The organism is Paenibacillus sp. MER TA 81-3, assembly GCF_023713585.1.
GTDB classification, from domain to species: Bacteria; Bacillota; Bacilli; order Paenibacillales; family Paenibacillaceae; genus Paenibacillus_B; species Paenibacillus_B profundus.
This window is the reverse complement of the sequence record NZ_JAMAWB010000006.1, coordinates 114,677-172,347: the sequence shown is the minus strand read 5'-3', so window position 1 is coordinate 172,347 and position 57,671 is coordinate 114,677. Positions and strand designations below refer to the sequence as shown.

Here is a 57,671-nt window from a genome sequence, read left to right as displayed (position 1 = left end):
CACCCATCTGCTCTACATGCGTTGTCGCAAGCACGACAAGCTTCACACAGAGCGTCTGAACATGCTGATACGATACGCCTTCCTCCGCACAATGGCGAAACCATTTGTCCAGCCGTTCCTGAATGCCTGCGAAGTCCATCGTCGCAAGTCGTTGCAAGAGCTCGAGTTCTTCTTCCGTAGGGATAAGCATCGGCGATTTCATTTGGGCATGCTCTTTCGCATCAAAGACGATGATTTGCCCTTTGCCACGGTACACCTTGCTTCGAATCGCAGACATCGCCTCCTCCATGCTCGCTGGTACGTTAGCGAGTGAAGAAATGATGCTGCCGATGCCGAGCGTTACCGATAGCTTGACATAACGGCGCACACATTGCTGCATTTCCTCACAGCATGCCGTAATAAGATGCTTATTGCTCATGTTCACACTTAAGAGCACTGCCAGCGTATCTTCCTCTGTGCGGCAGACCGCGGTCGTAAACTTCTCTCCGAACAGCTCTTCTGCAATATTTTGAATAGCGAATTGTATGAGTTCCTTCTCCCGATCCGTCGATTGCTCCATAATGAGACGATAATCGTCAATATCGATAACGACTACGGCATATTCGGGTCCATCCAGCGGAATGTGCAGCTGCCTCGCCCGATCGCGAATCGTCACTTCGTCTTGGTGCTCGCCCTTTAAAAGTCGGTTCAGCCACTTTGCCTGAATGTAAGGCATACTTTCCCGCAGAAGCATGCCATTATGCGATTCCTCATTGTGACGTTCCCGTTCCGCGCGGATTTGATCCCTTAGCTTTGACATCAGCTTTGTCATTTCCTCAGCTCCAACCGGCTTGGTCAAATACTCGCTGACACCGATTTTGAGTGCTTGCCTCGCATAATCGAAATCGTCATAGCCGGACACGATCACGATCTTAATGTGCGGCTTCTGCTCCTTCAGCTTGGCAGCCAGCGCCAGCCCGTCCATCAGCGGCATGCGGATGTCAGTCATTACGATATCAGGCTGCAGCGATTCCGCCAGCTCCAACGCTTCTTGCCCGTTCCTCGCCTCACCGATAATCTCGATGCCAAGCGGCTCCCAATCGATAGAGGTGCGAATACCTTTTCGAATGATGACTTCATCATCTACAATCAATACTTTAATCGCACTCATGTCATATCCTCTCCCGTCTTCCAAGGCTGTATGATTTCTACGATCGTTCCGCCAGCCTCGTTATTTTTGAAGGTCACTCCGTAGTCATCGCCGAAGTAAAGCTGAATCCGGTCATTTACATTTTTAATCGCAAAGCCGCGGTTATTAGCCCCGCTTTCGTGCATGAGCCGCTCCATCTCCGCCACATCGACCCCGGTTCCTGTATCCGAGATGCGATAGATAAGTTTGTCCTCTTGCCGGAATACGTCCACTCGAATGCAACCCGGCTCGCCCAGCTTCTCGATGCCGTGAACAATCGCATTTTCCACGAAGGGCTGCAAGATGAGCTTCACAGTTCGCCCATTAAGTGTATCTTCATTATCGGTTTCCAAATGAAAATCTATCATATCCTCGTACCGCTTTTGTTGAATAATCATGTAATTTTTCAAGTGATTGACCTCGTCGCGAACCGTTGTCAACTCTTGGCCGCTATTCAGGCTGAGACGGAACAGCTTGGATAGCGCCTCGACCAATTGAGCCGTTTCGTATGCCTTCTCCATCCGGCTCATCCAATAAATCGTATCGAGCGTATTATATAAGAAATGCGGATTGATCTGCGCTTGAAACGCTTTAAGCTCCGCTTCCTTCTTCCTCAGCTCCGCTTCATATACCTGATTGACCAGCTCATGAAGCCGCTCGTTCATCCGGTTGAAGCTGCGACCGAGCTGGGCGATTTCATCGTTACTCTGAACTTGCACGCGTCCTTGGAACTGCCCCCGTTCCATCCGCAGCATCAAGCTGCGCAAATGCTGAATCGGGCGGATAATCCGCTTCGAGAACAGGATGGCGGTAACGACACACACGACGAGTGACGCAATCATAGCGATGAGCATTATTTTCGTAATAACGGCGTTCTCTTCCAGCATCTCCTTGAGCGGAACGGCATGCGCGATCCGCCAACCGGTCTTGGCAATGCCCGCATACGTAATCAAATACCGTTCCTTATCCATAGCAACCGTATAGTAGCCGTGATCCCCCTGGGCCTGATCTGGAAACTCGAAGTTATCCGGAAGCTTGGAATAGACGTTGTCATCCACCGTCGACGTTAACACAAACCCCTCTTCATTCAGCAAATAGAAGCTGTCGCGGGTGCCGATGCGCTGCTGGTTCAGCAGTTGGCGCACATAATTCAGATCGATATTAACTTGAACCATGCCAAGCCGGCGTCCGACATTGTTCACATCCCGAATTTCGCGGATAAAAGACAGTGTCTCATAGTTGTTGTGCTTCTGTATGAACCACAACGGCTTGCCGCGCAGCCGTTTCACCTCTTCCAGCATCATGCCATTCATGCTGACAGCCTCCGGGTGTGTGCTGAACGTTACCCCGTTCTCGCCCTGCAAATAGATGGAGTGAATGAATTCCTTCATATTGGTGAGATGAAGGAAGAACCGTTCCATTGATGAGATTTCTCGCTCGAGGCTTTCATTGGATGCAGGATTGCTAAGCAGGAACCGCCTGACCTCGTCCGATTGGATGAGGAACAATGACGTATCGTGCACATAGTCTGTCATGAACTGCACATTCAGGCCGACCTGCGCGACAGTGTTAAGATCAGACACCGACACTTTCTGCTGCAAAATATCTGCCGACCACCAATAAGAAATGGAGCCAATGAGCAATATCGGAATGCACACGAGCAGAACGGTGAATTTGAAAATTTTGTGTTGCAAGCTGACAAATGTGCGCGCGCGTATCATAGAGTCGTCTCCTTCGCTGTAGTTATCGTCTGTCAAACATGCTGCTCCGTACCATTTCGTTCAACGTTTCTCATTATACAAAAAGGTTGACAACTTTGCCTACAACACGTCATCTTGATTATAGTGGGAATTTACCGACAACGAATAGAATCCGTTAACGAAAGGGAGGGCCAACATGCCCAACATATGGACGCATTTGCTGTTCGGCCAAGAAGCGCTTGCTCAGGCTGGGCTCGCCGAATGGATTAAGGATGAGAACCGGAAACGGTTGTTCAATATGGGCTGTCAGGGGCCGGACTTCCTGTTCTATCATCAGTTTTTCCCTTGGCAGCGCATTACCGTTATGAACGAAATCGGTTCAGCGATGCATAACGAGTATTGCGGGCCATTTATTCTTGATCTGCTCTCTTCCGTCTCGCCCCAACAGCCGGAGAACCGCGTATATGCCTTGGGATTTCTGCTCCATCATATCCTTGATCGCCATATGCATCCGTATGTATTCGTTCGATCGGGATTCAAGAAATGGGACCATCAACGGTTCGAGGTGCTAATGGACACGCATGTGGTGCGGAAGAAGATGAGTATGGAGACATGGAAGACGCCGGTATGGAAGGAAATCGATACAGGCGGACAATTTCCACAGGATATCGTGCGCTTGTTCGAGGAGCTGTCTAACAAATATTATCCGGAACTCGCCCGTCAGGCCAAGCGTGAATATTGGAACGGCGCGAACCGCGATATGGTGCGTGCGCAACGCCTGTTCCATGATCCATATGGCGTAAAGACGGTATTAACCTTCAAGCAAATCGAGCCGTTTGTCTATAAGCGAAATATTCCGCCCTACGATGTATTGAACGAAGCCCGTACAGCGTGGCCCGACCCGACGGGAACGAACGAAACGTACACGACAAGCATATGGGATATGTGGGACACGGCGCGGGAAGACGCGGCACGCGTACTGACGGCGACGCTCGCTTATTGGAAGGCTCGGGACAACGCCGCGGAAGCGAACGGACCAGATGCAGGACAGGACATCGCAGGTGCCTATAATACGCTGCAAGTAGCAATCGGCAATCGCTCGTATGAGACAGGGCTGGAGATGGAACATAACCGTCCTATTACGGTCGAAGATCCGATATGGCGCATAGGGTGAACAAAACGGACCCTCTTCGCACATTATTTTAATGTGCGAGAGAGGGTCCGTTCTTCCGTTTTAGAGGAGAACACATCATATGTTGCAAAATCAAGCATTCAGCGTGCGGCTATTTCAAGCACCAACGCCTCGAACGGACGCAGCGATGCATTCACGAACATATCGAACGGCACGTCATCGTAATTGCCAATGATGCGTGTAAAGGTGCACCCCTTCCATTCTGGAGGACAGTGGAACGCAGCGTCATGACCCGCGAAATTCAACAGTACGACCCACTCCTTGCCTTCCCAGGAACGTGTATAAGCATAGATGAATTCGTCCTCTTCCAGCCAGAGACGGTAATCGCCGTACACCATAATCGGATTCTGCTTCCGCAACCGGATGAGCGCTTGATAGTAGTAGAAGATGGAGTCCGGATCCGAGAGCGCCTGTTCCGCATTGATATCCGTGTAATTCGGATTGGATTCCAGCCAAGGCGTTCCCGACGTGAAGCCGCCATGCAGAGATGCATTCCACTGCATCGGCGTGCGCGCATTGTCGCGGCCTTTGGCATAAATCGATTTCATCACGTCAGCCGGATCCTTGCCGTATTGCTCCGTATGCTCGCGATACATATTAAGGGTTTCAATATCTTTGTATTGATCGATGCGATCGAAACGGACGTTCGTCATTCCGAGCTCTTCCCCTTGGTAAATATACGGTGTTCCTTGCAACGTATGCAGCAGCGTCGCCAGCATCTTGGCGGATTGCACCCGATACGCGCTGTCGTCGCCGAAGCGAGACACCATGCGCGGCTGGTCGTGGTTATTCAAGTAAAGGCTGTTCCAGCCGCTGTCTGCAAGACCGGTCTGCCATTTGTGCAAAATGGAGCGCAAATCATGCAGCTTCCATGGCGTCACATCCCACTTGCCTCCGGCGCCTGAATCGACCTCCATATGCTCGAATTGGAACACCATGTTGAGAGAACCGTGATTCTCACCCGTAATTTCACGCGCCTGTTCCACCGTAACGCCCGGCATTTCACCGACCGTCATCACCTCATAACGGTCAAGCACCTCCCGCTTCATTTCTTGCAAATGCTCCGTCAGATGCGGTCCGTTCATGAAATGCTCTCCACCCCACGCATACCGTTCCTCGCCGACACTCGGCAGTCCCGGTGTTTTCGAAATAAAGTTGATGACGTCCATGCGGAAGCCGTCAACGCCTTTATCAAGCCACCAGCGCATCATGTCATAGATTTCATCGCGCACGCTCGGATTTTCCCAATTCAGATCAGGCTGCTTCTTGGAGAAGAGATGCAAATAATATTCATCCGTGCACTCATCATGCTGCCATGCAGAGCCGCTGAAGACCGATGTCCAATTGTTCGGTTCATGGTCACCGCGGCCCGGACGCCAATAATAATAATCACGGTACGGACTGTTCACCGATTCGCGCGATGCGGCGAACCAGGCATGTTCATCAGATGTATGATTAACGACCAAATCCATGATGAGCTTCATCCCGCGCGCATGCATCCCGTCTATTAACACTTCCCAATCGGCAAGCGTGCCGAACTCTTCATGTATCGCCCGATAGTCGCTAATGTCATAGCCGTTGTCATCGTTAGGCGATTCGTATACCGGCGACAGCCAAATGACATCGATGCCTAATGTTTTCAAATAATCCAGCTTGGATATGATCCCCTGTAAATCGCCAATTCCATCTCCGTTGCTGTCATGAAAGCTGCGCGGATAAATTTGGTAGACGACAGCTTCCTTCCAAAATGTCCGCTTCGCCCCATTTGTCTCATTCACTTCACTCGTTGGAAACACTTGATCATTCTCGTTCATATGAATGCCTCTCCTTTAATCTAGTTGATCTTGCCTTGGCCTGCTGCCCTTTCGTCGAAGATGCGCACCATAGCGGCGTCAAATTCTTTTGAAGATCCAGGCCGCTTCCTTCTGCTTCGTGCCGCGCACCATGACGAGGTTCTCGCCGCCCAAGCTCCAGAACTTGGGCAGCATGCCCCATCCGTGAATACCGGACAAAAATTCCGTGTGTTCTCCTTTCATGATCGAAGTACTTCCATTATGATGTAGGACCTTCAACTAAGTAACCGCTTATTATGATGAAAAAGGTGTCTATTATTAGCCTGTTGGATGAAGAGGATGCAGTCAATTCTGCAACATGGTGTCTTAAGTGTCTTATGTTTTGATTTCGTTCCTCTCCATTTCTTAGCAAAATACACGATTCAAAATCGATTCGCAGCGTTAATATAAGGGTAAGTGCTTAAAAAATTTTTCAGCACCTAAATATACAAATTATCGCAAGAAAACTACTTCGGAAGCATAAGCTCTTCAAGTAAATACATAACTTTTCGCTCAAACCATCACACTAGATTGGATAGGAGATGACTTTTATGGAGAAGAGCGATACAAAGAAACCTGTCGAGCCGCTGCACACCTTAACGGCCGAACAGGTCATTTCACATTTGCAGACGAGCAAAGACGGCTTGTCGGCAGCAGAAGCGGAAGATCGGCTGCGGCGTTACGGCAAGAACGCACTGCAGGAGGCGGCTGGGAAATCTATCTTCGCGAAGCTGCTGGAACAATTCAAAGATGTGATGATTATTATCCTGCTTATTGCGGCGCTTATTTCCGGCTTATTGGGCGAGTGGACAGATTCACTCATCATTTTGGTTGTCGTCATATTGAATGCGGTGCTGGGGGTTATTCAAGAGAATAAAGCCGAGCAAGCGCTGACGGCACTGAAGCAAATGTCGTCTCCGTATGCCCAGGTCGTACGCGACGGCAAAGCGATGAACATTAAAGCCGAAGACCTCGTACCGGGCGATATTGTCGTGCTGGAAGCTGGCAATGTCGTGCCGGCGGATCTGCGGATTATCGAATCCGCCTCGCTTAAGATTGAAGAAGCGGCTTTAACCGGTGAATCCGTTCCAGTTGAAAAAGGTGTCGAAGCATTAGACAAGGCCGATCTCGTCATCGGGGATCGCAAGAACATGGCCTATATGAGCAGCAATGTGTCCTACGGGCGAGGTATCGGCGTCGTCACGGCGACCGGAGCCGAGACCGAGGTCGGCAAAATCGCCGGCTACATCTCGCAAGAGGAAGATGAGGTTACCCCGCTCCAGACTAAGCTGAACGAGCTGGGGAAATATTTCACATTCATTATTATCGGTGTTGCCATTGTCATCTTCGTCGTCGGATTGATCGAGGGACGGGAAATTTTCGAGATGCTCCTCACTTCTATTTCGTTGGCGGTAGCTGCCATACCGGAAGGCTTGCCTGCGATCGTTACGATCATCCTGGCACTGGGCGTTCAGAAGATGGCGAAGCGCAAGGCAATTATCCGCAAGCTCCCGGCAGTGGAAACGCTCGGCAGCACAGAAATTATATGCTCGGACAAGACAGGTACGTTAACGCAGAACAAAATGACCGTCAAGCATGTCTATCTGGACGGTGCCTTGCACCCGGCGGAAGAACCATTGCAGCAAGTCGAGGGTTCTGAGTCGTTCCTGCAAGTGATGACGCTCTGCAACGATTCGAAAATTACAGAAGGAGCAAGTGATGCGGCCGGGACGCAGAACAACGTATCTTTCATCGGAGATCCGACAGAAACGGCACTGGTCGATTTCGCGCTGGCAAAGGGATTGGATAAGCGCGATGGCGAACGGCACTATCCGCGCACAGCCGAAATTCCATTCGACTCCGAGCGCAAATTGATGACGACGATTCATGACATGTCGTCGCATCGAAATGTTGAAGCGGCAAGCCCATACCGAATCATGACGAAGGGCGCGCCTGATGTTCTGCTTGAACGCTGCAGCCATATTTTCATTCATGGCACTGTTGTGCCTATGACGAGCGAACACCGCCATGACATCGCCGCAGCGAATAAAGAAATGGCCAGCAAGGCGTTGCGAGTATTGGCACTTGCCTATCAGGATGCAGAGCGGCTGCCGGAAGAGTTGACCACCGAAGCGGTGGAGCAAGGGCTTGTCTTCAGCGGTCTTGTCGGCATGATCGATCCGCCGCGGGAAGAAGTGAAGGAAGCGGTGCGCATTTGCAAGATGGCGGGTATTCGTCCCGTTATGATTACGGGTGACCACCGGGATACAGCCGCCGCCATTGCCAAGGAACTAGACATTATCCAAGACGAAAGCGGCGTACTGACCGGTACCGAGCTGAATCAGATTAGCGACAAGGATTTCGCAGACAAAGTGACAGAGTATTCCGTCTATGCGCGGGTATCGCCTGAACATAAGGTTCGCATCGTTCAAGCTTGGAGGAAGAAGGGCAAGATTGTCGCTATGACCGGTGACGGTGTGAACGACGCGCCTGCGTTGAAGACATCAGACATCGGGGTTGGAATGGGGATTACCGGTACGGACGTGTCAAAAGGAGTGTCTGATATGGTGCTGGCCGACGACAACTTCTCGACCATTGTCGTCGCCGTGGAAGAGGGCCGGAAAGTGTACAGCAATATCCGCAAGACGATACAATATTTGCTGTCGGCCAACTTGGGTGAGGTCGTAACGCTCTTCATTGCAACGCTGTTGAATTGGAAAATACTGTTCCCGATTCATATTTTGTGGATTAACTTAGTAACCGATACACTGCCTGCACTTGCACTCGGCTTTGAGCAAGCGGAATCCGACATGATGAAGCGGCCGCCGCGCAAAGCCTCGACAAGCATTTTTGCGGATGGGGTTGGCAGCAGCATCGTATACCAAGGGTTGCTGGAAGCAGCGCTTACGCTATTTGCGTATTACTGGGGACATACGCATTATTCTGAGAACGTCGCGATCACGATGGCGTTCGCCACGTTGGGCTTAATCCAGCTTACCCATGCGTTCAATGTGCGCTCCAATAAACATTCGTTGTTCAAGATCGGATTTTTCTCGAACAAATATATGAACTATGCGGCCCTCATTTCCGCGCTGCTCGTCATCGTGGTCGTCGTAATCCCGGGCTTGAACGATTTATTCAATGTCGTCATGTTGAATACAGAGCAATGGATCGTCGTCATTGCGGCGTCGCTCTCGATTGTTCCAATTGTGGAGATCGTGAAGCTAGTGACCCGCTCGCTGAACAAGCAAGCTTAACCCTGCTTCCTGCGCTATTGAAAAGCCCCTTGCATCACCCCTTATTGTTGTTGATAACAATAAGGGGTGATGTTTCTATTTCCCGCTCTATTTCAAAGGCATGCTGGACGATGCCGACGACGTTGTCCACATCTCCTCTTCCCGGTCCGCCTCCATGCGACCCTTCTCGATGTTGACGAAAATAAGCAGCATGATACCGACAATAAAGAAAAGCAATATGGATAGAATGGCAAGCCGCGTCGAGCCGGTCAACAACCCGACGGCTCCGAACACGGCCGGGCCAATTGAGGCCGAGACTTTGCTCGATAAGCTTAAGAAACCGAAAAATTCGGTCGCTCGGCTGCGCGGCACCATTTGACTGTAAACAGAACGGGACACGGCTTGGCTTCCTCCCTGAACCATCCCGACCATGAACGCCAAAATGTAGAAGTGAAGCGCAGTTGTCATGAAATATCCGAGAAACACGATGACGATATAGGTGCTGAGTGAAATATAGAGCGAACGCTTCGAACCAAGCCGGTTAGCGAACTTGGCGAACAGGAACGTAAACGGAATGCCGACGAACTGTGTAATGAGCAACGCAATAATGAGATGACTCGTCTGAATTCCAATTTCAGCTCCATAAATAGCTGACATGCCAATGATGGTAGATATGCCGTCATTAAAAAACCAGAAGGCAAAAATGTATTTAATCAGTTCTGGATAATGCTTAATTCTCTTTACGGTCTGAAAAATACGTCCAAAGCCGCGCTTCGCATAATACGCAACTGGCCAACGTTCAGTTCGAACCGGATCACGCAAATTTTTGAACAGCGGCATGGAGAAGAAAAACCACCAAATACCGACGGTCAAAAACACGGCCTGCGTCGCGGCCACTTTGCTTGAAAACCCGAGCGGTTCCCACATTTCCAGCATGACGATGTTGATGGCTAGCAGTACGCCCCCGCCAATATATCCGTACATGTAACCTTTGGCGGATACCTCATCCCGCTCATGCGGCGCAGCAATGTCAGGCAGCAGTGAATCATAGAACGTGTTGCCTCCCGAGAAGCCCAACGTAGCAATGATGAATAAAGCCGATACGTATATCCAATCGCCCTCGCCAGCGAATACCATCAGCGTGCACGCCAGTGCGCCCGCCCATGCAAATACGCGCAAAAAGGCCATTTTGCGCTGAGATAAATCGGCCATTGCGCCGAGAATCGGCGACAGCAACGCTACGAGGATCATGCCGATCGTCTGCGTAAACGCCCAGTAACTCGTTGCTTGATGAGCCGGCAAATTCGATGCGGCCACGGTCTGATAGAAGATGGGCAGAACCGCCGCCAACATTGTTGTGGCGAACGCGGAGTTGGCCCAGTCGTACATCATCCAACTGCGAACTTCCTTCGTGCGCATCGCACTCCCCCTACCTACGATATAAATATTCTCATGAGAACGTCTTCACTCATTGTGCGTGATCGCGAGGCAGCGGGTCAACTGTTTCAAATATTAAGTTTTGTGAACTCAACTTTGCTGCCTGCTCCTTATAATCAAACATTACGCTCTCATCCATTGCAGCCTTCAGTGCACAACGTATCAATGTAGGCTGCATTGGGAAGAATCTCATTGATTCCGTCCACGCTGAACGCCAGAAGCAGCACCATCATAATGAGGCCCATCCACCAAAACTGTACCGGATAGAGTGGTTGCGATAGGCGGCAATCAATCCAGCATCTCCTTGTATATAACATAGATAAATTGGCAATCATTTGCTCAGACAGTCCGCTTCCTCTATAATCAGAAGTATATTGAGAAAACAATTTTATTACTACGATAAAAATGATAAATTCTTTTAAGGCATCGTAAACGCAACAAAAATCATTGCATGGGATAGGAGGAGCCCTCATGAATTTAAGCCAATTGGAAACGCTCACCACCATCTCCAAAACAATGAGCTTCCGCAAGGCGGGGGAATTGCTTAATTTGACGCAGCCCGCCGTGTCCGCGCAGATCAAGAGCTTGGAGGATGAGTTCAAGACGGTGCTCATCGACCGCAACCAACCGGTCACCTTAACGGATAGCGGTCAAGTATTTCTTGAACATGCAGCGCGTATTTTAAATATTGTCGATGACTTGAAGCAGAAGCTCGCCGATTTGAATCAAATTCCTCAAGGCCATATTGTGTTAGGTACGACGACATCGATTGCGATTCAGATTCTTCCGCGGGTGCTTTCCTATTTTCAGGACCAATTTCCGTTAATTAAGACAAAGATTCTGTCGATGTCCTCCTCGCATGTCATGGCCCATATCGAGAACGGAACGGTCGATATCGGCATCGGCTATTTAAATGAAAAGAACCCGAATTTAGTCTCTTCCGTGCTCTACTACGATACGTTCGAGCTAGTAGTAAGCCCGGACCATCCCCTTGCTCAACATAGGCACGGCACGGTGGAAATGCTGCGGGAAATTCCTCTGATTGTGCTGTCACCCGACACGTTGGGACGCAAATTTGCAGACGAGCTCTTCCGCAAATACAACATTCAGCCACACATCGTCATGGAACTGTCCAGCAGCGAAGAAGTAAAGCGGATGGTGGAGCTCAACCTGGGCGCAGCTATCATCTCGAAGCTGTCGGTCAGCACTGAGTTGCGTCGCGGATCGCTGCAAATCGTACATATTAATGAGTTGGAAACGGCCCATCCCGTTGGGGTCATGTATCGTACAGGCCGATATTTAAACTCGGCGATGCAGCAATTTTTAAGTGACTTGAAGGGCATGCCGGAAACTCAATTCATCGGTTCAGAATAGGAGGTTATTTATGAAATTTGATTTGCATACGCATCATTTTCGCTGCGGCCATGCTGATGGCAACATTCGCGATTATATCGAAGCAGGTATCAAGCATAGGCTGCACGTTATCGGCATTTCGGACCATACACCTTATTTCGGCAGCGATGAAGAGCAGCCGTTCCCCAATATTGCTATGGCAAAGGGCGAGCTCAGCAACTATGTGGACGAAGTTCTGCAATTGAAGCAGGAATATGCGGGACGTATCGATGTGCTGCTAGGCATCGAATCCGACTTCTTTCCGGAGTATGCGGAGCTGTATCGCGAAGTGCTGTCCCGTTACCCGTTCGACTACATCATCGGCTCGGTGCACAATACGAGCGGCGTCAGCATATTCAATAAAAATCGGTGGAAGAACTTGTCCACGGAGCGGAAAGTTGCCGAGAAGCGCGTCTATTACGAGCTCATCCAGGATTCCGCGCGATCCGGCATGTTCCACATTCTCGGCCACATCGATGCGATGAAGGGCAATTATCCGGCGTTCTCCGAGATCGAGGCATGGGACGTCATTGACGACACGCTCAAGGTCATCTCGGAATGCAAGGTCGCCATTGAGATTAACACGTCCGGCAAGACGAAGCTGAGCGGCGGTTGGTATCCGTCAGATGAAATATTGGAGCGTGCGCTCCATTTCGGAGTTGATGTGACCTTCGGCTCCGATGCGCATATCCCTTCCCGCGTCGGCGACGAATGGGAGGAAGTCCGTACGCGCTTGAAGGACATCGGGTTCACGCGCTGGGTATATTACAAAGAGAAGCAGAAGCATGAGGTGCCGCTCGATTAGAGCGGCTTTTTGTATGGTGTGAACGATAAAAAAAAGAGGACCTGAAGCGTTCAGGTCCGACTCAAGGGATATATATATTCATCAAAAGGGGGTCTTGTTACCAATATACCCTCTCAACATTAACCGACGTTAACAGGAATATTACCGTTGTGTAACAAATCGTTAAATTGATGTTAACAAGCTTTGTCGGCTTGGTGAATCGTTACCTCACGTTGCTTCGCAACCGCCGATCGGTTGACGACGAGAATTCCCGCCACCACAAGTCCAAGTGCTGCGAGTGTCCACTCATTCCACGCTTCGCCAAGCAGCCACGCGGACAGCAAGACGCCAAATACCGGAATAAGGAATAAGAACATCGATACTTTGCCCACACTGTTATATTTCATGACCATGTTCCATAGACTAAATCCCGCCGCCGAGAGGAAGGCCAAGTATAACAGCAGCATAACCGAAGCGGTATCCCAATGGAAAGGCGCCCAGCCAGCGCGCCACGCTCCGATGACGATCAGTCCGAAGCCGCCGAGCGCCATTTGTCGTCCGGTAAGCCATAATACGGGAAAATCTCTAGCTTCATGGCGGGCCAGCACGTTGCCCCATCCGCCAAACAATGCGGACAGAATCAGACATACGTCCCCGATACCAAGCGACATTGCCATTCCGCCCTGATTCAACGTGACGATGATGACGCCAGCGAATCCAAGGCACAAGCCTAACGTCTTGCCTGGCGTGAAGCTCTCGTTGCCATCCATGAGACGAGCTACAACCATTTGAAAGAAGCAGGTTGCTCCCGTAATGATAGCTCCCTTCATGCCCGTACTTAAACTTAAGCCGATATAAAAACATAAATACTGCAAAAAAGTCTGAATGACGGCGAGGCGTGCCACACGCCATCCTGTACGCCGCGGCTTGGGTCGTATCGTCGGATTCCCCAGACGAGCGGCACGGTTGACACATGCCGCGAACAACATGAGCATGAATCCAGCCAAAAGGAAGCGGTACCCCGCGAACACCCATTGTTCATGCGTCGCCTGCGAAGCAATGCCAAGCTCTTCGTACCCAATCTTGATGGCAGGCATGGCGCTTCCCCACAATAATGTGGCCAGTACGGCGCTGACCGTCATGCCGACAGGATGAGTGAACCACTGCTGCGCTTTCACTTGATGTCTCCACCTTTCCGTTCGCTTATTGCATAATGAAGTCGCTCCGTAATGAAAGCAACGGATACTATCGTATCACCATGATAAGCGCTTGGGAAGAGCAAAGTAACTTTCGTTGCGTATTCAAAAGGGTCGCTATTAGAGCAACCTCTTTCAAGCTACTCCTCGGCCTTCTGCAAGCCTCGGTATACGCCGGTGCGCAGCTCGCGCACATATGGCTTAAGACCAGGCATGCCAGCCTCTTCCGCCGCACGTACGGCGTGTTCGATATCATATGGAACACGGTGAAAATGAATGGAGAATTCACTCGCATGCACTTGCCCGCAATAGCCCTGCAGCATAATATATGACGCTTGCGTCATATCCAGCGGATTGCCTACGCTGCCGCAATTGACTAGCGTCCGGCCCTGCAGGTGCTGCAAGTAAGCGTTATGGATGTCTCCGTATACAACGACATCCGGCGGTTGGCAAGGATGCAGCGGCTCGCTTAAAGAAGATGTAAATTCGAACATGCCGAGACGCTTCTCCAGATCATCCCATGGCTGAACGCGATGATAGACGCTTTGCGGCGAAGCGTGAACGAGCCGAATATGGCGGCCACTCATAATGAAATCATGCGAGAACGGCAGCTTGCTAAGCATCTCCATTCGTTTGCTTCCGAGCTGCTCCGCATGCCAGCGGAATTGATCATCGTCTTCGATTTGCAGGACGAGATCGTCCCAATTCCCCCGCACGATCACGTCGCAATGTTCGAACAGGAGGTCGACCGCTTCTGCTGGATTCGGTCCTTTGCCGACCAGGTCTCCTAGGCAATATATCCGATCAGCGCCTTGACGCTTAATATCGGTGACCACTGCTTCCAGCGCCTGTATGTTTCCATGTATATCTGAAATGATGGCAATGGACTGCATTTCGCATCGTCTCCTCTCTAGGTAGCAATTATTATTATTCAGACCGTTTCTGCAATGTAATTGGTTGACACACGTCCTAACGTGTTGCTGGCTATCGATCCATATTTTCTTTGCTATGCTTCATTGGCAAGGTTTATGCCGATACTAGCTCTTTGATAACGTAATTATCGTCCACTCCGGCGGACAGGAAAAGCGAATGGGAAGCACGGTCGTCCCTATCCCGCGGCTCGTATAAATAAATAGGGATCGCGTTTCTCCCCCTGTCCGTTCCAACTCATATAGGCCGTCAGGATAGCGTGTTCCAAGTCTAGGCAGCAGCAGCGGCCCAAAGAAAGGAAGCCGAACCTGTCCGCCATGGCTATGTCCTGATAACTGAAGATCGATCGGGTAATTAAGCGATTCCTTGCCCCAATCCGGCTCGTGAGCAAGCAGAATGCTGCACGTATCGGCAGCTATGCCGCGCAGAGCTGCGTTCATATCAGGTATGCCCTTGAGGGCATCATCGATCCCTGCAACGGCTACTACAGCCCCGTGACGTTCAATCAGGTGACTCTCATTCTTCAGCACCTGAAAGCCAGAAGCCTCGAAGGCTTCGCTTGCCAAGTCCATGCCGCGCTCATAATCATGATTGCCGAGCACCGCGAATTTGCCAAGTGGCGCCGTCAATTGCCGCAGCACCGGGATCGCTTGCGCGACCGATACTTCACGGTCCTCTACTAAATCTCCCGTCAGGCATATGAGGTCCGGTTCGGCCGCCTGAATGTCGTCGACAACTTGCTGCAGCCGCTCGGCGCTCATATGGTGGCCAAAATGAATATCTGTAAGATGTGCAACCGTAAGACCGTTGAAAGCTTGCGGCAGCCGCGGCAAAGAAAGGTGCAACGTTCGTTGCCGCAGCATGAGCGGCTCAATGAATCGGGCATAACCCGCCGCAGCGGCGGGAACACCGATCATGACGCCAAGCAGCCTGCGCAGAAAGCGGCGCCGCCCCGGGCTCCGTTCCGGACGCTGATTTGCGTTTCTTCTCGACAGAGAGTCCACCATCATTCCCCGCTTTATCACTCATTGCTTTTATTATGAATCAGTGGGGAAAGCAATGCAAATGCCCGAATAATATGGTTTAATGATCTCATAATGCGTGTTTAAAAAGTAACTTTTCAGCACCGGAAAGTAATAGTTTTCACTGGAATACACAACTTTATTGAAAGGAGGCTTCCGTTCATGTCTATACCGGTGGATATACTATCTTCTCAGCGCTCGTACTTCCACGAAGGCAATACGCGCGGCATTGCCATGCGCAGGCGTGCACTGACAGCGCTGCACAGTGCTGTCTCCCACATGGAGGGCGACATCGTCCGTGCGCTGCACATGGACTTGGGCAAGAGCGAGGCCGAAGCTTATATGACCGAAATCGGCATCGTCCTGGAGGAAGCACGGCTCGCGGCGAAGCGGGTTGGGCGCTGGGCGAAGCCGCGCAAGGTCAAAGCGGCGCTGACGCATATAGGAAGCCGCGGCAAGATCGTGCCGGAGCCGTACGGCTGCACGCTAATTATCGCGCCATGGAACTATCCGTTCCAATTGGCGATAGCACCGCTTATCGGTGCGCTTGCAGCCGGCAATACAGCGGTGGTGAAGCCATCCGAGCTGACGCCGCACACGAGCGCTTGCCTCGCGCGATTGATTAAGGAAACGTTCGATCCGCGTCATGTGACTGTGCTGGAAGGCGGGGTAGAGACGAGCACGCAGCTGCTCGACCTGCCGTTTGATTTTATTTTCTTCACCGGCAGCGTCCATGTCGGCAAGATCGTCATGAATGCGGCGGCGAAGCGGCTTATCCCGGTGACGCTAGAGCTCGGCGGCAAGAGTCCGTGCATTGTCCATGAAGATGCCGATATCGCGCTTGCAGCAAGACGCATCGCCTTCGGCAAGTGGACCAACGCCGGCCAGACGTGCGTCGCGCCGGATTATGTGTATGTCCACCACTCACGGCGCGACCAGTTCGTTCACGAATTGAATCAGGCTGTGCGGCGATTTTACGGGAATGATCCGCTCCAGAGCCTAGAGTATGCTTCCATCGTGAGCGAGCGGCATATAGAACGGCTTCAGCCCTTCTTACAGGATGGCCGGATTGCCTTTGGCGGTGAGATCAGCAAGGAGCAGCGCCGCATGGCGCCTACCGTTCTGACTGAAGTGACGTGGGAGATGCCTGTGATGCAGGAGGAGATCTTCGGCCCGATTCTGCCTGTCCTGAGCTACGATTCGTATGATGAGGCAGAGCTGGCCATTCTGGCACGCCCGAAGCCGCTCGCGCTCTATCTCTTCACGAAGGACCGCAGGCTGGAGGAACGGGTGGTGGAGCGCATTTCCTTCGGAGGCGGATGCATCAATGATACGCTCATGCATATTGCGACGCCTTACCTCCCGTTCGGTGGCGTCGGCGAGAGCGGCATCGGCAGTTATCATGGGAAATACAGCTTTGATGCGTTCAGCCACAAGAAGAGCGTACTGTATCAGCCTACCTGGTTCGACATTTCCTTCCGCTACCCCGGTGCCAAAAACCGCAAAGACATCATGAAGCGGTTAATGCGCTAGTGCGCCGAAGAGAGATTGACATACTGCAAGATTATCAATCCAAGCGGGCTCTATTTCTCTGAGCCCGCTTGGCTATAATTTAGTTCATTTATATAAGTTGAACTTATAATCTTTCGAGATTTGATTGTATTCGACTCTATTTATCCGCCTATTTCCTCTTCGAAGAGATAAAGCAAGGCTAGGGGCTTGATCGTATCCCCCTTGTCTCATCCTGCATTGGATTTTGTGCAATGAAAATGCAGTGTATCTCTCTTTATCGCAGATTCCATTGGAATTCATACAGTGCTTTGACACTCTTTAGCAGTAATCGCTGAATAGCAGCCAGATCCACTGGACAAATACAGTCCACATGCCGTTTAGCCGCCCAATCCGTACATTCTACTGTATATTTTCCAATAGGGCTTGCTTCGACCGTGGAAAATCATTTATTTTCCACTTATATAGGTCATGAATTGTTCTTCACTCGCTCTTACATGATTGCAACAAAATGAGCTGGCTCATACCCTTATTCAAGAGTAGAACCAGCTCAATGATAAGCGCTTTAACCATTCCATTGATACTCATTGATTCTCAGCCAACATCTCCCGCTCCCATTCTAAGCGCTTACAAAACGAAGCGGTTCCTTCCCGCCATAACTGCAATCGCTCTGGCCCCATTATGCTCGGCCCAATTCCGAAATGCTCTTCCATGCACTGTTCCAATCGCTCCGCCATTTCCGGCATGTCTAACTGCCTTTCATACAGTTCGACAATATGTACGGTCAAGCAGTCGTATTCATCGTTCGGCGCGCCTAGCGCCAATAAACCTAATGGGTCCCAATCATCTACAATCGCCTTCAGCCGTCTAAAAAGACCGCTCTGCTTCCATCTGTGTTTGTCTTTCTCAGACAAATGGATAATTATGAATAACACCCCCTGTTTTTGGGCTTTCATCGCAGTTGCTGTAATGCGATTCGATTCAAGGATGCGGGAGACATTGACTGAAATATATTTACTTTTTACTATAAAACATATTGAAGCTTTCGAACACTAAAAATTCACTAAATATTCATAATTTATTTTTCGCCTTAGCCATCTGTCGAAGATTGCTCGATTAATACATACTTGTCTCTGTAATGGGACGGTGACATGCCGATGCTTCGCTTAAAGGCCCTCGCAAACGAATAAATGTCTCCATCGCCGAACGACAGCGCAATATCTGCAACTGACAGATTCCCTTGCTTTAACAGGCGTTCCGCCTCCTGAAGTCGAAGCGCACGGATATAACGGCTGGGGGATGTTCCGATCTGCTTCGAGAACATTGTAGCCTCTACCTTAATTAAGATTTCTTCCAACTCTGCAGCAAATCTTATTAATAGATCGAGAAATTAAGTGGTATATTGGCGTCTTCCCGGAGGACAAAACATATATCCTTTGTCTTTTTTACCCCCTTTGGTACTGAAGTTTTTTTATCGCTAGGTATTATTGTAACAATATTAAATAAAAATCCTGTTAAAAAATTCAACAGGATCACATTAATTACTGTACATGCCAATAATCGATACAAGAATTTGTAAATTCAAAAAAGCTGTTAGGATCCCTAAGCAGCTCGAAGCTGCGTTTTGATCTGAGCGAGGGTTACTCCGCGTTGGGCTTGTTTATAGATGTACTCAATCCAGTGTTGTTTCTTCTGTCGACGATATTGATGTAATCCATCCAAAAGACTGCCTTGTCCACTGTATATGCAGCATATCGAAGTAAACGAGGGCAGTGCCCAGTAACGATCAATGGATTTCGTAGATCGAACTTGATATCGATCCATGCCAAAATGCACTTTTGCAGCTCGAAAGTAGGTTTCAATCGACCACCGCTTGCTGTAGTAATTCAAAATTTGCCCGTTGGTCAGGGAAACATCGGTACTTAGAAAAGCTTTCATTCGCTTAGGATCGAGGTCTTCTCCTTCTTTCCAACAGAAAAGAACGACTCCATTTTCAAGCAGGTTGAGCTTTCCTTCGTAGCGATAAACTCGATAACGCTCTGTCCCGATGGTCACGAGATCGGTATCAGCTTTCGAGATGTACGAAGCGAACTCTTTCATGGGTTGTCGTATCCCTTGCGGATAAATAATACGATTGGTCTTCAGGCCACTGATGACATGAAAACCTTGCTTTGCACTTGTTTGAAGAACAGAGGCTGAAGGATACCAGGAGTCCATTAATACATACGTTTTTTGATTAGATACGGGCACTTGCTTAATCATGTCGCAGGCCAGATCGATTTTGCTTTTACCGTAGGACTCGTAACGTTCCGTTGCAAATGGATACACAACATCACCAGCGCGAAGCATCGTTTCCACAACAGAATGGCCGTAGACCTGCTTGCCCTTTAGATGAGAATGATGATAAGTCGATCCCTGGATCGAAAAGAGAGCCTGTGACGAAGGCTTTGTTTTCTCACATACGGTATCATCTACAATGACAAAGATAGGACTGTTATTCTGTTTTGCGCTCCATTTTACTTGCTTATAAGCGATATTACGTATGATTTGCTTTAGGAACTTTTCACTCCACTTCCCATGAGCCAGAAAGTGGCTGAGGCTTCTACGATCCCGATTATGCAGGCTCTCGCGGTGGATATTTGTTAATGTACCTGTAAATCCTTCAGACAGCATTCCGTCCACAAAGTGAGAGATGTGATTCAATACAGATTTGGAAAAATACAACGGAAGTTTCCATTCTCGAAAGATATTGTACCAATTCAGATGTTGTGCTAACGTATGCGTATGAGACATTGCTTGTTCTCCTCTGCGTAGAGTGGTTGGTGGTACTTCTATTTTACACAGAGGGTCAAGAATGTCTCTTTTTTGCATTTAATTACAGTGAACTTTGGCATGCACAGTTAATTAGCTAGTATTTGATTAGATGGATACTCATCATCTAAGAGTCTTCCATTTCTAAATTTTTGAACACCTCCCCACTGTAAAAAAGAATGCCACCTTTGGTCATAGCCCTATCTATATAAGTTGAATTATTGAATCACTTAGAATCTTACACAAAGACGATCGATGATGGACAAGGGATATTTCATGATCTCGTCCATAAACTGCTGAACATTTTTGCGGATTTCGGCGACTGTGTGATAGAAAACATTGTTAATGACCTCGGACTTGAGCCACTTCCATAACCCTTCAACAACGTTGAGATGCGGGCTGTATGGGGGCAGAAACACAAGTTCAAGACGCCCTTTCATTTTATCCAAAAATGGCTGCAGCAGCTTGGCATGATGAATGCGTGCATTATCTAACACGATTGCGATTTGGCCTGCAGGGTATTGAGTAACAATCTTTTCAAGAAAGCTCAAAAAGGTCTCGGCTGTGTACTGCTCATCCTCCTGCCAAACGATTTGACCGGTGGCATAATCCACCGTGGCTAGCAGCTTAACTCCGCGATGTTTGCCGGTGATTTGGATGATACGCTGCTTGCCCCGAAGAAACCATGTCTTTTGAATGGCTTGGTAGTCCCGGATCATGGACTCGTCTTCGAACAGCAGATGGTCGATTTCATCATTTAGAAGTCTTTTTTTAACTCGGGAAATGTGGTTTCTGAGAACTGCCGTTGTTTCTCTTCGTCTGCCGCAGCTAAGGTATACGTCGGTTTGGTGTAGCTCAGTCCTTGGCGATGCATCATTTTCGAGACGCCGCGAAGCGAATAGCTTTGCCCAAATTCACGTTCAATAAAGGCAGCGATCAGTTCCAACGTCCAGTTGTGACGAGCGGTAAAGCCTACTTCATGAGGAACGCAATAGGCAATGGTCTCTTTCAGTTGTTCCTGCTGTTCATCGCTCAAACGAACAGGTGCGCCTGGTGAATGGTTCATTTGCAGTCCGGGAAGTCCGCATTGATCGTAAGCCTTGATATAGGTGGTGACCGTTTGAGTGCTTCGGTTCAATGTATGGGCAATTTCTTTTACCGAATGCCCTTGTAAATGCAAACTTATTGCCAAGCAACGCTCGTACATTCGGCGATCCCTTGCTTTTCTCATGGCTTGCTTTACTTCTTCAAGCTTCGTTGCGTTTTCCATGTTCTTTTCCTGCCTATCTTCTTCTATTTCCTTCTTTATTCGACATGCAGGGTTGAAATTCCTTACCATAATCCTCTAATTCTTTTGTTCAACTTATATAGCTCCCTTTTAATAACTATTAGTCACAAAATTCTAGTGGATCACAGTAAACAATATCCCCATCTTTGTCTAGGATTACCGTAACATTCTCTTGTTGATTTTTGTCGTAAAAAGTCAGTCTAAGTGCAGAACTCGGGCTGTTTTTAATAACTAAATCAACCTCCTTTTGTTGAATTTTATCGCTAGTTTTCTTTCTTAAAAGAATTACAGTCCTGGTATACTCATTTTTTGTTTTTTTTTCACTTTCTTTCGAATCTAATGTATAAGGTAAATCATTTTCTTGTATAATTTTTTGAATTTCTTTTTGTAAAGACATCTGTGTTTTATAAGAGGGTGGGGATCTAAAAAAACGACTAATATCTGCTGAGTAAACACTAATTACTGGAGTTACAATAATAGAAAGAATAAAAGTTAAGAGCGCAATCATTGCTAGCTCTGAGTTCTTCTTGTTCCGGTATAAAAGAAACAACAAAATACTATATCCAATGATAATCATCGATAGTAAAAAAATTTGTATCCCTCTGGGGCCTGGATTATAGTATTTGGGTCCCCCGAAACTTATCAAAATATTTAAGCCTAGTGCACAGCTAATCACTCCAAGACCAATACTAACTAGCACCAACAATATCTTTAGAGCAATCCTCAATTTTTATCACCTCCATATATAACATTAATTCGGATAAAATAATAGAAAAGTGAATAGATAATAGTTTCAAAATATTCAATGTAAGATCAGAATCTATATAAGTCGAAGTAAAGACTATTTTCTTTTTTGAAAGGATTTCTCTTTCGCACACGTCGAATAGGTAAAGATTTATGGGCGTAGGATATAAATGGAAGTAAATAAGGATTTAAAGGAAGGTGAAAAACGGCTGAGACAAGTAAAGAATCACCGATGTTCGAACGATACCAAACTATTCGTTTGTATTTACTCAAGCATGACAAGAATCAAAGTTGCTACCATCATTGGAAAATCGGAACGTACAGTAAAAACGTACTGCAAGCTCTATCGGGAATCCAGTTTGGATGGACTGTCAAAAAATTCTCCGGGTCGCAACGTGCAACTTACGAAGGAGCAGCAAGATGCACATAAACAGACGATCATATTTATTCTGGCTAGAAAGCTTGACTAGTGCGCTCTATGTATGTTTTTCTTCATATATATTCCTTGATATAAGAAATAAAACACTATATTTTAGCACTTGAAGAAAACGTATTATGACAATTCCATTCACGGCTATCACTCGCATGTTATCCGTGACGAACAGCTATGTGTTGAAACGCCGGTCATTGTTATAGCTGAGCGCCGCCTTGTCAGGAACTGCTGACAGGGCGGCGCTTCACCAAATGCAAGAGAGTCAGTTGCTCGTGAATATCCGCTCCTTCTCCGTTGCGTATCCGAACTTGTAATAAAGATGAAAATTATTGGCGCTCGCATGTCCAGTATACAGCTTGAAGATCGTGGCCCGATCGCTTAATGATTGATGTCGTCTGTGTCGTGCTGCTGAATAGTCTCTTCTGCCATTGATATCGCCTCCATTAGATATTTCATAGAGGTTGTCTAAAAAGAAAGAGCGCCCCGCAATCGAGGCGCAAATATTTAATACTAATGTTCATTTCCTATCCATACTATATGGTTCGTCACAAGCGAAGAACTACATCTTAAACCAACGCTTGAACATGAGCTTCGTCGTATCTTTGTTCATTTCTGCAATGGATGTCGTCAACGGAATCTCTTTCGGACAGGAGCGAACACAGTTCTGCGAGTTCCCGCAGCCTTCGATACCGCCGTCGTCAAGCAGTGCCTCCAAGCGCTCATCCTGATTCATCTCCCCCGTCGGATGCGCATTGAACAGCCGCACCTGGGAAATGGGAGCAGGTCCGATGAAGCTCGTCTTGTCGTTAACGTTCGGACAAGCCTCTAGACAGACACCGCACGTCATGCACTTGGACAGTTCATACGCCCACTGGCGCTTCGTCTCCGCCATGCGCGGTCCGGGACCGAGATCATACGTGCCGTCAATCGGAATCCAAGCCTTAACCCGTTTCAGAGCATCGAACATGCGCTCACGGTTAATAACGAGGTCGCGCACGATTGGGAACGTCTTCATCGGTGCCAGAGAAATCGGCTGCTCCAGCTTATCGACGAGCGCGGTGCAAGCTTGTCTCGGCTTTCCATTAATGACCATGGAGCATGCGCCGCACACTTCCTCCAAGCAGTTCGACTCCCAGCACACTGGAGATGTATCCTTGCCGCCTGAATTGATCGGATTGCGTTGAATTTCCATAAGCGCGCTAATGACGTTCATGTTCGGACGATACGGAATTTCGAACTCCTCGGTATACGGCTGCGCGTCCGGAGCGTCCTGACGCGTGACAATGAACTTGATCTTTTTAGATTGAGCCACAGCTTCCGCCATCGTTATTCTCCTTTCTTCTTATCTTTCTGCTTATCCGTCGTGTAGTCGCGCTTGCGCGGCTCGATCAACGATACGTCTATATCTTCATAGCTGATTTGCGGGCCATCCGGCGTCCATGTCGCAATCGTCGACTTCATGAACTGCTCGTCGTTACGCTCAAGGAAATCCGGCTTGTAGTGCGCGCCGCGGCTTTCGTCGCGAAGCAGAGCGCCCAGCGTCATAGCTTCCGCTAATTCGATCATGTTCCACAGCTGGCGCGTGAAGGTTACGCCTTGGTTGCTCCAACGGGCGGTATCCGTCATGTTGATGTTATTGTAGCGCTGCTTCAGCTCTTTAATCTTATGAATCGTCTCTTCCAGCTTGTGATTATAACGGACAACAGTCATGTTGTTCGTCATCCATTCACCAAGCTCTTTATGGAGCACGTACGCATTCTCTGTACCGTTCATGCTTAACAGGCTTTCATATTTATTCGTTCTCAGCTTCGCCTCGCGTTCAAATACACTAGAAGCGACATCTTCGGCTGACTTATCGAGACCACGAATATATTCCACCGCTTTCGGGCCGGCAACCATGCCGCCAAAGATGGCCGACAGCAAGGAGTTAGCACCAAGACGGTTCGCACCGTGATATTGATATTCGCATTCTCCTGCGGCGAACAACCCTTTAATGTTTGTCATTTGGTTATAATCGACCCACATGCCGCCCATCGAATAGTGAACGGCCGGGAATATTTTCATCGGAATTTTGCGTGGGTCGTCGCCCATAAATTTCTCATAGATTTCAATAATGCCGCCTAGCTTCACATCCAGCTCTTTCGGATCTTTATGGGACAGATCTAGGTACACCATGTTCTCCCCGTTAATGCCCAGCTTCAAATCTACGCAGACGTGGAAGATTTCACGGGTTGCGATATCACGCGGCACCAAGTTCCCGTAAGCCGGGTACTTCTCTTCGAGGAAATACCATGGCTTGCCGTCTTTATAAGTCCAGATGCGTCCGCCTTCTCCACGCGCCGACTCTGACATCAAGCGCAGCTTGTCATCGCCCGGAATCGCCGTCGGGTGAATCTGAATGAATTCTCCATTCGCATAACGCACCCCTTGTTGATATACCGCACTCGCCGCTGTTCCTGTATTAATGACAGAGTTCGTTGTTTTCCCGAAAATAATGCCAGGGCCGCCAGTCGCCAGAATGACCGCATCCGCCACGAATGACTTAATATCCATCGAGCGCAGATCCTGAGCGGTAATGCCTCGGCAAATCTCTTCATCATCAATGATAGCGGACAGGAACTCCCAGTGCTCATACTTCGTCACGAGTCCTGCCGCTTCCCAACGCCGCACCTGCTCGTCAAGCGCATACAACAGCTGTTGGCCTGTCGTCGCGCCCGCAAACGCTGTCCGGTGGTATTGCGTGCCCCCGAAACGGCGGAAGTCAAGCAAGCCTTCGGAGGTCCGGCTGAACATAACCCCCATGCGATCCATCAAGTGGATAATGCCCGGCGCCGCTTCGCACATTGCCTTGACCGGGGGCTGGTTCGCCAAGAAGTCACCGCCGTACACGGTATCGTCAAAATGCTCCCAAGGCGAGTCTCCTTCCCCCTTCGTGTTCACCGCACCGTTAATGCCGCCCTGTGCGCAGACAGAGTGAGAACGTTTCACTGGAACTAAAGAAAAAAGGTCGACGTGAACGCCTGCTTCCGCTGCTTTAACTGCTGCCATCAGCCCAGCCAGGCCCCCGCCGACGACGATAATGTTCTGTTTAGCCACTTTGCGCCACTCTCCCTTAACCGATGATGGTAACTAACGAATGTATCGCTGCTGCAGATGCTTCGAACTCTTTCCCCCGGAAGGCGAATAGCGCAAGCACGAACAGCGTGGACATGAGCACGAACAGGCCCATGCAAATTTTAGCAGAAATGGCTTGTGAGCGCGGTCCGACCGTGATACCCCAACTGACCAGGAACGCCCACATGCCGTTCGCAAAGTGATACGATGCCGCAACGACTCCAATCAGATAGATGATGAACATCATTGGCTGCGTAACGATGCTGTTCATATGAGAGCCGAGCTCTTCATGGGTAATGTTGCCTAGAGCCACCTGCACCCTCGTCTCGTAAACGTGCCATGTCACGAAGATAAACGTGATCACACCGGTAATGCGCTGCATCAGAAAAGCGACATTACGTCCATAATTGTAATTCCCCACATTGTTGCGGGCCGTGTATGCGATATACAGGCCGTACACGCCGTGATACAGAAGCGGAAGCCAAATGAAGAACATTTCCATGAAAAACACCAGCGGCAAACCGTTGATTAATGCGACTTTGTCTTGGAACGATTCCCTTCCGCCCTCGTATGCGGAGTAGTTGGATATCATGTGAGTAATAAGAAAGAACCCAAGCGGGATAACCCCTAGAAGCGAGTGCAACTTCCGCGAGTAAAAATAACCTCGTTTCATAAGCGTGCCGTTTCCCCTTTCCATTTTGCATCCATGTAGATTTTGGTAATGAAACATCCTCATTTTACCTGTGCCTGTCGAAAGCGTCAACATTTTGTCACTTTTTTATCAGGGCTGCAAAACCCTGCTGTTGCTTCCTTCGACAACGCTCATGCGTAGCCCTTGTAACCGCTTCCTCGTAATGTGAACAACTTGTGACACTTCCATGTTACTCCTTTTTTGCTTATAATGGAATTGCAATATTATTATAATTTTTATAACTAAATCGCATAAGTGTGAGATCATTGACAATTTGCATTTTCATATTATTTATGAAATGGGAGGTCTCAGAATATGTTGGATCTGTTAGAGTCCTTTGCATCGGTCGTCGAGTTGACCAGTCTAAATCAAGCATCCAAACGGCTAAACATATCTCAGCCTGCTCTGTCCCGCCAGATTGCGAAGCTCGAAGCGGAGCTCGGTGTCGATTTGTTTATTCGGAACGGCAAACGGCTCGAACTGACGCGCGTCGGCCAGGTTACTTATGAATTCGCGCTTGACATCCGCAACCGCCAGCTTGATTTCTTGAAGTCTATCGCCGATTACAAGGCGGAAGGACATGCTACCGTCACGATAGGCGCCAGCTTAACGACACTGCAGACGACGCTGCCGCTGTTTGTTTCCTTATTTGTGAAAAAGCATCCGGAAGCTAACGTAAAAGCCGTAACAGGCAAGACCCACGAAATTGTCTCTCAGGTACGCGAGCAATCTGTTGATCTAGGGCTCGTAGCTGATGCCATACGTGAACCAGGCCTCATATGCATCCCGCTGTTTGCAGACCATTTGCAGCTGGTGCTGCCGCAAGATCATGACTTGGCAGACTGCCGCGACTGGTCGATGGCCCGCTTGAACGGCTTGCCTATGCTGCTGTTCTCCAAAGGCTCCTGGTACCGCAAGCTCATCGACGATCTGTTCCGCCGCTATCGCATCATGCCGGATATCCGGATGGAGATCGATTCATTCGAGGCGATCGTGCGGCTGCTATCGACGAGCCATGCCGCTGCACTGCTGCCGAAGTCGTATCTGCGCTCAGAATGGCTGCAGGACAATAAATTGGTCGCCATTCATTTAAAAGAGCTGAAGCAAACCGAACGCATCACTTCTATTGTATACGCCGAGCAAGCCGCCTTAAGCCATGCGGCCAAACGGTTCATTGAAGAAACGACGCAGGCGGCGACGACATGGAATCACATTTTCAAGAAGGAATAATGTCATTTGCTGTCGAAATTGAAATAGAAAAAGAAAAAAGTAAACTTTTCTAATCTAGGGGTTTTCAGGAGGATGATGTTAGATGGATGTATGCAACCGTTGTGGGGAGAAGTTGGATGAGCATGAGCCCCACACCTGCTCCAAGGAGGCAGCCTTAAGCGGCACTTCCGATCAGAAGGAATCGGCAGTCCGCCAAGATATCGCCAGTCACCGGGAGACAGCCGCCGCTGCTGGAGCGATGGACGCTTCGGCACCTTATGCGGCTCCGGGCCAAGTGCCTAACCAACCATTGAACGCGAATGGTTCCAATTCGTACGGTGGAGCTTCATTCGGGGTCAAGCGGGAATCAGCTTTTGATATGAAGCGCGCCGTTCAATTGATGAAGCATCCGACGGAAGCCTCTGCTCTTCAGCCAGCCTCCGACTGGCTGTACGGCGTCATTGCAGTGGCGGCTTCGGCAATTGGCTTTGCCTTGTTCGCTTTTAGCATATTTAGCGGTCTCATGTCCATGCTTAATCCTTTCGGCGCTTATCTAAACGCAGGTGAGTCTATCGGTTTATTTATCAAGCTCGTCTTGCTTTACATTATTACGCTCGCCGCCTTGTTCGGCGCGCTCTGGCTCGTGAGCCGCTGGAAGGGCGTGCAGCGTTCGGACGTGAAGACGTTCCTCGTCCGTTTGGCTGCGATGCAAATGCCCTACGGTCCGGCCTACTTGGTCGCCTTCCTCATGATGCTCATCAGCTTCACTTCCCTGTCGCTCGCGATCGCGGGCATCGTCTGGTTCACCTCCGTCATCATGACGGTATCCGAGACGATGGAGCAGGCGGAAGTGACGCGCGACAACCGGTTTTTGTGCGTCGCAAGCAGCATCGCCCTTTACTTCGTGCTGCTGCTCATTTTAACGAAGATTTTTCTGTAACAGCTGCCTCGTCGGCAGACGGTTGCAATGGCAGGCTGCAGGCAAGAGGCGTTATCGCGCCTCTTGCTTTTTTTATTTTCAGAAACTATAGTTAGTTACATAAGTAATGAACCAATGCGGTCATGAAATAATGCTTGCCCGCGCATGCGGCGTGGAGTAAGTACGATAACCGGACGAAACGAGGTGAATCCATTGCTGTTGGATGAGTCCAAATCGATCTATTTGCAAATCGCCGACATGATTGCAAATGACATTTTGAGCGGTGCCGTAGAGGAAGAAGGCCAAGTGCCTTCCACCAATCAATTCGCCAAAGTGCTGCAAATCAATCCAGCCACGGCTGCCAAAGGCATTAATTTGCTTGTAGACGAAGGCATATTGTACAAGAAAAGAGGTGTGGGAATGTTCGTGCGCCAAGGAGCGAAGCGGCTCGTGCGCGAGAAACGCCGCGCCCAGTTCGCAGAGGTTGAGCTGCCGCGCATTCTTCAGGAAGCGAGAGCATTGGAAATTGACAAGCAACAGCTTGCCAACATGATTTTGAACATACAGGAGTGACAGTTTGTGTATCCCATAGACAAATAAAACGCCGCCCGCTTAACTCCGTCAATGGACGGGCAAACAGGCGGCGTGTTCTTTATTTTTTCAACATAATCGATTCTTCGAAATCCTCAATTTGATTGTTGGTTCCGATCATGACCATAATGTCCCGCTCATCTAGGACAGCCTCGGCCGACGGGGCGATAATGATGCCTTCCGGCTTGTTGAGCGCGACGATGCTGCAGCCGAATCTGGCCCGCGGGTTCAACTCCTTCAGCGACATCCCCTGCATGCAGCCGGGCACACTGAGCTCAGCAATCGTGTACTCCTTCGACAGCTCGATATAATCGAGCAAATTCGGAGACACAAGCTGATGGGCAACGCGGATTCCCATGTCTCGTTCGGGATAAATAACCCGATCTACGTCAAGCCGCTCAAGCACGCGGCCATGCAGGTCAGACAGCGCCTTGGCGACTACCTTCTTGACGCCAAGCTCCTTCATCTGAATACTGACCAGGATGCTCGTCTGGATGTCATCGCCAATCGCAACAATGGCGCAATCAAAGTTGCGAATGCCGAGCGAGCGGAGCACATCTTCATCCGTCGCATCCGCCACGACGGCATGGGTCACCATGCCCGTCATGTCCGCAACTACCTCTTCATCTTTATCGATGCCCAGCACTTGATGTCCTAGTCTGACTAGTTCCTTGGCGAGGCTCGATCCAAATCGTCCCATCCCGACTACTGCAAACTGCTGCAACTCCATAATAGCTATTAACTCCTTCATCCATTACTATTCTCTATTTACCCTATCGTAATCTTGCCTTCCGGATGGCGGTACAGTTCCCGCTCGCTCTTCGGTCCGAGCGCATAGGCCAGCGTTATCGGCCCCAATCGCCCGGCAAACATCGTCAAACATAGAAGCACCTTGCCGAAATCGGTCAAATCCGTCGTTAAGCCCATTGTCAAGCCGACCGTGCCGAAGGCAGACGTCGTCTCGAACAAAATCATAAGGAACGGATGGTCCTCTGTCGTCGATAATATCATCGAGACCATAATGACCAGGAACAACGCCAACAAGGTCAATGTAACGGCTTTGAATATTCTGTCCTTCGCCAAGCGATAGCGATAGATGACGATATCCTCTTTTCCCCGAATCATCGTAATGACCGCACCGACAAGAATGGCGAACGTCGTTGTCTTGATCCCTCCCCCGGTTGAACCGGGCGAAGCCCCAATAAACATCAGTATGATCATAAAAAACTGGGAAGCTTGGCGCATGGCGCCGATATCGATGGTATTCGCGCCGGCCGTACGCGGGCTGACAGACTGGAACAAAGAAGCCCAGAACTGCTCCCACCCGCTTAAACCGGCGAGCGTGCGTGTATTGGTAAATTCAAATATGAATATAACGACTGTGCCGATAACAATAAGAAGTCCGGTCATTGTCAAAACAATCTTCGTATGCAGCGACAATTTGCGGGTACGGCGATAATCCACTACATCGGACAATACGATAAAGCCAATCCCGCCCAGTACGATGAGCAACATAGCCACTGTATTAATGACCGGATCTCCCACATAGCTCGTTAAGCTGGAGAACGGTCCGTACACCGAACCGAACAGGTCGAATCCAGCATTGTTGAACAATGACACCGCATGGAATATCCCGAAATAAATGGCTTGTCCGAGTGGCAGGTCGAACGCCCAACGCGTCGCAAACAGAATGGCGGCGGTTCCTTCGATACAGAAGGCAAACAGCAGCACCTTGCGGATAAGGCGGACAATTCCCTCCATGCTGCCTTGATTAAGCGCTTCTTGTAAAATAAGACGTTCCTTTAACGAAATTCTTTTTTTAAAAGCAAGCGCGAACAACGTCGCCATCGTCATGAAGCCAAGCCCGCCGACTTGAATGAGCAGCATAATGACCACTTGCCCGAACACCGTAAAGTTGGTGCCTGTATCGACCACAACTAGCCCGGTCACGCAGGTTGCTGATGTTGCTGTGAAAAACGCATCAACAAAAGAAAGCGGCTGTCCGTTGGAATTTGATATCGGCAGCATAAGCAGAAATGCGCCTAATAAAATAATTAATGCAAATCCAACGACAAGTATGCGTGACGGCGTTAAATGTAAAATCCTATTTTTCCTTGAAAGCTTCAAGGGGTGTCACCTCTTTTTGTCCACGAAAAAAAGCACTGGAAATCCAATGCTATCGCTGGTATCCTGACGCACTTGCCTACGAGGTTAGCTGACGGATTCGGGCACGTTCAGGCTGCCCTATTCGCAGACGGTTCTTATGACCCGTCATACGCGAAATTCACCCCATTAATCGGTTCCCCCGCTTTCGTACATTGACGAAACTCGGCATGTATGCAATTCATAACGAGATTATATACGTTTCCCTACTCGCGCACAAAGTCAGAGATCGAACAAATTCAGTTGAATAGGCTGAAAAATAACGTTAAATAGCGCTTACAAAACCCCATTTTCTTGAAATGTATCGAGAACTCTTTCATTATCAAGGCGTAGCTTCATTCCTCTGCTGGACTTTACACAAATGAAGTGGATACAATAATAAAAGAGAACTGCGTATATACGACTAAATGGAGGAAAAAAGATGTCTTTTACCCATCAAGCACACCATGATGCTCATAATCAGGCTGCACCTTCTTATTACATAACCAAGCCTTTACTTATTGCTTCCATCGTTGGGTTCATAGTGTTTCTCACCGTGCAGGTTATTATTCCCTTACTGCAATCCGAGGTGAGCCCGGAGGAAGGCGCACAGGTCTCAATGATTACGAAGACGGAGGCGGTAGACAAGGCGATTCAGTACATGAAGCAGCAGTCTTGGAGATCCGAACTGACGTTGCGAAGTGCTGACCCGACAGTCGTGTATCAGACGGATTCCACGCTGGCTGGATATATCAGCAAGGAACGTTTGACGGAAGCATTCCAGCCTTGGAGCCGCAAGGCTCCGTATGATAGGTATCAAGTCCTGCTCTCCGTTGTACGCGGAGGCCGCCCCGATGTGTTGAGCATCGATGTCAACATGACGAGCGGCCAGATTATCGGCTTCAATTTCACCGGACGCCCAACGACTGCCGCGGATGACTCCGTCGTCTCCCGAACGTTAGACTATCGCGCCGTGGCGGAACAGACCATAAAACAATTGGGCTGGTCATCATCCGAGTTGAACATTCAGCAAGAAAGCTTGAACAGCAAGGACGAAATACGGTTCACGGTGCCCAAAGCCAAAGTTGGCGGCGCAACGCTTGACTTCGTCGTACACTTTCACAACAACGACGTCGTCACAGCCAAGCCAGTATGGGAGGTGCCGCTAAGCTATAAAACAGAGGAATTGCAGCAGACCGCCACCGCTTCGTCCATTTATAAAATTGGTTATACATGGATGTCGTTGCTGCTCAGCATTCTCGCGCTCGTCGCGTGCATTCGTTACCGCAAGCTTATCCGATTCCGCTCCGGTACGATAATCACACTGTCCATCGTCTCATGCGGAATCTCTCTGCTTCATATCTGGAACCTGCTGCCTGGCCTCATCTCGCTTCAACTCGGGGTGCCTGCCGCACAGATCCGTATGGAGTACGCTTTGATCGTCCAAGGCGGAATTACAGTGCTTCAGGGAGTGGTGCTCTATTTCTCCTTGCTAGCAGGCACACGCTTGTGGGATCAGTCTAAGCATCGGCGCTTGATGCCAACCTGGAGCAGTCCGGAGTTCGGTACGGTGCTGCCCCGTGCCTTCTGGCTCGGCACGGTCTATGCAGGGCTCTTGCTTGGAGTGCAGACGTTTATCTTCGCCGCCTTGGAGACGGGATTTGGCGCATGGTCGACGACAGATGCATCACAGTCTCCGCTTAACTTGAGGCTGCCGGCGCTATATCCTCTGCTCGCTTGGATGGCTGCGATATCGGAAGAAGGCGTCTATCGCTGGTTCGGCACGGGACTGTTGCAGCGCTGGGTGAGAAATCCATGGATAGCTGGTCTCATCCCGACGCTCATCTGGGCTTTCGGACATGTCACTTATCCGATATTCCCGTTCTACTCCCGGCCGGTTGAACTGTTGATTATGGGTTTTATGTTCTTGTACATCATGCTGAGGCACGGCTTCTGGACCGCATTGTTCGCCCACCTCATGCTGGATAATTTGCTGATGAGCATGTCTTACTTGCTGGGAGGAACCGTGTCTGGCTCGGCGCTCGGCGCGCTATACTTGATACTGCCGGTGCTGATTATATACGGCTTAAAGAATCTTCATCAACGCAAAGTGAACATGTTACCCATGTCATAGAGCAAAACAAGCGGAGGTTGCTGCGGTCTCGTTATGGGATCTGATAAATGACACTTATGCGAACGTGAAGAAAGTGATTTTTGAGCATAGCGGACATAATCCGATGTTTGCGGAGCCCCATACTTTTGACAATCTAATAGCCGAATGGATGGGCGAGGGAAAGTAACTCTACAAAAGCGTAAATAAGGGGAAACCTATGGCTTCCCCTGAAAAGTTTATAAATTCTACGATTTTAAATTAACACGTTTGAATGCTTCTGCTTGCTGTTTAATACCAACCTCTGTGGCAAACCGTTCAATACTTGAAGCACCGAAAAATCCATCCACACCAACGGTGTTATCGAAAATATATTGAGCATCTTCCGGATCAGCAATCGGACCGCCATGACAAATGACCATAATATCTGGATTTACAGATTTGCCCGCATCGGTAATGGCTTGTATGCGCTTAGCGCAATCCTCAAGAGTCAATGCGGTTTTCGCGCCAATTGTTCCTTTTGTTGTTAAGCCCATGTGCGCTACCAAAATATCCGCACCGGCTTTAGCCATTTTAATAGCTTGTTCTTCATCAAATACATATGGGGTAGTAAGCAAATCAAGCTCGTGTGCTTTCCGAATCATATCAACCTCTAAATCATAGCCCATCCCGGTTTCTTCAAGGTTCGCTCTAAAGACGCCATCAATCAAGCCAACGGTCGGGAAATTTTGCACGCCTGCAAACCCTTGTTCTTTTAACTGCTTCAAGAAAACTTCCATCATTCTGAAAGGGTCTGTACCGCACACGCCTGCAAGCACTGGAGTATGCTTCACAACTGGCAATACTTCCGCTCCCATATCTACAACGATTTGGTTAGCATCCCCATAAGGCAATAATCCTGCAAGCGATCCCCGGCCAGCCATTCTATATCTTCCCGAGTTGTAAATAATGATTAAATCTACTCCGCCCGCTTCACCGCTTTTTGCAGAAATCCCCGTACCTGCTCCGGCTCCTAGAATCATTTCACCTTTAGCTACATGTTCTTTCAATTGGTTTATGATTTCTTGACGAGTTTGTTTCATTTTGCTTCCTCCTCATTTCTCTATTTTTGCATCAATTCGATTAACTTTTTAGCTGCCGCTAAAGCGAAATGTTTATCATTGATGTCATAGTCCAATTCGATGAGCTCTACGGCGTTTCGGTCAATATTATTTCTGAGCGTATCAAATAAGGCACGATCCTCTTCTGCTCCATAGAAAGGCTGTCCTTCCACATCCAGCCCGGAAACACCCTTTAAAGGCAGCATTAATGCGGTTGGAGAGGTCGCCTTATTTAATTTTTCGGATATGATCTTGCCTAATTCTTTATTTTCTTGAACCGTCGTTCTCATTAAAGTCACGGTCGGGTTATGCTTGTAAAAAGTTCTATCCTGGAATTTCTCCGGCACCGTGTCAAACGGCCCAAAGTTGACCATATCCAATGCTCCTGTCGAAACAACTTGAGGCACACCAGAGCGCCCGGCTGCCTCGAGCCGATGCGGTCCTGCATTCAACACACCGCCTACCAGTTCATCACACCATTCTGTTGTGGTGAGATCCAACACGCCATCGAAGAAATTAGATTCAATTAATCTTTCCATCGTTTTGCCGCCAGTACCTGTGGCATGGAACACAATCACTTCATACCCATGTGCCTCCAAGTACTCCCTAGCCTGGTTGACGCAAGGGGTTGTAAGTCCAAACATGGTAGCGGCTATAAGCGGTTTTTTTTCAACTTTATAATCGACCTCATATTTCACCATGCCTGCAATCGCAAGGGCTGCATTGGTAAAGATTTTCGTTGAAATCGAGTTCAGCCCCGATACATCGACTATGGATGGATACATCATAATATCGCTAGTCCCTACATACTGCGAGACGTTCCCGGAAGCGACGGTAGACACCATTATTTTCGGCACACCTATTGGCAGCGCTCTCATTCCCGGCGTTACAATGGATGTGCCGCCGGTACCGCCAAAGGAGATGATTCCGTCGAATTTCCCTTCCGCATATAGTCTGGGAATTAGTTTTTCCATACCTTTTGCAAGAATTTCCGTTGCTAAAGATCTGTCTTTTTTGGAGGCGATTTCACGAATATCTGCATGAACTTCCTTGGCTACTTCCTCATTCGAAATATCTGGGACGAACATGGGCTCGAATACTCCACTGTGGATGGTAAGCGTATTCAACCCAAGACCTTGCAGAATATCTTTCACAAAAGAAAATTCTTTTCCTTTGGAGTCAAATGTTCCGACTATCGCAACTGTTTTCAATATAATGACCTCCTCGTAAAAGTGGAAGTATGAAGGACTACTAAGCCGGCTTACAATTCAAGTATAGAGTTTTATGCTTGATGATTCATGTAGATTTGTATGGTGTTTATGTGTTTTTGTACTGTCGTTGATACTCTCGGGGGGAAAGCCCCGTTTGTTTCTTGAACGTTTTACTAAAATGGGCGTAGTCATTATATCCCACAAGTTCGGAAACTTCAGATAACTCGATATGATTTTGTTTCATTAACTCTGTTGCTTTATTGATTCGAAACCTTGTTACATACTCAGGAAACGTACATCCAACTTCTTTGTTGAACAAATAACTTAAATACGTCCTTGAAATATGAGCTACCAAAGCCAGTTCTGCAAAAGAAATCTCATTCATGTAATTCGCAGCTACATACTCTTTAACGAATTGAACATAATCATAGTGCTTGGTCACACCCTCAAGCATTTTATGAAGGAGCTTGTCATGTTCAGTAAGTCCAACCTCCTTGAAATCGATAGCCGTTTTCGTAATCGCTGCTTCAGAAGGAATTCGTTCAAATGAAGAACCACCCAAATACCCTACAGCTTCTGTATTATCATACATATACTTCACATCGGAAGGTGTATTGACTGGACCGCCATAGATCATCTTCAATACATCGGGATTTATTTCATCACAAGCACGAAAAATATCTCTCGCCATCTCTGCAGCAGCTTTTAAGGATAAAACTTTTTTCGCGCCCAAAATACCGCCTTTTGTAAAACCTAAATGAGCGCAAATGATATCTGCGCCAGCAGCAGCCATGTCTCGTGCCTGCTCTTGGTCAAATACAAAAGCAATCGAAAACAGATCTTTCTCATTCGCTATTCTGATCGCCTTAACTTCTGTTTCAAAACAATTCCCCTCTTCCTTCAAAGCCTCACCAAATTGCCCGTTCATTAATCCTACGGTTGGATAGTTATTTATTCCAGAAAAGCCCTTCATACGAATGGTTTCCATATAATCTTCTAAGTTAATGGTTGGATCGGTCGCACAGAGTCCAAAGATGACAGGAACGTCTCTTACGATAGGAATAATCTCTCTAGAGCCAAATTCCATAACTAGCTCGTTGCTGTTAGCAAATGGCAGTAATCCTCCAAGGGAGCTCAATCCCATCTGTCTAAAACGTCCTGAGTTCAAGGCTAAAATGAAATCAGCTCCGCCCTTTACCGCATATTTGGCTGTAATGCCTGCTCCAGACGCTACGCCAATAATATGTCCATTTGTTTTTAATTGTACTTTTAGCTGATTCCTTATTGTATCGCGATCAAAATACACGAAAACACACCCTTTCGGACCCTCTCCCGAGGTAAAAATCCATCTAAACCTGAAAGCAGCTTTGCAGGAAGTTCCCCACAAAGCTGCCTTTGCTCACTTATTCTCTGATCTTTTCTTCGTACGGCTCATCATCCGCAACTGCCTCGTGCTGTTCTTCCTCATCCCGCAGCGAGGACAATATCGTTCGCGCCAGCTTCTCGCCGATACCAACCTGACGGAAATCCTCGACCGCAGCCTCGCGTATTTTCTTCAAGGAACCGAAATGCTTCAGCAGCATCTTCCGGCGCTTCTCGCCGATGCCGGGAATGGAATCGAGCGCAGACGTAACCATCGATTTCGCCCGCCGCTCCCGGTGGAACGTAATGGCAAAGCGGTGCACTTCATCCTGAATGCGCTGCAGCAAATAGAACTCTTGGCTGTCGCGTCCAAGCGGAACGACTTCTGGCGGATCGCCAGCCATCAGCTGCGCCGTCTTATGCTTGTTGTCCTTCACCAAGCCGCATACCGGAATGGCTAAGCCCAGCTCGTTCTCAAGTACGTCCAAGGCGGCTGACATTTGGCCTTTGCCACCGTCAACCACGATCATATCAGGCTGCTCCAGCTGTTCCTTCAGCACCCGTTCATACCGTCTGCGAATCACTTCGCGCATCGTCTCATAATCGTCCGGACCTTGAACTGTCCGTACCTTGTACTTGCGGTATTCTTTCTTGGCCGGCTTGCCGTCGATAAATACGACCATCGCTGAGACTGGATCAGACCCTTGGATGTTCGAGTTATCAAACGCTTCGATGCGGCGTGCTGAGCCGATGCCAAGCGCAGCGCCGAGCCGTTCGGCCGCCCCTAGCGTCCGTTCCTCGCTGCGTTCAAGCAGCTTGAATTTCTCATCCAGCGTGACACGGGCATTCTCTATCGCCATGCCGATCATTTGCTTCTTCAAGCCTCGCTTAGGAATGTGAACCTTTACTTTCAGCCATTCCTGCAGTGCATCCGCGCCTGCTTTATTCTCCTCCGACACTTCAACATCAGTCACTGGCATAAGCGATTCACTAGGCTCCGCAGCATCCACGGACTCCTCGGTTTCGACCGGATCGGGGTTCGGAAGCAGAATTTCCCTTGGGAGCGCCGGGTTTTCGCTGTAATACTGCGTAACGAAGGACATGAAATCGTCGTACGCTTCGCCGTAAAACGGAAATTTCGTCGCATGGCGCTCGATCATTTTGCCTTGGCGAACATATAAAATCTGAACGCACATCCAGCCTTTGTCCACGGCAAAACCGAACACGTCCCGATCCAGTTGATCCGCCGTGTTAATATTTTGCTTCTCCATTATCGCTTGAATCGACATCAGTTGATCACGGAACTCTTTCGCCCGCTCGAACTGCAGCTCCTCTGCCGCTTCTTCCATTTTGCGACGCAGCTCTTTTTTAATTTCTTCATGACCGCCGCTCAAAAACTTGGAAATTTCCTGCACCATATCTTCGTACTCTGATTCGGTCACCTCATACTCACACGGTGCCAAGCATTGGCCAATATGGTAATACAAGCACACCCGATCTGGCATTGTGCTGCATTTGCGCAGCGGATACAAGCGATCGAGCAGCTTCTTCGTTTGTTGGGCGGCAAAGCCGTTCGGATAGGGCCCGAAATATTTGGCCTTATCCTTCAACACGCGCCGTGTCACTTCAAGCCGCGGATGGCGCTCATTCGTAATTTTTATATATGGAAACGTCTTGTCGTCTTTCAGCAACACATTATAACGAGGATGATGCTTCTTGATAAGGTTGCATTCCAATATAAGAGCTTCCATGTTGCTGGAAGTGACGATATATTCGAAGTCGCGAATTTCAGATACTAAGCGCTGCGTCTTGCCGTCATGGCTGCCGGAGAAGTAGGACCGGACCCGGTTCTTCAACACCTTCGCCTTGCCGACATAAATGATCGTGCCTTCCCGGTTCTTCATCAAATAACAACCTGGCTGATCCGGCAGCAGCGCAAGCTTGTTGTGGATGCGCTCTAATGATTGTCCCCGCTCGGTAAGCTCTTCCGGTGTCATTTCCGCTTCCTCTTCTGGGGCATAACGTTCGTTCCAGCGCTCTTTCCAGCGCTCGGCACGCCAATTGGATTGATTCATATCACTGTCGCTCATCGTCCTCCCCCCTCTCTCGTTACTTTTCTATTCTCTATTGTATACGAGCACAAGCAGAAGAAAAAGCCCTCCCGAATCGGGAAGGCTTGGCAGCATAACGCTAGGTAGTGCCGTTGCTTTAGAAATTACAAAAGGAACAACCGGATACGGGTTGTCCTCCGTAGCGCAAATCTTTATTGATGCTTGCCAACCAAGTTCTTCAGTGCATCCTTGGAATTCACACCAACCACTTTATCTACAGGCTGGCCATCTTTGAATACGATGATGGTAGGGATGCTCATAACGCCAAAGCGGGACGCGGATTCTGGATTCTCATCCACGTTTACTTTTGCAATCGTCGCTTGGCTGCTGATTTCGCCGTCCAATTCATCCAAGATAGGAGCTAACATTTTACAAGGACCGCACCAAGGCGCCCAGAAATCGACCAATACAACGCCTTCTTGACCTTCAACTTCAGTCTTGAACGTCTGGTCGGATACGTTAACGATAGCCATAATAAGGTTCCTCCTTTATGGTGAAAAGCTTGCAATCTGAGTCAACATGTAAAGTATACCACAGTTCGCTGTTTTATGTGAAATTGAACGGGATTTTTGTTCCCATTTTGTCACACGATAAGGAAGGCCTGCTCTTTACAGTCCTGCCGCAGTTCGATATACTATAAGCGGATAATTGGGTTAAAATACCTGTCTATGCTGTGATGTGCATCATAGCATTAAGACACGACAGATGGGAGGACCCGCAATGGAAGCAAGAAGCATCGACCCGCGCCAACATTTGAACGAAGAACCACGCAACGATTTTTCAGATTTGATGTTCGGGTTCGGCGCCATGACCGGATTTATGTTCGTCGTCTTTTTCGGCATGGTGATTGTGAAGTTCATCCTCTCGTAGCGCTCATTCACCGTTCTGAAGCACGACGGGCGACTTGTCTTCGCTGATATAAGCCCAACGCGAACAAAGTCCGGCCCGCTTTATAGCGGCCGGACTTTGTTTCGTGTTGCTGGCATGGTGCAAGAACTGTACGGTTATTTCTCTACAGACGAACCCACACGTACCCGAGCCACGTATGAACTTGGCCCCACTTCTGGCCCTTTGCGTCCGTTTCTGTCCGTTCCACGTATATCGTTTGCGCTTCCAGTGAGCCAATCGACTCACCGCCGACTGCACGGTAAAAGACAATGCTTTTGGTCAGGTCCACGCGGATTTCCGGCTCCTTCACGGAAACGACCGTTTGTTCCGGAACTGTCGGCTCTTCGATGTCGGTAGTCGTTTGCGCCTCATCCGTCGTCCCCGTAACTTCACTCGTAACGGATGTGCTCGCTGCATCGGAAGCAGCCGCTGTCTGAGCGGAAGCAGGCAATGCCCACGCGCCGACCATCAATGCCGCCATCAAGCCGCAAATCATTTGCTTGCGTAAAAATTTTGAATTCACAATAATTCCTCCCTGTTGAAAAAACATACTGCCTTTACATTATACATGGAGGCTGTAATTTTTTGTAACGCACATCCATATGCAAATATTGTAATTACGAATCTGCTTGGCCCCGCTTATTTCTTCCATCCACTTGAACAACATTCACAAACGGGCGGATGCGATTCATCAATCGTTCGGCTTTATGAATGTCCTCACCCTCGCGCGTATAGCTGAAATGCTTCAATAGCGCGTCCATATCGTAGTTCGACGTATAGAAGGTCGGCTTGCGATTCATGCGGTAATTCAAGATGGAACCGAGAACGTGATCGCGAACCCACGGCGTTATGTTCTCTGCCCCAATATCATCAAATACGAGCAAATCCGTATCCTTCATCATTTCAATCGTATCGCGCAGCCTCTGCGGCTCCTGGAACATCGATTTCAGCTCTTCCACGAACTCCGGCATATATACGATGACACCCGTACAATCGGCGCGTGCGAGCTCATATAAGATGTAGCTCATCAGAAACGTCTTGCCCGTGCCGAAAGGACCGACCAAATAGAGACCGTGCGGCTGCAAGCCGTTTTTCTTCGTGTGCTCGATATATTCAATGATCGCCAAGACGGCATCGCTGCGCTCGATATCGTTCTCCAAAATTTCCGAAGCAGAGTATCCTTGCTTCAACGCCGTTTCATCCACATAGAAGGAACGTACGCGATTCTGAATGGATTGCTGCCGTTCAAAGGAAATGAGCTTCTTGCACGGCACTTTGCGATCGTAGACGAGCGCATGGCCATTCACCGTCTCGGCACTCAGCTTCGTATAATGGCCGCGAAAGTCATTAGGGCAGTTCTCTAAGCCCGGACATTGCATGCAGCGTCGATATTCCGTTACATACTGGTACAATTTATTCAAATTAATGCGAAGGCTGCGGTCATCCAGCTCGGGATACTTCGTTCGGAATTGAACGATGAGCGGGTCATTCAACAGCTCCGTCATTTTCTGTTCTGCTTGTGCTCTCCGGCTGCTAACCGGCAGCTGCTTCAATATGTCCCCGATAGATTCCATTCGCTACACCTCCACATTCTTATATCCACACAGCTACTCGCGCTATACTCTTCCTTCGTCCAAGCGCCGTGCCAGATCCCGCGCGCGCTGCAGCTCCTCGGGAGTAAGCTTGGCGCCGCCGGTTCCCGTGCGCTGAACGACCGGAATCGCTGGTTTGGCCGTCTTGTTGTACCGGCTGCGCGAACGCGGTGACTTCGCAGAATCTGAACCGCCAGTACGGGATCGGTCCGCATCATTCACTTGAGCTTGCTGTCGAATATACATAACCGCCTGCTCGTAAGTGCCCACCTGCTTCACGAGCATGTTCGACACGATTGCCTCGACAAAATTCCGGTTCAACCGTTGTTCTGCTCCTTGGACGAGCATCGTCATTAAATAATGAATAAGGACATTAATCACTTCGTCCGACATCTTATAATTCAGGTCCATTTTGGTAAACATATCAAGGAATGAATCTGGAACGGCACCCGGGAAAAACTTCTCCAACATCAGCGTATACGGCGTATTGCGAAGCATCATATTGTATTGGTGAACATCGCACTTGTCGCGGAATTGCGGCGGAACCTCAACATAGAACTCCATTTGCACCGCCACTTCCTGTTCGTGTGCTTCCTCCGGCTGCGAGCTCTGTTCAATCCGGCTCTGTTCCCGCTCCCGCCATTCACTGCGCCGCTTATTTTGGCGAAAATGCAAATGGGCGCGATGCTGCATCTCTTCGAGCGCAATGGAACCCTCTGCAGTGAACACCCCATCTTCATCCAATAGACGGCACGTCTCCTGCAGTGTGAGCTCGAACTTCCGCACCACATAATTAATCATGCCCATTCCCTCTTTGTCATAGCGCAGCTGCTCTACGAATCTACGATTTAGCGATTGCTTAGGAAAGCGGGTAATAATGTCGGCATAATTCAAATCCTGTGCGTCCGGCTTCTGAGCGAACTGGGCAGACTGCGCCGAACGGCTCGGTGCGACCTCTTGCAGCGCTTGTTCCAGTTCAAAATCGATCACTTGCGTATTCAAACGGAACAGCTCGTAGAAAGGAACGGATATATCTTCCCTATGCGCATCCCATGAGGCAAGATCGAACGACTCGCTTGTGCAGAACTGCTCCCTTAACGAGAGGACAGCATATTTCCCCACCTTATCCCGCAACAGCAGCGTTAAATGCTGTGTCTCAAAAAAATCATTAGGTGATAGTGGAGGCTGCAGCTCGTATTCGTACAAGCATTCGTCCATATCCGGCAACATGATGCGCGAGGTCTGCAGCAGTCCGACTGCTTCCAGCTTGGAGGTCTGCTCGACAAAATACGTTCTTCCCTTCTCGCTCGGTTCCAATCCAAGCAGCATAAATAGACGCCGCTGCGCGTCAATGCCAGAGTATCCGGTCCGATCGGCTGCAACGTGCTGATGCAGAAGATGATACATTCCGATTGCGAATGCTCCGACCATCGGTTGATACACATGGGAAAGCATCTTCAGATCCAATTCGCTCAAGCTGAATTCCCGGTAAGTCACATACCGATGGTGTTCCGTAAAATGGTGCATATTTGACATCCGCATCGTATTCTCTCCTTCTCCTCCCGAACAAATCATGTTTTCCTATTGTATCATAAAAAGAGCCGACCCGTCCGACAAAATCGTGGTAACTGCGGACGGCACCGACTCATAGATTTGCTATCAGCAAATGCGTTTAAGACTGGATCAGCAACGCATATATCGCTTGTGGTTCCGCCTGTGTCTGCGCATCCTGCAACACATCACCTGGCCTCGATCCGTGATATCGCTTACCGTCATCATGGAGCGGAATTAGATTCCACTCACAACTGTCGGCGCCGTTCCAACAATTCCGCATATCGACGCTCCAACTCCTCGACCGCATCATCCTTGCGCGGAGCCGACAATCGGGCTAGCAGCTCCGCCCATTCGAGCTCCAGCTTCATGCGCTCTTCCGCGGACAATGACAGGACGCTATCCGATTGAACCTCCGCTGCGGAAGCAGCCGCGGGGCTGCGCTCACCGTTCGCATTCAACCGCAGCCGCTCGCGCAGCGCTTCGATCGTCAGCCAATCCAACGTGCCGTTGTTGAACACGATGGCATGTGTAGCCGTCCGATCCATTAACGTGCGGTCATGTGTGGCAAAGACAAGCGTGCCGGGATACGCCTTCAGCACTCGCTCCAACTCTTCGCGTGTGTCGATATCTAAATAGTTCGTCGGCTCATCCAATAACAGCACGTTCGCTTCGCTCATGAACATTTTGGCAAGCTGCGTCTTCACCTTCTCGCCGCCGCTCAATTGCCATACCGGCTTCAAGGCGTCGTCCCGGCGCAGTCGAAGCCGCGCCAACGTCGTACGTACGGAAGTCTGATCATAAGCGCTCGACTTCAGGACATTATCAAGCACGCTCTCTTGCAAGTTCAAGGCGTACAGCTTCTGATCGTAATACGCAATGCGGGCGCTCGGCGCGTAACGGATCACCCCAGTTCCCTCCGCATGCCGCTCCGTATCCTGCCCGTGGGCTTCGTACGCCTCCAATAAGCGACGAAGCAGCGTGGTCTTCCCCGCTCCATTCGGCCCGATTAGTGCTACTCGCATGTGCGGCCGTATGCGAAAGGCCCCGTCACGCACCAATTCGCGATCCTCTACGCTGAGCCGAAGCCCCTGCGCTTCTAGCGCACTCTTGCTTCGAAGCGGCGCATGGCAATTCGCGTCGAACAGCACCGGCGCAAGCTCGAACGGCTGCTCGACGACCTTCAACTGCTCCAGCCGTTTCTCCATCGCTTTGACCGTCTTCTCGACCTTCGACTGTTTGCGGTTAAAATGCGGACGAGCCGAACGAATCTCCTTGCTTGTCAATCCTTTCTTGGGCCTGGGCTTTCCGACCTTATGGGCGTGTGTCTTCTTCTCCACTATCGCCTCCTGCAATCGCTGCCGCTCTGCCACATAATTCTCGTAGGCACGCTGTCGTTCGGTCCGCAGCCGCTCCTTCTCTCTGCGGTAATCCTCATAGCCTCCGCTATAGATATGAACCGCTTCATTCTCCACTTCCCATATTTTCGTAGCGACACGGTTCAGAAGCGTCCGATCATGGGAAATGAAGAGCAGCGTCCCGTTCCGTGCATAATCGATGAGGCGTTCCTCCAGCCACTCCAAGCCCTCTACATCCAGATGGCTTGTTGGCTCATCGAGCAGCAACAGCTCTGCTCCGCTGTTCGCCGCTTCGTTCAGACGGCGCTTCGTCCGTTCACCGCCGCTGAGTGTCACTTCCTCCGCCTCTTCTTCCCTCACATCGTCAAGCTGCGGCACGAAGGATGAGGAGACGTCGCATTTCACATAGCCTGCGTCCGGCTCAAGTATCCCTGCCAGCATTCGCAGGAGCGTAGTCTTGCCCACCCCGTTCGCTCCGATTAGACCGATGCGCTCGCCCGCATAAACGCGCAGCGGGTCCTGTAATCGGAACAAGCGGCGGTCGCCGACGTAGGCAGCAAGCTGATGCGCCTCCATGACAAGGCGCCCGGACACCTCCGGCGTCTTCGTTGTATATCTTTCATTCATAAAAAAACCTCCCTGGTTTACCCAGAGAGGATAGCGTTTCACGGCAATAAGCTTGCAGGAAATTGCACAATAGAGAGAATGGGAGCACCTCATCGCCGGACGCCAAAGGAATCATCTGTCGCTGACGCGAAAGATGCCGCTAATCAGCTTACGACGCATATCCATTCGTACAAGAATGAACATACGAGGAGCCACCGGCTTCATATCCGCTGAATGTGCGGTTCACCTTCTCAATTGTTCTGCATGCTTATATATAACGGCCGATACAACCTGCTAAATGGGCAGATCTATCCTCTCTGAACGTACATTTTGAAATCATAATGCTGTCAAAATGATTCGCTGAGTTCGGATTAGTTGTCCATCGCGGTGTGTACCTTGCCCTTTCATTCAGAATCAACTTGCATCTGTCGATGCAATCATGTTTATTGTATTCGATCGCAATCGTTATTGTCAAAATGCATATACGTGCAGAGGGGCGATGCAATCCGATAGAATGACATGCACCCCTGGCTGCGGTTGCTTCGCGGCCGCGACCATCCCTTCCGCGACCACACTTGCCGGAATGGCGCGATACTGCTTCAAGGGACCGTGCTTGAAGATGGGATCCAGGAGGCGCATGGCAATCGCACCTCATTGCTCACCGGTACGGCGTTCATTCCGATCGCCCAGCAAGAACGAATGCCGGAAGAAATAGACCAGCCCCGTTGCTCCAACCACTAGAGCCGTTCGCCCTTTTTGAGCGTTCATCGTTGTCGCCACCCTACCCTTCTCGTCTTTAAATAAAGAAAGGAACCCATCCCATTCATAGATGCGTCCCCCCTTTTTTGACTCTTCCATTCACAGTGCACACTCAATTTTCAGAACATCTGGTAGCCGCTCTTGCGCAAGAAATAAATCGTCTTCCCGCTAATGTAAGCTCCAGCCAACCCGGCCACCGCTGTTAAATAATCGACTACCCCGAAGCTCGCGACATTTTCCAGAAAGGTATTGTCCTGCTTCCACAGCATAATAACGGTAGCTGGCAGCACAATCACAATATAGAAGCCGATCGGGAACCAAGTCGTCTTCATCAACATATTGAGAATGAAACCGATACCGAACATCATGACGAAGAAGAGCACCATCAAAATGATGACCATAATCCAGCCCATCTGCAATCATCCCCCTGTATCCATCTGCAGGTCCATTTTCGCCACACAATTATCCAAAATTCGCTAATTTCTTGAATAGTCTTAGTGTACTTGCACACTTGTGAAAAATCAACGAACATTCAGTGACATTTGTCACGTCGAAGTTGCTCATATGATAACAAATGAGCTACAATGGCTTTGAGTAATGGCTAATCGTATCGGTTGTGTTTAACAATCTTTTAGAGGTTATTTAAAAAGGTGCCTATGACCTTTTTGAATACGTACTTTATTAAATAACGGAGGATAACGACATGAATGAAGCGGCATTAACGCTAGACGGTTGGTATGCGCTCCATGATTTCCGCACGATCAACTGGACACAGTGGAAGAAAGCTGACGATGAAGAGCGCGCTCATGCGCTGGAAGAGCTTCATGCGCTGTGGTCCAATTGGACCCAGACTGAGAATGACAAGAAGGGCAGCACGGCGGTATACAGCATTGTCGGCCAGAAAGCAGACTTCGTCATTTTCCATCTGCGTGAAACGTTGGAAGAGCTCAACGAGTTGGAAAATGAATTGAACAAAACGTCCTTTGCCCAGTATACGACTCCTACCTACTCTTATGTAAGTATTGTCGAACTGAGCAATTACTTGGCGAAGCCGGGTTCCACGGAAGATCCGATGGACAATCCGGAAGTCATCGCCCGCCTTAAGCCGATTCTGCCGAAGAGCAAGCACATCTGCTTCTATCCGATGAACAAGAAGCGTGATTTGGCGGATAACTGGTACATGCTGTCGATGGAGGACCGCCGCGCGATGATGCGCAGCCACGGCATGATTGGCCGCAGCTATGCGGGGAAAGTGAAGCAAATCATTTCCGGTTCCATAGGCTTGGACGATTGGGAGTGGGGCGTAACACTCTTTAGTGATGATGCGCTGCAGTTCAAGAAGCTGATTTATGAAATGCGTTTCGATGAAGTAAGCGCGCGTTTCGGCGAATTCGGTTCCTTCTACGTTGGGAATTTGCTCACACCGGACAAGCTGAACGAAATGATGAAGTAAGTTGTAGTTCTTTCTATGCCGCGCGGTGAGAGTGGAGACCGGGAAGCCCGAGGGCGGCCCGGTTTTTTTATCTGACGGCTACTGTCGTTTCCCCGTCACTATACCCGGCATGCCCGACACACAGCCAACGCGGGGAGGCCGCTTAACCATGAGCTGCCATCACCGATACCGGAATATACGCCTCTCCTTCCATTAATCTTCTGGCGGTTCTGCCGCAAGCCGCACGAATTACATGCCAATCCGTTTCTTTCCTTTCGACAACAGCTTCCGCATACATTGTGCCTGACGGATGTCCTATACGTACAGCAGAGCCGGAGGACGATGTTAAGAGGCTAGGAATGGTTCCCGGTATTTGACAAGCTGCCGCTAACGCCATGGCTCCCCCGACAGCGTGTGCTTTATGCAGCGCCCCCATGGAGATATAACGCGATAAAATATCGATGTCCTCCGCTTGAACCGCTTGATTCGTTAACGTGATATAATCCGTCGACTGTGCGACCATGACGATCTTGGGGAGCGAATGCGTCGTCGGTCTGACTGATTCTTGGGGCCGGATCAGTCCGGCGAGAATTCCGCCCTTCACGCGAATCTGCTCCAAGGTATCTAACAGCTCTGCATTGCTGTTAATTGGATACTGGAGTTCCGTACCTTTAACACCCACATCTTGCGCTCTTACAAATACAATGGTATTGACGCAGTCAACGACACTGATTTCAAAACGCCTTCCGTCTTTAATTTGCACCGTGTCGATCGCATTGCCTGACGGCAGCATTTTTTTCGTGAAAGTGCCGCCCGAATCGAGAAAGTTCAACATGATTTTGGAAGATAATCCGGGAACGCCTGCGATTGAAAAATTGCCTTCATATTTAATTGCTCCCTGTTCTACCGGAATTTCAGCCACGATGATTTTATCGATGTTCGTATTATAGATACGGACTTCTGTTATCGGTTCGGCCAACGTTGCATAGCCTTCTTCTGCAGCATAAAGTCCGACCGCCGCGAGCAAATTTCCGCAAGTTACATTATAATCGATCACATTTTTTTCGAGGCTGACTTGACCAAAGGTATAATCGATGTGGGCCTTCGGTGTTGAAGGAGGCCCAATCAGCGCAAGCTTGCTTGTGAGACTGGTCCCCCCGCCCAACCCATCGATCTGGCTACTGTCCGGGCTTCCAAACATGCGTAAAATGATTTGATCCCGTAACGCGGAATCTTGCGGGAGATCACATCTGCGTAATATGAGCCCTTTGCTTGTCCCCCCTCGCATAATCACAGCTGGTATTTTCACCAATTGTCCGAAGCTATACATTGAAAATCACTCCTTGCCTCTATTCGAATTCTCTCGGAATCCGCCGAGCAGTGAATAATTGACTTTTCATTTTAAGTGTATTACTGTATTTGGAATAAATAAAATATTAATATTTTATTATTTTCAATAATTTTTTTCAATATCTAAATGGAGGTGAAGTAAGTTGGAGGATAAAGATTGGCTCATATTGGAGACGCTGCACAACGAACAAAACATCACCAAGGCGGCAGCGCAGCTCTACATTTCTCAACCTGCATTAACTTATCGGGTTCAGCAGTTGGAAAAAGAATTCGGGATTAAAATTGTAAATCGGGGAAGAAGAGGAATTCAATTTACGGCTCAGGGCGAATATCTTGTCAAATATGCGAAAGAAATGCGGCTGCAATTGCGGCAAACCAAAGAACACCTATGGAATATGGATAATAAGGTAACGGGAATCCTCCGGTTAGGGGTCGCCAGCAATATTGCCACTTATATACTTCCTGCCATTCTAAAACGATTTCTAGAACAGTATCCAGATGTGGAAGTGAGGGTCATGACGGATTGGAGCTCGGATCTCGTTCACTCCGTGTATAGTCAACATATGCATATCGGAATGATTCGGGGAGATTACGATTGGCCGGATGATAAGCACTTAATGATGGAGGAGAACATATGCATCGTTTCAAAACACGAAATTCATCTTCACGATCTGCCCAACCTGCCAAGAATCAATTATAAAACGGAGCCTTCGCTGCAAAATATGATAGACCTGTGGTGGAAGGAACGGTATTCGCAACCCCCGAGCATAGCCATGGAAGTCGACAAAATGGAGACGGGAAAAGAAATGGTGTTGAACGGACTCGGATATGCCATCTTGCCGACTATCGTGCTCGGCGGTCAAGAGGATTTATACAAAATTAATTTGACATCCAAGCATGGTGTTCCATTAAAACGGAAATCATGGATGATCTACAAGAAGGAATCGCTTTATCTATCTCTAATGAAGGAATTTGTTGATTTCATCAAAAATCTTGACTCGGAAGCACCAAGAAGAAGATAAGGTGACAAACGCACAAGCTCTTCTTATATCTTCTTCTTGGTCTTTAGCTCAATCGTTGTTAACAATTGCGGCTATCGGCCGGGCTTGCTTGAGCGGCTCGCCGCTATCTGCGTCGCTTTCTAATTCGTCCAAGCTGCGCTTGTTCGTTTTGGGACCAAAGCTCAATGCCATAGCCGAACCAATCCAACAAAGGGATATTAAGGTGAATACACTAGAGCTTCCAAACTCGAGTATCATAAAGCTGATGAGCACCGGGCCAAACACATTAGAGAATCTCCTAATCCGTATGTAAGTCCATAACCCGATGCACGGATATGTGTAGGATACAATTCCGATGTATACGTATATAAATTGGTCTAAGGAAATGAAGCAAGTCGAAATCCATCCGGTCACTGGAATGCCCAATAAACCAACGACAAGTGCGATGCCCTGGAATTTGCCGCGGGAAGCGGAAGGAAAAAACTCACTGATATAGGTGCTCGAATTGATCAGTGCCGCCGACACTCCCACACCGGTGAAAAAACGGAGTATTCCGAGTATAACAGGATTCCATGCCAGAGCCGTAATCATAGAAAATATCGAAAAGAACAACGTCATTATGATGATGGCCCGCTTCCTTCCGAATCTATCCGCGAACCACCCGCCAAATACCGAACCAATGAACATCCCCAGAAAGGAGCTCGACGTAATCCAACCAATCTCGGTGACCGACATCCCCCATTCTTTTTTCAATACGGGAGCTACGAAAGAGAATGTATTCAAATCTGCATACTCAAAAAAATAAATAACGCAAGCGCCATTAACGTCTTTCGATGAATCGAACCAATCGGCAGACGATCCAATCGGCCGGATACATTGATACCGCTTTCAATTGGCGTGATACGCAAAAGCTTCCACCTCCGAATTGTATTTCCCACCTAATTTCCAAGCACACATGATACGGTTTGAGCTCGCGGCATCAGCTGATTGGTTACACTATAGCACGATTTATGATATAGAAAAAATCAATCTTTTATATCATTATTGATACTTATTTATTATTCCAAATTCAATTGAATCCGATCTGCTTCGGGATGCTTGTCTCTATTTCCTTAACCTGACGCAAACACACCGCATTTGCTTTTGAAGCAAGGCATTGTCTCTTCACCGTGAACGACATGTTACGTTCATGCAGCAGTGACGCGTTCGGACTGACGGTGATTCATATTATCCGCCCCTTTGCTCCATTCTTCCCTTTCATCAGGAGGCGGCACGCCCAAGGACGACTCTGTTTTACTCCCAGTATAACGGGCCTTCACGGCATGTAATACAAACGCCATGCCATGCGCCTTATCTTCAAACATTCTCTCTTCTGACCGCATGGGAGAATGGAACTAAGGGCCATTATACGGAAGACCGACTCTACAATATGAAAAACCGCCACCGCAATAAGCTGCGGCGACGGCTTGACCATCCCTAATCATTCCTTGTCTTCATCATCTAAAGAAGCCAAATATTCTGCCGTCATACGATCACGCATGCGGCCTTTTTCCTTCAGCCGTTCGATCGCCGGTTGAATGAGCAGATCGACTTCTTTTTGCACCGTATAAGCCAAATCATATCGGTCCTGTTGCTCTAAATAGCCCCCGACTTCCATCAAAGCATTGTAACGCTCCAATTCATCGCGGGTTAAGAGCCCGCGCACTTGCACGCTGCAGTGACGCATGGCTTAGAAGAATTTCCCTTTGCGAAGCGCAAGCGAGATGCCTCCGACGATGAACAGCCAGCGGATGTCGATGATTTTCTTAAGCTGAGCAGCCCAGAAGCCTTTCAGCTTTTTCTTGCCAACTACGCCGATTGCTTCGCCTTTACCCAGGGAAGCTACCGTACCTTTGTTGTGGTATTCGAATTTCTTTAGCGGTTGGTTGCGAATTGAAGCCACGATGTTGCTTGCGCACACCGGACCTTGCTGCATCGCCATTTGCGCCGTTGGCGGGAACGGGCGATCGTTCTCCGAATTAATCATCAGCGAGTTATCGCCGATAATAAAGATATTGTCATGTCCCGGAGCGCGCAAATGTTCATCAACCTTCACGCGGCCGCGCATCGCTTCAAAGCCGGCTTGCTCAATCAGACGGTTACCGCGGATACCCCCGGTCCATACGACAGTAGCCGCTTTGATTTCTTCGCCAGTAGCAAGCATTACACCTTCAGGAGTACATTCTTTAATCGCAGTGGCGAGCTTGAAGGTTACGCCCTTCTTCTTCAGCACATCCATCCCGTATTCTACCAATTCCGGATCAAATCCCGGAAGGGCAGACGGCGCCGCTTCGACATTGTAGATATTAACCAGTTGCGGATCCACATCGAACTGCTTGCATAGCTGCGGAACACGGTCGGATAATTCGCCTACGAATTCAATTCCAGTAAAGCCCGCGCCGCCAACGATGAAGTTCAGACGGTCCTTGCGTGACTCATCTTGCTTGTAAAGGGCGAATTGATGCTCGATATGCTCACGGATAACGCGAACAGAGTTGATGCTGCGAATGCTGAACGCATACTCGCCAAGTCCTGGAATACCGAACGTCTCTGGCTCTCCGCCAAGACCGATAACCAAGTAGTCATACGACAGCGTCCCGTCTTCAAGAATAACCTTCTTATCTTGAATGCGGATTTCTTTGACCGTCGACTTGACGAAATCGATTTTGAACTCATCGATTAGCTTCGAGATGGACACTCGAGCGTTGTCGTAAGAGTCCGTTCCGGCAGCCGGCATATGCAAATGAGTCGTAAAGTAATGATAGTCATGCTTGTTGACTAACGTTACGTCCGCTTCATTATAGTTCAATTCCTTTTGCAAGCGTTGCGCTGCCATGATGCCACCGTAACCCGCGCCCAGAATTACGATTTTAGGTATGTTGCTCATCGTATATGCTCCTTCCAATCAGGTAAATCATTTTGTGTCGGTTCCTTATCCTCTCGGTTAAGCAACTAGTTAGTTCCTCATACTCCGTTTATCCTCATCAATCATTGCGCAGTTGTGAAAAACTCCACAAAAAAAAACATAGCTTGCCTATATCTCTCTCTATGTGATGTTATACAAATCATCAACCAAACACAACGTTATTATGAACTATTTACCTTAAAACAACCCGTATACTCTAAGATAAAGCGTGTATGGCCACCAATTTGTCCAACATCGACAAATTCTCGACAATTTGTATACAATTCACATGCAATGATATCGAGTTTCCAGCTAAATTACAAGCACCTTTTTAGCTGTTCCCCATAATGTAAGCGGTTTAATTAAATTTTTTTCTAGCTTGCACATTCTGGGAATTTTTCGAAAAGTATAGTTTCCTTCTTGCTCCACTAGGTTTATAATGATAGATGTGCCTAATTACACAATGACCATAATCACATGGTCAGACATCGCCATTGGAGGTGCTCTGCTTTGAATTCGCAACTTACATCGCAACAAGATGTAGTAGATATTTTAATTATCGGGGGCGGTCCTGCTGGAATGTTTGCCGCATTTTATGGCGGCATGCGCCAAGCTTCCGTTCGCCTTATCGAAAGCATGCCGCAGCTCGGCGGACAACTGGCTGCGCTTTACCCAGAGAAATACATTTACGACGTTGCTGGCTTCCCTAAAGTAACCGCACAAGAGCTCGTAAATCAATTGAAACAACAGATGGACCATTTCCATCCGGACGTACGCCTGGAAGAGAAGGTGCTGCGGGTAGAGAAACGTGACGAGCGACTGTTCGAAGTAACAACAGATAAAGGAGTCCACCAAGCGAAGGCGGTCATTATTACAGCTGGAGTGGGCGCTTTTGAGCCTCGCCGCTTGGAATTGCCTGATGCAGGACAGTACGAGAAGTCAAATCTGCACTATTTCGTCAGTGACCTGCAGCAGTACAAAGGCCAACGCGTACTCATCAGCGGCGGCGGCGACTCTGCCGTAGACTGGGCGCTTATGCTTGAACCGATTGCGGAGCAAGTAACGCTCATTCATCGTCGTGACAAATTCCGTGCGCACGAGCATAGCGTAGAACAGTTGATGAACTCCAAGGTTCAAATATTGACGCCGAAAGAGATTACGCACCTTCACGGTGAAGCCGGCCGCATCGAACGCGTTACGATTGCGGATACGAAGACGAAAGAAACGCTCGACATCGATGTCGATGCCGTCATCGTTAACTTTGGTTTCGTATCGTCCCTCGGCCCAATCTCTGAATGGGGTCTCTCAATTGAGGGCGGATCCATTGTGGTCGATTCCCGTATGGAAACAAATATTCCAGGAATCTTCGCAGCGGGTGACGTGACAACATATCCTGGCAAGCTGAAGCTTATCGCCGTAGGTTTCGGCGAAGCTCCAACGGCAATCAATAACGCCAAAGTGTACATTGATCCGACAGCAAAGCTTTCTCCGGGACACAGCAGCAACATGAAGATGTAACGAAGTCTGCCGACAATAATTTTAATATCATGATAGAACGAAAGAAAGGGTATCCTACTCCTACATCTTTATCTAATGGAGGCGGATACCCTTGTTTCATGTTTGTCCACTATGCAATGGCATAATCAGTCCTGTGTTTCAATGTCCGAACTGTTTGAACCCAGCTATCGACAGCGGCAAACTAGAGGATTATTTGGGACCTTACGCCCCTTATCAACCGGATGACCTATCCGAAGCTCACTTCACAATGCAGGCAGACGGTTCTACGAACGAGTTATGCTTGCATATAGTGTACTGTGAGCATTGCCATACCATGATGCATATTAATGGAATGGCGTGGGAGTAAAGTCAACGGCAAAGCTCCGGTCATTCTATCTGCGTACCGGCTTCTGGAAGAGGGTCGGATGAAGGCGGCGTCTTCGAATTTCCTTAAGCAGCAAAGAGATGAATTCATGATCCAATTGAAGCTGGATTGCTTGCTCATAGGAATCCATAAGCAGCTCATCGGAAAGCAAAGCCATCTCAATCACAACCTTTCCTAAATGTTTCCTGTCCGTTCTCATCATAGCACGGGTGCGAAAAATAGAACAAGCGTTTCCATTATCCACAGGTGGTTGTGGAAAAATTGTGGTTAAATTGTTGATAACCGTCGAAAAACGTTCTGGCCCAATGGGGATGATGTGGATAGTATTATTCACACCCTTTTTTGGTGTGTCTATAATAAAAATCTTTAATCAAATTGCCTAGCACAACAAATGGAATCTATCATATAGTAATAGCAAAATAGATTTACATGACAGCATCGTTATTGTGGACGCGTATTTACTTCAAATATCCAAATTCGGCCTGAGCGGTCGATACCGTAATCAAACCCGAGCTGACCGATCCCCGGATATTTCCCTTCCAAAATACTTGTGCACAATCGGGTCAACTGCCGCATTTCGCTTTTTTTCGATCGAACTCGACCACTGGATAGCGAACGTCCGATGCCCTGAGCCGCAGTAAGCATCGAGCCGCCTTTGCATAAGTTCGTCACAAACAATCCTTTCCGCGCCACTCTTCCTACCATGGAGCGAAATACCCATTTTCCGTTCTTCTTGACGACTTTGACGCGATAATCGATTGGGCGCCCGCCGACTGCTGCCAACTGAATGCCGCGCTGGATCAAATACGCTCGCTTTCTCTTCACAGAAGCTAACGAACGCATCAAGGCGTCGAAGTCGTTAAAAGAGCGGGTACGCGACATATACGTATGCCGGTAGGTCGCTCCTTCCTTCGTCACTTTAATAACCCCCGCCCCGCCGCCGCCCACGACCGGCTTGATGACAACAAACCCGTACTGATTCAGCATTTGGTGCAAGTTGGACGAATTATAAATGCGTGTCGCCGGAATATGAGCGGCAGCGCGAGCGTCCGATAATAGCGCCTCGGTCTTCAGCCACTTGCTCGCCAGTTGTCTGCTTTCCATGCGTGCACCTCCTTTCATCATTATACTTATACATACTCAGAGGCCATTCACTATTCTTGTATGATTGTCCACGGCTTCTGCCTTATTTTAATAGACTAGAGTAGAGTGAGAAGTAATGATGCTTGTCTTTTCCAAGTTTCGGATGGTATCGTATAAGATGAATGAAAAATGATGAGTTACGCATTTATGAAGATGGGAGCGACCGTCATGACTACCGCAGCTGTATTTGAAGTGTTATATTGGGTAGCCATTGTATCCATGTCCGTTGTGTTAGTACTCGTGAATGTGGGAATATTGGCGATCGGATTTCAATTTTGGAAGAAGCATAAGCGAGTTCTTGGGATAGGATGCTGGCTCTTCTCCCTATTCTGCTTCTATCTTATCTCCATCATGATCAATAAGACGTTTATGTAGCTACGTTCCGAAATCCTTGGTATCCGCTTGCGGGTGTCAAGGATTTCGTTCGTTATAACCGCTGCCGCAGGCGGATATCATAAGATTGTATTCCTCAGGAGGTTGAAGCCTATGAAAATCAACGTGCTAGTGGCAGACGACGATCCGAATATTCGCGCATTGCTGCGCCTCGTTCTCGAATCGGAACAGTATCACGTGTTCGAAGCGGCCGACGGACAGACGGCAGCGAAGATATTGGAGCACGAGACCGCGCATCTTGCGATCGTCGATGTGATGATGCCGGTTAAAGACGGCTGGGCGCTTTGCTCCGAAATTAGGACGTCATACGATATTCCCGTCATTCTACTGACCGCCTTGGGCGAGCTGGAGGATAAAGAAACAGGCTTTGCCGCAGGAACTGATGATTATATGGTCAAGCCATTTGAACCGAAAGAGCTGCTCTTCCGCATGAAAGCTTTGTTGCGAAGATATCAGATTGTATCCGATTCTATCATCCGCTTTCCGCATACCATTATTGACCGACAAAGCTATACCGTGATAGTGGACGGGCAGGAACACGTGCTGCCGCGCAAAGAATTCGAGCTGCTCGCCCAAATGGCCGCCTATCCTGGCCGCATCTTTACACGGGATCAATTGCTCGATTGGATCTGGGGCAGCAACTACGAGGGCGACGTCCGCACGATTGACGTACATATCAAGCGGCTGCGTGAACGGTTCCACGATAGCAGCAGTGACTTTCATATCGTCACCATTCGGGGATTAGGATACAAATTGGAGGTACGTGATGCATGAACACGTTATATACGCGCATTGTCCTGTTTTCCGTCGTGATCGTGCTTGTTAGCTTTGCCTCCGCATTTTTCGCAGCTAATTTTGCATACAGCCACACTCTAACCGAAAATTACGAACTTAAAATGGAAAAGGTCGGGGCTGCGCTGTCTAAGCTCGGCGAACAGATGACCAACAGCTCTTCTTCTGTCGATGAACTGCTCGATTCATTGTCCAAGCTCGGCTATCAGCTCTATGTCATTGACGAGGCCAGTCACATCAAGACATATGGAAGGGCATTCGATGACGTATCGTTGCCACCCGAAATTATCGACACCGTGTTAAAGGGCGGAACCTATCAAGGCATGCGCACCCACAAGCAAAGCTGGTTTGTTCCAACTGTGTTTGAGAACCGTCTCGAGCTAAGCTACGGAACTCCAGCCGATCTCGCCGGAGAAAGACATGCCTTGTTCGTGCGGCCGGATATGGTGCAGCAGACCGAAGAAGTGCGTATATTAGTCGCCGTACTGCTCATCGGCACCTTTGTCATTAGCCTTGTTCTCATTGCCATCAAGACCCGCTATCTCGTACGACCTCTTCTTCGGCTTACTGACGCGACGATGAAGCTGGAAAATGGAAACTACGACGTTCAACTCGACATTACACGCAAAGATGAAATCGGTGTGCTAGCGCGCAGATTTACCCGCATGGCTGCCGTACTGGGACAGGTGGACGCTATGCAGAAGCAATTCGTGGCGAACGTCTCTCATGAGATCCAATCTCCGTTA

The 57,671-nt window shown here is 48.9% G+C and carries 56 protein-coding genes and 1 riboswitch (2 of these 57 running past the window's edge); of the genes, 17 read left to right on the top strand and 39 right to left on the bottom strand.

Annotated features, from left to right (window positions below; genetic code table 11):
• Both M3650_RS10375 and M3650_RS10370 read right to left on the bottom strand, forming a co-directional pair.
• Positions 1-1,150, bottom strand: partial view of a response regulator transcription factor gene (locus tag M3650_RS10375; protein ID WP_019423689.1) — the 5' portion only. 461 nt of this gene lie to the left of the window's left edge; only the first 1,150 of its 1,611 coding nucleotides appear in the window; the start codon lies at positions 1,148-1,150; the stop codon falls past the left edge of the window.
• Positions 1,147-2,889, bottom strand: coding sequence for a sensor histidine kinase (locus M3650_RS10370; RefSeq protein WP_251574482.1), 1,743 nt, complete (start codon positions 2,887-2,889; stop codon positions 1,147-1,149). Before M3650_RS10370 ends, M3650_RS10375 begins: the two co-directional genes overlap by 4 nt.
• Positions 2,890-3,064: 175 nt before the next feature.
• Here M3650_RS10370 and M3650_RS10365 point away from each other — a divergent pair, with 175 nt between their 5' ends.
• Complete coding sequence (locus M3650_RS10365) at positions 3,065-4,042, top strand: zinc dependent phospholipase C family protein (RefSeq protein WP_251574480.1); 978 nt, start codon at positions 3,065-3,067, stop codon at positions 4,040-4,042.
• A 98-nt stretch (positions 4,043-4,140) separates the two neighbouring features.
• On the opposite strand, the gene M3650_RS10360 is transcribed toward M3650_RS10365, so the two are convergent.
• Positions 4,141-5,874, bottom strand: coding sequence for a glycoside hydrolase family 13 protein (locus tag M3650_RS10360; protein ID WP_251574478.1), 1,734 nt, complete (start codon positions 5,872-5,874; stop codon positions 4,141-4,143).
• Between the two features lie 78 nt (positions 5,875-5,952).
• Entirely contained in the window at positions 5,953-6,096 is a 144-nt protein-coding gene (locus tag M3650_RS10355) for a hypothetical protein (protein ID WP_251574476.1), read from the bottom strand.
• A 347-nt stretch (positions 6,097-6,443) separates the two neighbouring features.
• Between M3650_RS10355 and M3650_RS10350 the strand changes: the two genes are divergently transcribed.
• The gene (locus M3650_RS10350) at positions 6,444-9,149 is read left to right on the top strand and encodes a calcium-translocating P-type ATPase, SERCA-type (RefSeq protein WP_251574473.1); all 2,706 of its coding nucleotides are present in this window, start codon (positions 6,444-6,446) and stop codon (positions 9,147-9,149) included.
• 87 nt (positions 9,150-9,236) lie between these two features.
• On the opposite strand, the gene M3650_RS10345 is transcribed toward M3650_RS10350, so the two are convergent.
• Positions 9,237-10,547 (bottom strand): MFS transporter, encoded by a 1,311-nt coding sequence (locus M3650_RS10345; RefSeq protein ID WP_251574471.1) that lies wholly within the window; start codon positions 10,545-10,547, stop codon positions 9,237-9,239.
• A gap of 149 nt (positions 10,548-10,696) precedes the next feature.
• Positions 10,697-10,882: a hypothetical protein gene (locus M3650_RS10340; protein ID WP_251574469.1), complete on the bottom strand. Its 186-nt coding sequence runs from the start codon at positions 10,880-10,882 to the stop codon at positions 10,697-10,699.
• 154 nt (positions 10,883-11,036) lie between these two features.
• On the opposite strand from M3650_RS10340, the gene M3650_RS10335 reads away from it, so the two are divergent.
• Together M3650_RS10335 and M3650_RS10330 are read left to right on the top strand one after the other, a co-directional pair.
• Positions 11,037-11,939 carry a LysR family transcriptional regulator gene (locus M3650_RS10335; RefSeq protein WP_251574467.1) on the top strand — a complete coding sequence of 301 codons (903 nt, stop codon included), beginning with the start codon at positions 11,037-11,039 and terminating at the stop codon, positions 11,937-11,939.
• A 10-nt stretch (positions 11,940-11,949) separates the two neighbouring features.
• A complete protein-coding gene (locus M3650_RS10330) occupies positions 11,950-12,762 on the top strand; it encodes a histidinol-phosphatase (protein WP_251574465.1) in 813 nt (270 codons plus the stop codon).
• A gap of 173 nt (positions 12,763-12,935) precedes the next feature.
• Here the strand turns inward: M3650_RS10330 and M3650_RS10325 are convergent, their stop codons facing one another.
• The 3 genes from M3650_RS10325 to M3650_RS10315 form a co-directional block, all read right to left on the bottom strand.
• Positions 12,936-13,919, bottom strand: a complete 984-nt coding sequence (locus M3650_RS10325; RefSeq protein WP_019423700.1) for a DMT family transporter — start codon at positions 13,917-13,919, stop codon at positions 12,936-12,938.
• A gap of 158 nt (positions 13,920-14,077) precedes the next feature.
• On the bottom strand, positions 14,078-14,830 hold the full coding sequence (locus M3650_RS10320) for a metallophosphoesterase family protein (protein ID WP_251574463.1): 753 nt from the start codon (positions 14,828-14,830) through the stop codon (positions 14,078-14,080).
• A gap of 144 nt (positions 14,831-14,974) precedes the next feature.
• On the bottom strand, positions 14,975-15,877 hold the full coding sequence (locus tag M3650_RS10315) for a metallophosphoesterase (RefSeq protein WP_251574461.1): 903 nt from the start codon (positions 15,875-15,877) through the stop codon (positions 14,975-14,977).
• Positions 15,878-16,051: 174 nt separating this feature from the next.
• Between M3650_RS10315 and M3650_RS10310 the strand changes: the two genes are divergently transcribed.
• On the top strand, positions 16,052-17,422 hold the full coding sequence (locus M3650_RS10310; protein ID WP_251574459.1) for an aldehyde dehydrogenase: 1,371 nt from the start codon (positions 16,052-16,054) through the stop codon (positions 17,420-17,422).
• Between the two features lie 560 nt (positions 17,423-17,982).
• On the opposite strand, the gene M3650_RS10305 is transcribed toward M3650_RS10310, so the two are convergent.
• The 5 genes from M3650_RS10305 to M3650_RS10285 form a co-directional block, all read right to left on the bottom strand.
• Positions 17,983-18,354, bottom strand: coding sequence for a hypothetical protein (locus tag M3650_RS10305; protein ID WP_083858941.1), 372 nt, complete (start codon positions 18,352-18,354; stop codon positions 17,983-17,985).
• Between the two features lie 134 nt (positions 18,355-18,488).
• A complete protein-coding gene (locus tag M3650_RS10300; RefSeq protein WP_251574457.1) occupies positions 18,489-18,755 on the bottom strand; it encodes a helix-turn-helix transcriptional regulator in 267 nt (88 codons plus the stop codon).
• A 245-nt stretch (positions 18,756-19,000) separates the two neighbouring features.
• Positions 19,001-20,191: an IS701 family transposase gene (locus tag M3650_RS10295; RefSeq protein WP_251574455.1), complete on the bottom strand. Its 1,191-nt coding sequence runs from the start codon at positions 20,189-20,191 to the stop codon at positions 19,001-19,003.
• 248 nt (positions 20,192-20,439) lie between these two features.
• Positions 20,440-21,479 (bottom strand): IS630 family transposase gene (locus M3650_RS10290; RefSeq protein WP_251574453.1). Its coding sequence is split into 2 segments (ribosomal slippage): positions 20,440-20,973 and positions 20,976-21,479, totalling 1,038 coding nucleotides; the frame shifts between segments, so codons are not numbered across the junction.
• Between the two features lie 118 nt (positions 21,480-21,597).
• Positions 21,598-22,224 (bottom strand): hypothetical protein, encoded by a 627-nt coding sequence (locus M3650_RS10285; RefSeq protein ID WP_251574451.1) that lies wholly within the window; start codon positions 22,222-22,224, stop codon positions 21,598-21,600.
• A 292-nt stretch (positions 22,225-22,516) separates the two neighbouring features.
• Between M3650_RS10285 and M3650_RS10280 the strand changes: the two genes are divergently transcribed.
• Positions 22,517-22,711, top strand: a complete 195-nt coding sequence (locus M3650_RS10280) for a hypothetical protein (protein ID WP_251574449.1) — start codon at positions 22,517-22,519, stop codon at positions 22,709-22,711.
• A 522-nt stretch (positions 22,712-23,233) separates the two neighbouring features.
• Here M3650_RS10280 and sdhB read toward each other — a convergent pair.
• The 3 genes from sdhB to M3650_RS10265 are packed head-to-tail and all read right to left on the bottom strand — an operon-like array spanning position 23,234 to position 26,461.
• Positions 23,234-23,998 carry a succinate dehydrogenase iron-sulfur subunit gene (gene sdhB, locus M3650_RS10275; protein ID WP_019423707.1) on the bottom strand — a complete coding sequence of 255 codons (765 nt, stop codon included), beginning with the start codon at positions 23,996-23,998 and terminating at the stop codon, positions 23,234-23,236.
• Between the two features lie 2 nt (positions 23,999-24,000).
• Positions 24,001-25,770 (bottom strand): succinate dehydrogenase flavoprotein subunit, encoded by a 1,770-nt coding sequence (gene sdhA / locus M3650_RS10270; protein ID WP_019423708.1) that lies wholly within the window; start codon positions 25,768-25,770, stop codon positions 24,001-24,003.
• Between the two features lie 16 nt (positions 25,771-25,786).
• Positions 25,787-26,461, bottom strand: a complete 675-nt coding sequence (locus M3650_RS10265) for a succinate dehydrogenase cytochrome b558 subunit (RefSeq protein ID WP_026011285.1) — start codon at positions 26,459-26,461, stop codon at positions 25,787-25,789.
• Between the two features lie 333 nt (positions 26,462-26,794).
• Here M3650_RS10265 and M3650_RS10260 point away from each other — a divergent pair, with 333 nt between their 5' ends.
• From M3650_RS10260 to M3650_RS10250, 3 genes are all read left to right on the top strand, one after another.
• The gene (locus tag M3650_RS10260; protein WP_251574447.1) at positions 26,795-27,709 is read left to right on the top strand and encodes a LysR family transcriptional regulator; all 915 of its coding nucleotides are present in this window, start codon (positions 26,795-26,797) and stop codon (positions 27,707-27,709) included.
• 82 nt (positions 27,710-27,791) lie between these two features.
• The gene (locus M3650_RS10255; protein ID WP_251574445.1) at positions 27,792-28,628 is read left to right on the top strand and encodes a hypothetical protein; all 837 of its coding nucleotides are present in this window, start codon (positions 27,792-27,794) and stop codon (positions 28,626-28,628) included.
• A 144-nt stretch (positions 28,629-28,772) separates the two neighbouring features.
• The gene (locus M3650_RS10250) at positions 28,773-29,180 is read left to right on the top strand and encodes a GntR family transcriptional regulator (RefSeq protein ID WP_251574436.1); all 408 of its coding nucleotides are present in this window, start codon (positions 28,773-28,775) and stop codon (positions 29,178-29,180) included.
• Positions 29,181-29,259: 79 nt separating this feature from the next.
• Here M3650_RS10250 and M3650_RS10245 read toward each other — a convergent pair whose 3' ends face one another.
• Both M3650_RS10245 and M3650_RS10240 read right to left on the bottom strand, forming a co-directional pair.
• Entirely contained in the window at positions 29,260-29,928 is a 669-nt protein-coding gene (locus M3650_RS10245) for a potassium channel family protein (protein WP_233696932.1), read from the bottom strand.
• Between the two features lie 38 nt (positions 29,929-29,966).
• Positions 29,967-31,325 carry a TrkH family potassium uptake protein gene (locus M3650_RS10240; protein WP_251574434.1) on the bottom strand — a complete coding sequence of 453 codons (1,359 nt, stop codon included), beginning with the start codon at positions 31,323-31,325 and terminating at the stop codon, positions 29,967-29,969.
• A 58-nt stretch (positions 31,326-31,383) separates the two neighbouring features.
• Positions 31,384-31,542: riboswitch (cyclic di-AMP (ydaO/yuaA leader) on the bottom strand.
• Positions 31,543-31,782: 240 nt separating this feature from the next.
• Between M3650_RS10240 and M3650_RS10235 the strand changes: the two genes are divergently transcribed.
• Positions 31,783-33,474: a CPBP family intramembrane glutamic endopeptidase gene (locus M3650_RS10235; RefSeq protein ID WP_251574432.1), complete on the top strand. Its 1,692-nt coding sequence runs from the start codon at positions 31,783-31,785 to the stop codon at positions 33,472-33,474.
• Positions 33,475-33,698: 224 nt separating this feature from the next.
• On the opposite strand, the gene M3650_RS10230 is transcribed toward M3650_RS10235, so the two are convergent.
• The 5 genes from M3650_RS10230 to trxA form a co-directional block, all read right to left on the bottom strand.
• Positions 33,699-34,532, bottom strand: a complete 834-nt coding sequence (locus M3650_RS10230; RefSeq protein ID WP_251574430.1) for a phosphoenolpyruvate hydrolase family protein — start codon at positions 34,530-34,532, stop codon at positions 33,699-33,701.
• A 20-nt stretch (positions 34,533-34,552) separates the two neighbouring features.
• Positions 34,553-35,761: a Tm-1-like ATP-binding domain-containing protein gene (locus M3650_RS10225; RefSeq protein ID WP_251574428.1), complete on the bottom strand. Its 1,209-nt coding sequence runs from the start codon at positions 35,759-35,761 to the stop codon at positions 34,553-34,555.
• A gap of 106 nt (positions 35,762-35,867) precedes the next feature.
• On the bottom strand, positions 35,868-37,067 hold the full coding sequence (locus tag M3650_RS10220; protein WP_251574426.1) for a phosphoenolpyruvate hydrolase family protein: 1,200 nt from the start codon (positions 37,065-37,067) through the stop codon (positions 35,868-35,870).
• Positions 37,068-37,164: 97 nt separating this feature from the next.
• The gene (uvrC, locus tag M3650_RS10215; protein WP_285848400.1) at positions 37,165-39,213 is read right to left on the bottom strand and encodes an excinuclease ABC subunit UvrC; all 2,049 of its coding nucleotides are present in this window, start codon (positions 39,211-39,213) and stop codon (positions 37,165-37,167) included.
• 173 nt (positions 39,214-39,386) lie between these two features.
• On the bottom strand, positions 39,387-39,707 hold the full coding sequence (gene trxA, locus M3650_RS10210) for a thioredoxin (protein WP_019423720.1): 321 nt from the start codon (positions 39,705-39,707) through the stop codon (positions 39,387-39,389).
• A gap of 247 nt (positions 39,708-39,954) precedes the next feature.
• On the opposite strand from trxA, the gene M3650_RS10205 reads away from it, so the two are divergent.
• Positions 39,955-40,104: a YqzM family protein gene (locus M3650_RS10205; RefSeq protein ID WP_251574424.1), complete on the top strand. Its 150-nt coding sequence runs from the start codon at positions 39,955-39,957 to the stop codon at positions 40,102-40,104.
• A gap of 142 nt (positions 40,105-40,246) precedes the next feature.
• Here the strand turns inward: M3650_RS10205 and M3650_RS10200 are convergent, their stop codons facing one another.
• The 7 genes from M3650_RS10200 to M3650_RS10175 all read right to left on the bottom strand — a co-directional run bounded on the left by M3650_RS10200 (position 40,247) and on the right by M3650_RS10175 (position 46,401).
• The gene (locus tag M3650_RS10200; protein WP_251574421.1) at positions 40,247-40,645 is read right to left on the bottom strand and encodes a hypothetical protein; all 399 of its coding nucleotides are present in this window, start codon (positions 40,643-40,645) and stop codon (positions 40,247-40,249) included.
• Positions 40,646-40,739: 94 nt separating this feature from the next.
• Complete coding sequence (dnaI, locus tag M3650_RS10195) at positions 40,740-41,696, bottom strand: primosomal protein DnaI (protein ID WP_233696928.1); 957 nt, start codon at positions 41,694-41,696, stop codon at positions 40,740-40,742.
• A gap of 42 nt (positions 41,697-41,738) precedes the next feature.
• On the bottom strand, positions 41,739-43,256 hold the full coding sequence (locus M3650_RS10190; protein ID WP_251574419.1) for a DnaD domain protein: 1,518 nt from the start codon (positions 43,254-43,256) through the stop codon (positions 41,739-41,741).
• Between the two features lie 257 nt (positions 43,257-43,513).
• Positions 43,514-45,250 carry a ribosomal protection-like ABC-F family protein gene (gene abc-f, locus M3650_RS10185; protein WP_251574417.1) on the bottom strand — a complete coding sequence of 579 codons (1,737 nt, stop codon included), beginning with the start codon at positions 45,248-45,250 and terminating at the stop codon, positions 43,514-43,516.
• 450 nt (positions 45,251-45,700) lie between these two features.
• On the bottom strand, positions 45,701-45,832 hold the full coding sequence (locus M3650_RS31920; RefSeq protein ID WP_285848399.1) for a hypothetical protein: 132 nt from the start codon (positions 45,830-45,832) through the stop codon (positions 45,701-45,703).
• 48 nt (positions 45,833-45,880) lie between these two features.
• A complete protein-coding gene (locus M3650_RS10180) occupies positions 45,881-46,087 on the bottom strand; it encodes a hypothetical protein (RefSeq protein ID WP_251574414.1) in 207 nt (68 codons plus the stop codon).
• 20 nt (positions 46,088-46,107) lie between these two features.
• On the bottom strand, positions 46,108-46,401 hold the full coding sequence (locus M3650_RS10175; RefSeq protein ID WP_019423727.1) for a YuiB family protein: 294 nt from the start codon (positions 46,399-46,401) through the stop codon (positions 46,108-46,110).
• A gap of 290 nt (positions 46,402-46,691) precedes the next feature.
• Between M3650_RS10175 and hemQ the strand changes: the two genes are divergently transcribed.
• Entirely contained in the window at positions 46,692-47,441 is a 750-nt protein-coding gene (gene hemQ, locus M3650_RS10170; RefSeq protein WP_019423728.1) for a hydrogen peroxide-dependent heme synthase, read from the top strand.
• Between the two features lie 142 nt (positions 47,442-47,583).
• Here hemQ and M3650_RS10165 read toward each other — a convergent pair whose 3' ends face one another.
• Positions 47,584-48,750 (bottom strand): 2-methylaconitate cis-trans isomerase PrpF family protein, encoded by a 1,167-nt coding sequence (locus M3650_RS10165; RefSeq protein ID WP_251574412.1) that lies wholly within the window; start codon positions 48,748-48,750, stop codon positions 47,584-47,586.
• A 163-nt stretch (positions 48,751-48,913) separates the two neighbouring features.
• Between M3650_RS10165 and M3650_RS10160 the strand changes: the two genes are divergently transcribed.
• Complete coding sequence (locus tag M3650_RS10160; RefSeq protein WP_251574409.1) at positions 48,914-49,792, top strand: LysR family transcriptional regulator; 879 nt, start codon at positions 48,914-48,916, stop codon at positions 49,790-49,792.
• Between the two features lie 48 nt (positions 49,793-49,840).
• On the opposite strand, the gene M3650_RS10155 is transcribed toward M3650_RS10160, so the two are convergent.
• The 5 genes from M3650_RS10155 to M3650_RS10140 form a co-directional block, all read right to left on the bottom strand.
• Entirely contained in the window at positions 49,841-50,524 is a 684-nt protein-coding gene (locus tag M3650_RS10155) for an MFS transporter (RefSeq protein WP_251574407.1), read from the bottom strand.
• A 26-nt stretch (positions 50,525-50,550) separates the two neighbouring features.
• Positions 50,551-50,679: a hypothetical protein gene (locus M3650_RS31915; RefSeq protein WP_285848398.1), complete on the bottom strand. Its 129-nt coding sequence runs from the start codon at positions 50,677-50,679 to the stop codon at positions 50,551-50,553.
• Between the two features lie 279 nt (positions 50,680-50,958).
• Positions 50,959-51,135, bottom strand: coding sequence for a hypothetical protein (locus M3650_RS10150; protein ID WP_251574404.1), 177 nt, complete (start codon positions 51,133-51,135; stop codon positions 50,959-50,961).
• A gap of 116 nt (positions 51,136-51,251) precedes the next feature.
• Complete coding sequence (locus tag M3650_RS10145) at positions 51,252-51,497, bottom strand: hypothetical protein (RefSeq protein WP_251574402.1); 246 nt, start codon at positions 51,495-51,497, stop codon at positions 51,252-51,254.
• Between the two features lie 3 nt (positions 51,498-51,500).
• A complete protein-coding gene (locus M3650_RS10140) occupies positions 51,501-52,697 on the bottom strand; it encodes an NAD(P)/FAD-dependent oxidoreductase (RefSeq protein WP_019423734.1) in 1,197 nt (398 codons plus the stop codon).
• Positions 52,698-53,225: 528 nt separating this feature from the next.
• Between M3650_RS10140 and M3650_RS10135 the strand changes: the two genes are divergently transcribed.
• Entirely contained in the window at positions 53,226-54,233 is a 1,008-nt protein-coding gene (locus tag M3650_RS10135; RefSeq protein ID WP_019423735.1) for an NAD(P)/FAD-dependent oxidoreductase, read from the top strand.
• Positions 54,234-54,604: 371 nt separating this feature from the next.
• On the opposite strand, the gene sda is transcribed toward M3650_RS10135, so the two are convergent.
• Together sda and M3650_RS10125 are read right to left on the bottom strand one after the other, a co-directional pair.
• Positions 54,605-54,727 (bottom strand): sporulation histidine kinase inhibitor Sda, encoded by a 123-nt coding sequence (gene sda / locus M3650_RS10130; protein ID WP_311295073.1) that lies wholly within the window; start codon positions 54,725-54,727, stop codon positions 54,605-54,607.
• A 311-nt stretch (positions 54,728-55,038) separates the two neighbouring features.
• A complete protein-coding gene (locus M3650_RS10125) occupies positions 55,039-55,701 on the bottom strand; it encodes a YheC/YheD family protein (RefSeq protein ID WP_251574399.1) in 663 nt (220 codons plus the stop codon).
• A gap of 171 nt (positions 55,702-55,872) precedes the next feature.
• Here M3650_RS10125 and M3650_RS10120 point away from each other — a divergent pair, with 171 nt between their 5' ends.
• The 3 genes from M3650_RS10120 to M3650_RS10110 form a co-directional block, all read left to right on the top strand.
• A complete protein-coding gene (locus M3650_RS10120) occupies positions 55,873-56,115 on the top strand; it encodes a hypothetical protein (protein WP_251574396.1) in 243 nt (80 codons plus the stop codon).
• A gap of 111 nt (positions 56,116-56,226) precedes the next feature.
• Positions 56,227-56,907, top strand: coding sequence for a response regulator transcription factor (locus M3650_RS10115; RefSeq protein WP_251574394.1), 681 nt, complete (start codon positions 56,227-56,229; stop codon positions 56,905-56,907).
• A protein-coding gene (locus M3650_RS10110) for a sensor histidine kinase (protein ID WP_251574393.1) crosses the window boundary here: on the top strand, positions 56,904-57,671 show its 5' portion. Its footprint extends 621 nt past the window's final position; the window shows 768 of its 1,389 coding nt (coding positions 1-768); the start codon lies at positions 56,904-56,906; its stop codon lies off the right edge, out of view. Before M3650_RS10115 ends, M3650_RS10110 begins: the two co-directional genes overlap by 4 nt.

Coding starts and splice junctions, on each gene's coding strand:
- M3650_RS10320 (WP_251574463.1), bottom strand. CDS start 14,830: ATGCAGTCCATTGCCATCATTTCAGATATACATGGAAACATACAGGCG.
- M3650_RS10190 (WP_251574419.1), bottom strand. CDS start 43,256: ATGCGGATGTCAAATATGCACCATTTTACGGAACACCATCGGTATGTG.
- sda (WP_311295073.1), bottom strand. CDS start 54,727: ATGGATTCCTATGAGCAAGCAATCCAGCTTCAATTGGATCATGAATTC.
- M3650_RS10180 (WP_251574414.1), bottom strand. CDS start 46,087: ATGGAAGAGTCAAAAAAGGGGGGACGCATCTATGAATGGGATGGGTTC.
- abc-f (WP_251574417.1), bottom strand. CDS start 45,250: ATGAATGAAAGATATACAACGAAGACGCCGGAGGTGTCCGGGCGCCTT.
- M3650_RS10305 (WP_083858941.1), bottom strand. CDS start 18,354: ATGAAAGCCCAAAAACAGGGGGTGTTATTCATAATTATCCATTTGTCT.
- dnaI (WP_233696928.1), bottom strand. CDS start 41,696: ATGGAATCTATCGGGGACATATTGAAGCAGCTGCCGGTTAGCAGCCGG.
- M3650_RS10235 (WP_251574432.1), top strand. CDS start 31,783: ATGTCTTTTACCCATCAAGCACACCATGATGCTCATAATCAGGCTGCA.
- M3650_RS10260 (WP_251574447.1), top strand. CDS start 26,795: ATGTTGGATCTGTTAGAGTCCTTTGCATCGGTCGTCGAGTTGACCAGT.
- M3650_RS10340 (WP_251574469.1), bottom strand. CDS start 10,882: ATGTTATATACAAGGAGATGCTGGATTGATTGCCGCCTATCGCAACCA.
- M3650_RS10335 (WP_251574467.1), top strand. CDS start 11,037: ATGAATTTAAGCCAATTGGAAACGCTCACCACCATCTCCAAAACAATG.
- M3650_RS10350 (WP_251574473.1), top strand. CDS start 6,444: ATGGAGAAGAGCGATACAAAGAAACCTGTCGAGCCGCTGCACACCTTA.
- M3650_RS10205 (WP_251574424.1), top strand. CDS start 39,955: ATGGAAGCAAGAAGCATCGACCCGCGCCAACATTTGAACGAAGAACCA.
- M3650_RS10310 (WP_251574459.1), top strand. CDS start 16,052: ATGTCTATACCGGTGGATATACTATCTTCTCAGCGCTCGTACTTCCAC.
- hemQ (WP_019423728.1), top strand. CDS start 46,692: ATGAATGAAGCGGCATTAACGCTAGACGGTTGGTATGCGCTCCATGAT.
- M3650_RS10250 (WP_251574436.1), top strand. CDS start 28,773: ATGCGGCGTGGAGTAAGTACGATAACCGGACGAAACGAGGTGAATCCA.
- M3650_RS10175 (WP_019423727.1), bottom strand. CDS start 46,401: ATGGGCTGGATTATGGTCATCATTTTGATGGTGCTCTTCTTCGTCATG.
- trxA (WP_019423720.1), bottom strand. CDS start 39,707: ATGGCTATCGTTAACGTATCCGACCAGACGTTCAAGACTGAAGTTGAA.
- M3650_RS10245 (WP_233696932.1), bottom strand. CDS start 29,928: ATGGAGTTGCAGCAGTTTGCAGTAGTCGGGATGGGACGATTTGGATCG.
- M3650_RS10255 (WP_251574445.1), top strand. CDS start 27,792: ATGGATGTATGCAACCGTTGTGGGGAGAAGTTGGATGAGCATGAGCCC.
- M3650_RS10265 (WP_026011285.1), bottom strand. CDS start 26,461: ATGAAACGAGGTTATTTTTACTCGCGGAAGTTGCACTCGCTTCTAGGG.
- M3650_RS10120 (WP_251574396.1), top strand. CDS start 55,873: ATGAGTTACGCATTTATGAAGATGGGAGCGACCGTCATGACTACCGCA.
- M3650_RS10150 (WP_251574404.1), bottom strand. CDS start 51,135: ATGTTTGAAGATAAGGCGCATGGCATGGCGTTTGTATTACATGCCGTG.
- M3650_RS10280 (WP_251574449.1), top strand. CDS start 22,517: ATGACAAGAATCAAAGTTGCTACCATCATTGGAAAATCGGAACGTACA.
- uvrC (WP_285848400.1), bottom strand. CDS start 39,213: ATGAGCGACAGTGATATGAATCAATCCAATTGGCGTGCCGAGCGCTGG.
- M3650_RS10330 (WP_251574465.1), top strand. CDS start 11,950: ATGAAATTTGATTTGCATACGCATCATTTTCGCTGCGGCCATGCTGAT.
- M3650_RS10115 (WP_251574394.1), top strand. CDS start 56,227: ATGAAAATCAACGTGCTAGTGGCAGACGACGATCCGAATATTCGCGCA.
- M3650_RS10125 (WP_251574399.1), bottom strand. CDS start 55,701: ATGGAAAGCAGACAACTGGCGAGCAAGTGGCTGAAGACCGAGGCGCTA.
- M3650_RS10345 (WP_251574471.1), bottom strand. CDS start 10,547: ATGCGCACGAAGGAAGTTCGCAGTTGGATGATGTACGACTGGGCCAAC.
- M3650_RS10355 (WP_251574476.1), bottom strand. CDS start 6,096: ATGAAAGGAGAACACACGGAATTTTTGTCCGGTATTCACGGATGGGGC.
- M3650_RS10165 (WP_251574412.1), bottom strand. CDS start 48,750: ATGTATAGCTTCGGACAATTGGTGAAAATACCAGCTGTGATTATGCGA.
- M3650_RS10295 (WP_251574455.1), bottom strand. CDS start 20,191: ATGTCTCATACGCATACGTTAGCACAACATCTGAATTGGTACAATATC.
- M3650_RS10365 (WP_251574480.1), top strand. CDS start 3,065: ATGCCCAACATATGGACGCATTTGCTGTTCGGCCAAGAAGCGCTTGCT.
- M3650_RS10145 (WP_251574402.1), bottom strand. CDS start 51,497: ATGCGTCACTGCAGCGTGCAAGTGCGCGGGCTCTTAACCCGCGATGAA.
- M3650_RS10360 (WP_251574478.1), bottom strand. CDS start 5,874: ATGAACGAGAATGATCAAGTGTTTCCAACGAGTGAAGTGAATGAGACA.
- M3650_RS10140 (WP_019423734.1), bottom strand. CDS start 52,697: ATGAGCAACATACCTAAAATCGTAATTCTGGGCGCGGGTTACGGTGGC.
- sdhB (WP_019423707.1), bottom strand. CDS start 23,998: ATGGCGGAAGCTGTGGCTCAATCTAAAAAGATCAAGTTCATTGTCACG.
- M3650_RS10315 (WP_251574461.1), bottom strand. CDS start 15,877: ATGATGGTGGACTCTCTGTCGAGAAGAAACGCAAATCAGCGTCCGGAA.
- M3650_RS10230 (WP_251574430.1), bottom strand. CDS start 34,532: ATGAAACAAACTCGTCAAGAAATCATAAACCAATTGAAAGAACATGTA.
- M3650_RS10370 (WP_251574482.1), bottom strand. CDS start 2,889: ATGATACGCGCGCGCACATTTGTCAGCTTGCAACACAAAATTTTCAAA.